The 53,952-nt window shown below is 62.7% G+C and carries 65 protein-coding genes, 1 pseudogene and 1 riboswitch (1 of these 67 only partly in view); of the genes and pseudogenes, 12 read left to right on the top strand and 54 right to left on the bottom strand.

Annotated features, from left to right (window positions below):
• Both AC07U4_RS23010 and AC07U4_RS23005 read left to right on the top strand, forming a co-directional pair.
• Positions 1-204: the 3' portion of an SWIB/MDM2 domain-containing protein gene (locus AC07U4_RS23010; RefSeq protein WP_495197280.1), read on the top strand. It extends 138 nt beyond the left edge of the window; only the last 204 of its 342 coding nucleotides appear in the window; its start codon lies beyond the left edge, outside the window; its stop codon occupies positions 202-204.
• Positions 205-604: 400 nt separating this feature from the next.
• The gene (locus AC07U4_RS23005; protein ID WP_495197279.1) at positions 605-1,660 is read left to right on the top strand and encodes a DNA cytosine methyltransferase; all 1,056 of its coding nucleotides are present in this window, start codon (positions 605-607) and stop codon (positions 1,658-1,660) included.
• A gap of 35 nt (positions 1,661-1,695) precedes the next feature.
• Here AC07U4_RS23005 and AC07U4_RS23000 read toward each other — a convergent pair whose 3' ends face one another.
• From AC07U4_RS23000 to AC07U4_RS22990, 3 genes are all read right to left on the bottom strand, one after another.
• Positions 1,696-3,033: a PP_RS20740 family protein gene (locus AC07U4_RS23000; protein WP_495197278.1), complete on the bottom strand. Its 1,338-nt coding sequence runs from the start codon at positions 3,031-3,033 to the stop codon at positions 1,696-1,698.
• Positions 3,030-5,015, bottom strand: a complete 1,986-nt coding sequence (locus tag AC07U4_RS22995; RefSeq protein WP_495197277.1) for an ATP-binding protein — start codon at positions 5,013-5,015, stop codon at positions 3,030-3,032. Before AC07U4_RS22995 ends, AC07U4_RS23000 begins: the two co-directional genes overlap by 4 nt.
• Before the next feature lie 668 nt (positions 5,016-5,683).
• A complete protein-coding gene (locus AC07U4_RS22990) occupies positions 5,684-7,582 on the bottom strand; it encodes an FTR1 family protein (RefSeq protein WP_495197276.1) in 1,899 nt (632 codons plus the stop codon).
• Positions 7,583-8,071: 489 nt separating this feature from the next.
• Positions 8,072-8,175, top strand: a riboswitch (yybP-ykoY riboswitch).
• An 80-nt stretch (positions 8,176-8,255) separates the two neighbouring features.
• Between AC07U4_RS22990 and AC07U4_RS22985 the strand changes: the two genes are divergently transcribed.
• From AC07U4_RS22985 to AC07U4_RS22975, 3 genes are read left to right on the top strand one after another with little or no spacing between them, the layout of a single operon-like run.
• Positions 8,256-8,825 (top strand): manganese efflux pump MntP, encoded by a 570-nt coding sequence (locus AC07U4_RS22985; protein ID WP_495197275.1) that lies wholly within the window; start codon positions 8,256-8,258, stop codon positions 8,823-8,825.
• A gap of 22 nt (positions 8,826-8,847) precedes the next feature.
• Positions 8,848-9,423 (top strand): cytochrome b, encoded by a 576-nt coding sequence (locus AC07U4_RS22980; protein WP_495197274.1) that lies wholly within the window; start codon positions 8,848-8,850, stop codon positions 9,421-9,423.
• Positions 9,423-10,331 (top strand): cation diffusion facilitator family transporter, encoded by a 909-nt coding sequence (locus AC07U4_RS22975; RefSeq protein WP_495197273.1) that lies wholly within the window; start codon positions 9,423-9,425, stop codon positions 10,329-10,331. The genes AC07U4_RS22980 and AC07U4_RS22975 overlap by 1 nt, the downstream gene beginning before the upstream one ends.
• A gap of 99 nt (positions 10,332-10,430) precedes the next feature.
• On the opposite strand, the gene AC07U4_RS22970 is transcribed toward AC07U4_RS22975, so the two are convergent.
• The 5 genes and pseudogenes from AC07U4_RS22970 to AC07U4_RS22950 all read right to left on the bottom strand — a co-directional run bounded on the left by AC07U4_RS22970 (position 10,431) and on the right by AC07U4_RS22950 (position 15,379).
• Complete coding sequence (locus AC07U4_RS22970; RefSeq protein ID WP_495197272.1) at positions 10,431-10,601, bottom strand: DUF1289 domain-containing protein; 171 nt, start codon at positions 10,599-10,601, stop codon at positions 10,431-10,433.
• Complete coding sequence (gene dmeF / locus AC07U4_RS22965) at positions 10,598-11,551, bottom strand: CDF family Co(II)/Ni(II) efflux transporter DmeF (protein WP_495197271.1); 954 nt, start codon at positions 11,549-11,551, stop codon at positions 10,598-10,600. Before dmeF ends, AC07U4_RS22970 begins: the two co-directional genes overlap by 4 nt.
• Positions 11,552-11,559: 8 nt before the next feature.
• Complete coding sequence (locus tag AC07U4_RS22960) at positions 11,560-11,835, bottom strand: metal/formaldehyde-sensitive transcriptional repressor (RefSeq protein WP_495197270.1); 276 nt, start codon at positions 11,833-11,835, stop codon at positions 11,560-11,562.
• A 60-nt stretch (positions 11,836-11,895) separates the two neighbouring features.
• Positions 11,896-12,653, bottom strand: a pseudogene (locus tag AC07U4_RS22955) (IS5 family transposase).
• Between the two features lie 467 nt (positions 12,654-13,120).
• Positions 13,121-15,379: a hypothetical protein gene (locus tag AC07U4_RS22950; RefSeq protein ID WP_495197269.1), complete on the bottom strand. Its 2,259-nt coding sequence runs from the start codon at positions 15,377-15,379 to the stop codon at positions 13,121-13,123.
• A 242-nt stretch (positions 15,380-15,621) separates the two neighbouring features.
• On the opposite strand from AC07U4_RS22950, the gene AC07U4_RS22945 reads away from it, so the two are divergent.
• Positions 15,622-16,050, top strand: coding sequence for a hypothetical protein (locus AC07U4_RS22945; protein WP_495197268.1), 429 nt, complete (start codon positions 15,622-15,624; stop codon positions 16,048-16,050).
• A 93-nt stretch (positions 16,051-16,143) separates the two neighbouring features.
• Positions 16,144-16,791 (top strand): hypothetical protein, encoded by a 648-nt coding sequence (locus AC07U4_RS22940; RefSeq protein WP_495197267.1) that lies wholly within the window; start codon positions 16,144-16,146, stop codon positions 16,789-16,791.
• 33 nt (positions 16,792-16,824) lie between these two features.
• Here the strand turns inward: AC07U4_RS22940 and AC07U4_RS22935 are convergent, their stop codons facing one another.
• Genes AC07U4_RS22935 through AC07U4_RS22925 form a run of 3 tightly spaced genes read right to left on the bottom strand, consistent with a single transcriptional unit; the run spans position 16,825 to position 18,609 of the window.
• Complete coding sequence (locus AC07U4_RS22935) at positions 16,825-17,142, bottom strand: hypothetical protein (RefSeq protein WP_495197266.1); 318 nt, start codon at positions 17,140-17,142, stop codon at positions 16,825-16,827.
• Between the two features lie 25 nt (positions 17,143-17,167).
• Positions 17,168-18,226 carry a site-specific integrase gene (locus AC07U4_RS22930; RefSeq protein WP_495197265.1) on the bottom strand — a complete coding sequence of 353 codons (1,059 nt, stop codon included), beginning with the start codon at positions 18,224-18,226 and terminating at the stop codon, positions 17,168-17,170.
• The gene (locus AC07U4_RS22925; RefSeq protein WP_495197264.1) at positions 18,223-18,609 is read right to left on the bottom strand and encodes a hypothetical protein; all 387 of its coding nucleotides are present in this window, start codon (positions 18,607-18,609) and stop codon (positions 18,223-18,225) included. The genes AC07U4_RS22930 and AC07U4_RS22925 overlap by 4 nt, the downstream gene beginning before the upstream one ends.
• A 167-nt stretch (positions 18,610-18,776) precedes the next feature.
• Between AC07U4_RS22925 and AC07U4_RS22920 the strand changes: the two genes are divergently transcribed.
• On the top strand, positions 18,777-19,334 hold the full coding sequence (locus tag AC07U4_RS22920; protein ID WP_495197263.1) for a hypothetical protein: 558 nt from the start codon (positions 18,777-18,779) through the stop codon (positions 19,332-19,334).
• Positions 19,335-19,353: 19 nt separating this feature from the next.
• On the opposite strand, the gene AC07U4_RS22915 is transcribed toward AC07U4_RS22920, so the two are convergent.
• From AC07U4_RS22915 to AC07U4_RS22850, 14 genes are all read right to left on the bottom strand, one after another.
• A complete protein-coding gene (locus AC07U4_RS22915; RefSeq protein ID WP_495197262.1) occupies positions 19,354-19,629 on the bottom strand; it encodes a hypothetical protein in 276 nt (91 codons plus the stop codon).
• Complete coding sequence (locus tag AC07U4_RS22910) at positions 19,626-20,315, bottom strand: ParA family protein (RefSeq protein WP_495197261.1); 690 nt, start codon at positions 20,313-20,315, stop codon at positions 19,626-19,628. The genes AC07U4_RS22915 and AC07U4_RS22910 overlap by 4 nt, the downstream gene beginning before the upstream one ends.
• 195 nt (positions 20,316-20,510) lie before the next feature.
• Complete coding sequence (locus AC07U4_RS22905) at positions 20,511-20,756, bottom strand: hypothetical protein (RefSeq protein WP_495197260.1); 246 nt, start codon at positions 20,754-20,756, stop codon at positions 20,511-20,513.
• A 235-nt stretch (positions 20,757-20,991) separates the two neighbouring features.
• On the bottom strand, positions 20,992-21,303 hold the full coding sequence (locus AC07U4_RS22900) for a hypothetical protein (RefSeq protein ID WP_495197259.1): 312 nt from the start codon (positions 21,301-21,303) through the stop codon (positions 20,992-20,994).
• Positions 21,304-21,371: 68 nt separating this feature from the next.
• On the bottom strand, positions 21,372-22,214 hold the full coding sequence (locus tag AC07U4_RS22895) for a CsgG/HfaB family protein (RefSeq protein WP_495197258.1): 843 nt from the start codon (positions 22,212-22,214) through the stop codon (positions 21,372-21,374).
• A gap of 14 nt (positions 22,215-22,228) precedes the next feature.
• Complete coding sequence (locus tag AC07U4_RS22890; RefSeq protein WP_495197257.1) at positions 22,229-22,993, bottom strand: hypothetical protein; 765 nt, start codon at positions 22,991-22,993, stop codon at positions 22,229-22,231.
• Complete coding sequence (locus AC07U4_RS22885; RefSeq protein ID WP_495197256.1) at positions 22,980-23,267, bottom strand: hypothetical protein; 288 nt, start codon at positions 23,265-23,267, stop codon at positions 22,980-22,982. The genes AC07U4_RS22890 and AC07U4_RS22885 overlap by 14 nt, the downstream gene beginning before the upstream one ends.
• A 4-nt stretch (positions 23,268-23,271) precedes the next feature.
• Positions 23,272-24,456, bottom strand: coding sequence for a nuclease-related domain-containing protein (locus AC07U4_RS22880; RefSeq protein ID WP_495197255.1), 1,185 nt, complete (start codon positions 24,454-24,456; stop codon positions 23,272-23,274).
• Positions 24,457-24,494: 38 nt separating this feature from the next.
• Positions 24,495-24,944 carry a hypothetical protein gene (locus tag AC07U4_RS22875; RefSeq protein WP_495197254.1) on the bottom strand — a complete coding sequence of 150 codons (450 nt, stop codon included), beginning with the start codon at positions 24,942-24,944 and terminating at the stop codon, positions 24,495-24,497.
• Complete coding sequence (locus AC07U4_RS22870; RefSeq protein ID WP_495197253.1) at positions 24,944-25,648, bottom strand: hypothetical protein; 705 nt, start codon at positions 25,646-25,648, stop codon at positions 24,944-24,946. The genes AC07U4_RS22875 and AC07U4_RS22870 overlap by 1 nt, the downstream gene beginning before the upstream one ends.
• A gap of 115 nt (positions 25,649-25,763) precedes the next feature.
• Positions 25,764-29,003: a MobF family relaxase gene (gene mobF, locus AC07U4_RS22865; protein WP_495197252.1), complete on the bottom strand. Its 3,240-nt coding sequence runs from the start codon at positions 29,001-29,003 to the stop codon at positions 25,764-25,766.
• Between the two features lie 2 nt (positions 29,004-29,005).
• Positions 29,006-31,354, bottom strand: a complete 2,349-nt coding sequence (locus tag AC07U4_RS22860; protein WP_495197251.1) for a type IV secretion system DNA-binding domain-containing protein — start codon at positions 31,352-31,354, stop codon at positions 29,006-29,008.
• Positions 31,344-31,634 carry a hypothetical protein gene (locus tag AC07U4_RS22855; protein WP_495197250.1) on the bottom strand — a complete coding sequence of 97 codons (291 nt, stop codon included), beginning with the start codon at positions 31,632-31,634 and terminating at the stop codon, positions 31,344-31,346. Before AC07U4_RS22855 ends, AC07U4_RS22860 begins: the two co-directional genes overlap by 11 nt.
• 260 nt (positions 31,635-31,894) lie before the next feature.
• Positions 31,895-32,062 carry a hypothetical protein gene (locus tag AC07U4_RS22850; protein ID WP_495197249.1) on the bottom strand — a complete coding sequence of 56 codons (168 nt, stop codon included), beginning with the start codon at positions 32,060-32,062 and terminating at the stop codon, positions 31,895-31,897.
• Between the two features lie 114 nt (positions 32,063-32,176).
• Here AC07U4_RS22850 and AC07U4_RS22845 point away from each other — a divergent pair, with 114 nt between their 5' ends.
• Positions 32,177-32,401 carry a hypothetical protein gene (locus AC07U4_RS22845; RefSeq protein WP_495197248.1) on the top strand — a complete coding sequence of 75 codons (225 nt, stop codon included), beginning with the start codon at positions 32,177-32,179 and terminating at the stop codon, positions 32,399-32,401.
• 174 nt (positions 32,402-32,575) lie between these two features.
• Here the strand turns inward: AC07U4_RS22845 and AC07U4_RS22840 are convergent, their stop codons facing one another.
• The 11 genes from AC07U4_RS22840 to AC07U4_RS22790 all read right to left on the bottom strand — a co-directional run bounded on the left by AC07U4_RS22840 (position 32,576) and on the right by AC07U4_RS22790 (position 40,300).
• Positions 32,576-33,157, bottom strand: coding sequence for a hypothetical protein (locus tag AC07U4_RS22840; protein WP_495197247.1), 582 nt, complete (start codon positions 33,155-33,157; stop codon positions 32,576-32,578).
• Positions 33,158-33,532: 375 nt separating this feature from the next.
• A complete protein-coding gene (locus tag AC07U4_RS22835; RefSeq protein ID WP_495197246.1) occupies positions 33,533-33,829 on the bottom strand; it encodes a hypothetical protein in 297 nt (98 codons plus the stop codon).
• A 333-nt stretch (positions 33,830-34,162) separates the two neighbouring features.
• Positions 34,163-34,522, bottom strand: a complete 360-nt coding sequence (locus AC07U4_RS22830; RefSeq protein ID WP_495197245.1) for a hypothetical protein — start codon at positions 34,520-34,522, stop codon at positions 34,163-34,165.
• 766 nt (positions 34,523-35,288) lie between these two features.
• A complete protein-coding gene (locus tag AC07U4_RS22825; protein ID WP_495197244.1) occupies positions 35,289-36,452 on the bottom strand; it encodes a DUF2493 domain-containing protein in 1,164 nt (387 codons plus the stop codon).
• Positions 36,453-36,532: 80 nt separating this feature from the next.
• A complete protein-coding gene (locus tag AC07U4_RS22820; RefSeq protein ID WP_495197243.1) occupies positions 36,533-36,976 on the bottom strand; it encodes a DUF736 domain-containing protein in 444 nt (147 codons plus the stop codon).
• 861 nt (positions 36,977-37,837) lie between these two features.
• A complete protein-coding gene (locus tag AC07U4_RS22815; protein WP_495197242.1) occupies positions 37,838-38,308 on the bottom strand; it encodes a hypothetical protein in 471 nt (156 codons plus the stop codon).
• 6 nt (positions 38,309-38,314) lie between these two features.
• Complete coding sequence (locus tag AC07U4_RS22810; RefSeq protein WP_495197241.1) at positions 38,315-39,157, bottom strand: ferredoxin reductase domain-containing protein; 843 nt, start codon at positions 39,155-39,157, stop codon at positions 38,315-38,317.
• Positions 39,154-39,339, bottom strand: a complete 186-nt coding sequence (locus tag AC07U4_RS22805) for a hypothetical protein (protein ID WP_495197240.1) — start codon at positions 39,337-39,339, stop codon at positions 39,154-39,156. The genes AC07U4_RS22810 and AC07U4_RS22805 overlap by 4 nt, the downstream gene beginning before the upstream one ends.
• Positions 39,340-39,468: 129 nt before the next feature.
• Positions 39,469-39,828 carry a hypothetical protein gene (locus AC07U4_RS22800; protein ID WP_495197239.1) on the bottom strand — a complete coding sequence of 120 codons (360 nt, stop codon included), beginning with the start codon at positions 39,826-39,828 and terminating at the stop codon, positions 39,469-39,471.
• Positions 39,825-40,064, bottom strand: a complete 240-nt coding sequence (locus AC07U4_RS22795; protein WP_495197238.1) for a hypothetical protein — start codon at positions 40,062-40,064, stop codon at positions 39,825-39,827. Before AC07U4_RS22795 ends, AC07U4_RS22800 begins: the two co-directional genes overlap by 4 nt.
• A complete protein-coding gene (locus tag AC07U4_RS22790; protein WP_495197237.1) occupies positions 40,061-40,300 on the bottom strand; it encodes a hypothetical protein in 240 nt (79 codons plus the stop codon). The genes AC07U4_RS22795 and AC07U4_RS22790 overlap by 4 nt, the downstream gene beginning before the upstream one ends.
• A gap of 996 nt (positions 40,301-41,296) precedes the next feature.
• Between AC07U4_RS22790 and AC07U4_RS22785 the strand changes: the two genes are divergently transcribed.
• Positions 41,297-41,695 (top strand): hypothetical protein, encoded by a 399-nt coding sequence (locus tag AC07U4_RS22785; protein ID WP_495197236.1) that lies wholly within the window; start codon positions 41,297-41,299, stop codon positions 41,693-41,695.
• Between the two features lie 184 nt (positions 41,696-41,879).
• Here the strand turns inward: AC07U4_RS22785 and AC07U4_RS22780 are convergent, their stop codons facing one another.
• A complete protein-coding gene (locus AC07U4_RS22780; protein WP_495197235.1) occupies positions 41,880-42,125 on the bottom strand; it encodes a hypothetical protein in 246 nt (81 codons plus the stop codon).
• A 67-nt stretch (positions 42,126-42,192) separates the two neighbouring features.
• Complete coding sequence (locus tag AC07U4_RS22775) at positions 42,193-42,600, bottom strand: response regulator (protein ID WP_495197234.1); 408 nt, start codon at positions 42,598-42,600, stop codon at positions 42,193-42,195.
• A 1,279-nt stretch (positions 42,601-43,879) separates the two neighbouring features.
• On the opposite strand from AC07U4_RS22775, the gene AC07U4_RS22770 reads away from it, so the two are divergent.
• Positions 43,880-44,362, top strand: coding sequence for a DUF4879 domain-containing protein (locus AC07U4_RS22770; protein WP_495197233.1), 483 nt, complete (start codon positions 43,880-43,882; stop codon positions 44,360-44,362).
• A gap of 13 nt (positions 44,363-44,375) precedes the next feature.
• Here the strand turns inward: AC07U4_RS22770 and AC07U4_RS22765 are convergent, their stop codons facing one another.
• From AC07U4_RS22765 to AC07U4_RS22750, 4 genes are all read right to left on the bottom strand, one after another.
• Positions 44,376-44,792 (bottom strand): hypothetical protein, encoded by a 417-nt coding sequence (locus tag AC07U4_RS22765; protein ID WP_495197232.1) that lies wholly within the window; start codon positions 44,790-44,792, stop codon positions 44,376-44,378.
• 269 nt (positions 44,793-45,061) lie between these two features.
• On the bottom strand, positions 45,062-45,319 hold the full coding sequence (locus tag AC07U4_RS22760; protein WP_495197231.1) for a hypothetical protein: 258 nt from the start codon (positions 45,317-45,319) through the stop codon (positions 45,062-45,064).
• 254 nt (positions 45,320-45,573) lie between these two features.
• On the bottom strand, positions 45,574-46,008 hold the full coding sequence (locus AC07U4_RS22755) for a type II toxin-antitoxin system VapC family toxin (RefSeq protein ID WP_495197230.1): 435 nt from the start codon (positions 46,006-46,008) through the stop codon (positions 45,574-45,576).
• Positions 46,008-46,256 carry a type II toxin-antitoxin system Phd/YefM family antitoxin gene (locus tag AC07U4_RS22750; protein WP_495197229.1) on the bottom strand — a complete coding sequence of 83 codons (249 nt, stop codon included), beginning with the start codon at positions 46,254-46,256 and terminating at the stop codon, positions 46,008-46,010. Before AC07U4_RS22750 ends, AC07U4_RS22755 begins: the two co-directional genes overlap by 1 nt.
• Positions 46,257-46,393: 137 nt before the next feature.
• Between AC07U4_RS22750 and AC07U4_RS22745 the strand changes: the two genes are divergently transcribed.
• Positions 46,394-46,882 carry a hypothetical protein gene (locus tag AC07U4_RS22745; RefSeq protein ID WP_495197228.1) on the top strand — a complete coding sequence of 163 codons (489 nt, stop codon included), beginning with the start codon at positions 46,394-46,396 and terminating at the stop codon, positions 46,880-46,882.
• 14 nt (positions 46,883-46,896) lie between these two features.
• On the opposite strand, the gene AC07U4_RS22740 is transcribed toward AC07U4_RS22745, so the two are convergent.
• The 12 genes from AC07U4_RS22740 to AC07U4_RS22685 form a co-directional block, all read right to left on the bottom strand.
• Complete coding sequence (locus AC07U4_RS22740) at positions 46,897-47,091, bottom strand: hypothetical protein (protein WP_495197227.1); 195 nt, start codon at positions 47,089-47,091, stop codon at positions 46,897-46,899.
• A 258-nt stretch (positions 47,092-47,349) separates the two neighbouring features.
• Entirely contained in the window at positions 47,350-47,718 is a 369-nt protein-coding gene (locus AC07U4_RS22735) for a helix-turn-helix domain-containing protein (protein WP_495197226.1), read from the bottom strand.
• Between the two features lie 20 nt (positions 47,719-47,738).
• The gene (locus tag AC07U4_RS22730) at positions 47,739-48,041 is read right to left on the bottom strand and encodes a type II toxin-antitoxin system HigB family toxin (RefSeq protein WP_495197225.1); all 303 of its coding nucleotides are present in this window, start codon (positions 48,039-48,041) and stop codon (positions 47,739-47,741) included.
• Positions 48,042-48,053: 12 nt separating this feature from the next.
• Positions 48,054-48,605 (bottom strand): hypothetical protein, encoded by a 552-nt coding sequence (locus AC07U4_RS22725; protein ID WP_495197224.1) that lies wholly within the window; start codon positions 48,603-48,605, stop codon positions 48,054-48,056.
• Positions 48,602-49,189, bottom strand: a complete 588-nt coding sequence (locus tag AC07U4_RS22720; RefSeq protein ID WP_495197223.1) for a hypothetical protein — start codon at positions 49,187-49,189, stop codon at positions 48,602-48,604. The genes AC07U4_RS22725 and AC07U4_RS22720 overlap by 4 nt, the downstream gene beginning before the upstream one ends.
• Positions 49,186-49,443, bottom strand: coding sequence for a hypothetical protein (locus AC07U4_RS22715; RefSeq protein WP_495197222.1), 258 nt, complete (start codon positions 49,441-49,443; stop codon positions 49,186-49,188). The genes AC07U4_RS22720 and AC07U4_RS22715 overlap by 4 nt, the downstream gene beginning before the upstream one ends.
• A 227-nt stretch (positions 49,444-49,670) precedes the next feature.
• Positions 49,671-50,045 carry a hypothetical protein gene (locus AC07U4_RS22710; RefSeq protein ID WP_495197221.1) on the bottom strand — a complete coding sequence of 125 codons (375 nt, stop codon included), beginning with the start codon at positions 50,043-50,045 and terminating at the stop codon, positions 49,671-49,673.
• Between the two features lies 1 nt (position 50,046).
• Positions 50,047-50,418 carry a DUF3768 domain-containing protein gene (locus tag AC07U4_RS22705; protein WP_495197220.1) on the bottom strand — a complete coding sequence of 124 codons (372 nt, stop codon included), beginning with the start codon at positions 50,416-50,418 and terminating at the stop codon, positions 50,047-50,049.
• 21 nt (positions 50,419-50,439) lie between these two features.
• Positions 50,440-51,372, bottom strand: coding sequence for a hypothetical protein (locus AC07U4_RS22700; protein ID WP_495197219.1), 933 nt, complete (start codon positions 51,370-51,372; stop codon positions 50,440-50,442).
• Position 51,373: 1 nt separating this feature from the next.
• Positions 51,374-53,047, bottom strand: a complete 1,674-nt coding sequence (locus AC07U4_RS22695; RefSeq protein WP_495197218.1) for an ATP-binding protein — start codon at positions 53,045-53,047, stop codon at positions 51,374-51,376.
• A gap of 76 nt (positions 53,048-53,123) precedes the next feature.
• The gene (locus AC07U4_RS22690; RefSeq protein WP_495197217.1) at positions 53,124-53,546 is read right to left on the bottom strand and encodes a hypothetical protein; all 423 of its coding nucleotides are present in this window, start codon (positions 53,544-53,546) and stop codon (positions 53,124-53,126) included.
• Positions 53,547-53,664: 118 nt separating this feature from the next.
• A complete protein-coding gene (locus AC07U4_RS22685; protein ID WP_495197216.1) occupies positions 53,665-53,922 on the bottom strand; it encodes a hypothetical protein in 258 nt (85 codons plus the stop codon).
• Positions 53,923-53,952 lie beyond the last annotated feature (30 nt).

Raw genomic sequence — 53,952 nt, 5'->3', positions numbered from 1 at the left:
ATCGTCGGAAAAAAGGACCTGCCGCGCAGCGAGGTAGTTAGCAACGTCTGGGCATACATCAAGAAGCACGATCTGCAGGACGCCAAGGACCGGCGGCAGATCAACGCCGACGATAATCTGGAGAAGGTGTTCGGCAAGAAATCGGTGAGTATGTTCGAGATGAACAAGCATCTCAGTCGGCACCTTACCACACCAAAGGGCTGATTGGATCACGGCGTCTGGATTGACCCAGATTCGGTCATGGAGAGCCCCATGCTTGCTTCCAGCTTCTTACATCGGTTTGTATTGATAACGGAAGGGAAGCGGCCGCCTTGCCAAACCGGGAAGATGGCTATCTTTAACTCTCATGAAAGCTGCGAACAGCCCACGGCTGGGATTTGCCATGCGGCGGTGACCGGAGCAGATTTTGGAATGTTCACTACGACAGCGGACGTGGTCGCATGACTAACACCTCGGCCGGCCGCAAACGACCAACCCATGGTGGTGTATGCTACCCCGTTGATCTAGGTAGGACGTGCTGATGTTATGGGCGTGGGCGCTTATGCGCTTGCGCTCATGAGGTGCCGCCTCTATCGTTCGCTGCGTTCGACGTGGGGGCCTGATATTGCTTTTGAGCCTCTTCTGTGGCGCTGGTGGCCTAGATCTCGGGTTCGAGAAGGCCGGTTACGATGTCGGCCTCGCCTTCGATCTTCGGAAGGATGCGATTGCGTCCTACAACCGCAATCGTCCTGATCCCGCTCATGGTCATGTGCAGGACGTCTCGAGGCTTACGCTTCCCTTGCTCGACAAATTGCACGGGTCGAAGTTCACGCCGGAGGGTGTCATCGGCGGCCCGCCCTGCCAGAGCTTCAGCCGTGCGAACACCGTGCATCTCGACGCCGATCCGCGGCATTCGCTCCCGCTTGCCTACGCTGACCTCCTCAAGCGCCTTAATAGGCGCAAGCCCGTCAAGTTCTTTGTCATGGAGAACGTCACGGGGCTCATGACCGACCGTCACAAAGATCGGTTGCGACGGATGGAACGCAGGTTCGAGGCGGCGGGCTTCTCAGTCAGCAAGGCGATTCTTCTGGCCACCGACTATGGCACCCCCCAAATAAGGGAGCGACTGTTCGTCGTTGGAGTGAATACTGAGCTGTATGGAGGCGAAACCTGGCAAGCCCCGGATAAAGTGATCGCCGAACCCGGCGTGCTCACGGTGAAGCGGGCCATTGGGCACCTGCCGGACGCGACCAAGTTCGAGAAGCACCTGACCCCGGCCGATATCGCGCACCATCCCAACCATTGGTGCATGCAACCTCGCTCCCAAAAATTTTCGACGGAGGGCGCGCTAACCCCGGGTGATGGTCGAAACCGTAGTTTCAAGACGCTGGCTTGGGAGAAGCCAAGCCTGACCGTTGCCTACGGACACCGCGAAGTGCACATCCACCCCACCTGCACGCGTCGTCTCAGCGTGTATGAAGCGATGCTGTTGCAAGGCTTCCCGGAAAAGTACGTGCTGCAGGGCTCACTATCTTCACAGATCGTGCAGGTGAGCGAGGCAGTGCCGCCTCCGCTCGCCCATGCCGTCGCGGGATCCGTCAAAGAGCTCGTCGGCACTCTCGACGCCGCGCGAGAAGTGAGCCTTTTGAAGGGCGCCCCGGTCCTGAGAGACGCGGCCTAGCCACCGCACTATCGGAACGCAACTATGTCGTCGGTTCAGGCGGCATCGTCCAGGATCAAAGGCCTTACCGGAAGGGTCCGGAGCCACTCCCGCCACTTCGGAATGTCGTAGTTCGCGGCCGACAGCAGCTTCTCCGTGCCGGCGACCGCCTCAGCCCGGATACCCTGGTCCGAAGCGATTGCCTGATCCAAGTCCCACAGCTTCTTGACCCGTGAGACCATCCCAAGCGCGTGGCTCAATTCAACCGTCGGAAGAGGAGTTCCCCCGCCGGCGCTTGGAGCGAGGACGTTGAGACCCTTGGGGGTGATGCGGAACGCCAGCGACAGCATGTCGGGCTCGTCGCCCGACACCTTGTATGCGAACGCGCTGGCGAGCTCGACCTTCGTGCGTATATTCTGCTGAGCATGGTAGAAATGGAGCAGGTATTTGCTGAGGCCAACGGAGAACAGCTTGAGAAATCTGAGGTTCTGAACCGTCCAACACCCCGCCAAGTCGGCCGCGATCGTGGCGACCTCCGCCCCTATACATTCGGCGAGAGGGACCGAGAACTCCTCTTGGTGGACGTCGATGTTTCTCATGATCGCGTACTGCAATTTGGTCGCGGGGTTTCCGAGCAACGCCACGTTTGCACGAGTAGTGATGAACAGTAGCCAGGGTTCCTGGGCCCAAAGCTGGTGTTCGAGGAGCTTTTCAATAGCCTCGAACACCGAGCCTGTGCGTCCTTCGGGCTTGTATCCAAGGTGGTCGCAGGCATCAATGTTGATCACATCGAAGACCCCCCGTTGACGTAGCCGTTCCGCGGCGTGCGTTCCGGGCTGGGCGATGTCCTCGAGCCTGTCGCGGAGTATCTCGGCGCGATCGGAGATGCTGCCGGCCTGACGGAGGGCGGATTCCGCGAGGAGGTATGCACCGGTCAGGTCGACCTCGCCCTTGGCCTGATCCTCGTAACCGGAATCGAAACCGAAGTACTCGATCCTCGTCCCCATTTCTGCGACGGCCTCGGCGAGGACGCGCACATCTAGTAGATCCGCGCCAGGCAGGGTGAAGTAGCGAAGGCGTTCGCGTCCCTGACCTTGGCGATGTTCGGACAGCAGCTTCCTCACCAGATCAGCCCATTGGTAGTCCCGCACGATCTGCTTCACGGGATGGTGCCAAGGAGCGAAACTCGTGCGGTTGGCGGGCGTGGAAACGACAGTCTGCCGCTTATCAGTTCCGCCAAACACCGTATTGACGAAATCCTCCTCCACGTACCCGTCTTCGACGTAGGCCGCCTCGTCGTTTTCCGCAGAGGCAGTCAGAGGTGTTACCTTGATCTCGTCGCCTCCGGCTTCCACAACCGGGTTTCCGCCGGTGCCGCGATCCGGGGCGCTCACTTCTCGGAACTTACGAAGACGGCGAAGATCGCCTCGATGATCTGCTGCTGCTCGTCATACGTCCTGTTTTCGAAGACGTCGTAGGCGGACAGCACCTGCGTCAGCGCGGCGATCTGCCTTTCGCCAGTGGAGCGATCCCCGGGCTTGCCGGCAGGCATGGGCGGCCTGACGATGGCCAGGGCGCCCGCCCCCCTTGCCTGTGCCGCCTGCTGCCGGTTGTCGACCAGAGACACGACGGGAAGCGGACTGCTCCCCTTCCGGGCCTGCCAGACCTGCTCAACCCGCTGGGTAAGCAGGCTACTCGCGGCCTCGGCCTCCCCGGCCTTCCGCACGTCACGCAGCTGCGCCGCCTCATCCTTAAGCCTGTTCGTCAACTGACGAATAGCGCCATGAAACCACAGTGTGACCAGCTGGAGGTGAGGATGCGCGAAGTTGAACGATTCGCGGTCGATGTTGAGTGCAGCGTCGAGGCCACGCTCAACGAAAAGCTCGGAGGTGATCTGGCGCAACCGCGTCTGCTCCGAGACCTGGTATTTGAAGAACGTCTGGTCAAAGAGGGCCCCGCTAGCTCCCCTGATCCTCACGAGGACGCCGTTGTTCTCCTTCGGGATCACCCGACCCGTCCAGAAGAGATATGCGTCTAGGGAGAGCTCGCCGCCACGCTGCTGTAGCGGAACCCTAGTCAAGTCTGGCTCGTAGTGACCGACGAAAAGGACGGCCTGCTCCAGGCTCTTGGCGTCCGCCTTGTAATATTTGAACCGTATCGGCCGCTTCAGGAGGACGCCGTCGATGAGCACTTGGAAGCCGCCTGCCGGGTCGAGCCCCGCCTCCAGCTCAGGGTTGCCGGCCACCTGCTGGCGCACCGCCTCCCGCACGGTTTGGCCGGGATCAAGCCTGAGTGGCTGGCCGCGTCCTCGCTCCTTGGTGATCCAGAACGGCGCGACGTTGTCGTCCGCCGTGAGGTCGAAGGGATGTTTGTCGACGTATGGCACAGGAGCCGAGAGACCAAGGCTCCAGATCATCTCGAGGTATGTGTCGAGCGTATTCGCGAGATCGGGCCGGTCGAGCCGTGAGAACTCTCCTTCCACGGCGTCTATGAGCTTGGCCATCCGGACGTCGGCGGGATCCTGGATGCTCCAAGGCAGCTTCGGCTCCCGTGATAAGAGCACCGGACTATTCGACGGATCCGTGATCTTCTCAATGAAGCCCGAGTGGTAAGTCGGTGCTTCGGCTCGCATGCTCGTCCAGGTGTCAAGGTCGCCGGCCGCGAGGGCCGCGTCGCGTTCGGCAACCGCCTGCCAGCGCTCCGCGCTGCGAAGGATGTCGCGGACCAGCGGCTTGACATCGTCCAGAATGATGTCGGTGCCATGGGCGTCTATATCACCCGTATGTTCGCGCCGTATGAAGACGTCGCCGCTGATGTAATCGTCGCTTTCCTCGGCCTCGACCTGATTTCCGCCATCGTCCGAGTAGGCGCGTAGCTTGATCTCGGCGAGCAGACGGTAAGGCTCGCCCTTCACCTTGGTGATGATCTGGAAGCGCCGGGACAGCTGGCTAATCGAGAAGAGGCCGATCCCGATCTTGCCGATCAGCGGTCTGCCGGCCGGCGTGCGGTCCTTGTCGGCGGCGTTCGTGATCCCGAGGTCGACGCCCTCCTTGCGCCGCTTTGCACTGCCTCCGATGTTCTTCAGCAGTCGCGTCAGTGTTCCGTGCGACATGCCGAGGCCGTTGTCGCGGACGTAGATGCGGGAGAAGCGAGGGGCGTCGGTCAGGATCGTGACGCTCGATGCATCGGCGTCCCAGGCATTTGATATGAGTTCGCGCAGAGCAGAAGCGGGCTGACGGTAGATGCCATCGGTGACGCGTGCGATGACTCTGTCGCTCGCCTCGAGCTTCGTCTGCACGACCTGACCCTCGTTGGCGGGATCGCCCAGCCAACTGTCGAGTTCCTCCGCTTGTCGTACAAGAACTGGTTCGCTCACATCGCCCCCTGAGCCGAGTCACCGTCTTATACGGCGATGGCCATCATAGCCAAGGGTATCGTGATCGACGCGTCTAGTTCATGCGGCTCGAAGCTGGGCCGAGCAAGTCAGTCAATCTAATCTGCAGAACGGCGGGGTGTTCGTCTCGCAGGACCTGACGATGAGGACGTGGCAACCCGCTTTCACCCACCTGCTGACGTCGCAGGCCAGCGACCGGCAAATGAACTCACGGCAGCTAACCCCGGTCTGCTCTCGGAGAGCTGCCTATCCGATATTTACCAGAAATGCAGCCGTTCCGCTTCAAGGTTTAGGCCCCCTACCCTGCCTTGTTCGCCTCGATGACAGTTCTACCAGTCTTTGTTAAGTATACCCTCAACGTTCCTTCTCTGGTCGGTCCGATTTGCGCCGCAAAGGAACGTCAAGAATTTGGCTCAGATTGACCCGTTGGTCCGCCTAAAGTCTTAATCAAGGAATACCAAACGGCACCCTATCAAACGGCACCGCAGAATCCCCAATGAGGGTCGAAGCTCTACTTTTTGTCTCTGCCTTAAGTGCGCCCGCGAGGCGGTGTAGGCGCATTGCAGTTCACCGCTTTCGACTGTCCAATAAGGATCGAATATTGGGTAAGGATCAGCCTTCTCAAAGCCCGCCTGAAACATTCAACACGCTTAGGCAGTCACTTTCTTTGCGGTGCCGGCGGTGATCCGGTTGCGGCCAAAGCCGATCGCCAGCAGCGCCGCCATGACAAGCTGCGCCGCGATCCCCTCTGTTGTTGGATAGAGGCCGAGGATTTCGACGCGCGGGAAGCCAAGGACCGGGTTGACGGGCAGCCAGCCTGCTTCCTGCAGGGCGGACACGCCCTTGCCGATCAGCACCACGGCCAGCAGTGCCATCAGTGCCGAGCTGTAGGCGAAGAACTTCCCGAGCGGCAGCGTGCGGCTGTAGCGCATCATCCCCCACGCAATGACGGCGAGGACCGCAACAGCCGAGGCCGCTCCCGCCAACACCGATCCGCCGTTCCCTCCCGTCCATATCGCTGCGTAGAACAGGATCGTCTCGAAGACCTCGCGGTAAACTACGACGAACGACAGGCCGAACAGGAACCACGCCGATCGCGCGTTGAGTGCTGTCGTCAGTTTCTCGCGGATGTAGCGTTGCCAGGCATCGGCGCTGCTCTTGCCGTGCATCCAGATGCCGACCCACAACAGCACCAACGCGGCGAACATCGAGCCGAACCCTTCCGTCAGTTCGCGACTCGCGCCGCTGATCTCGACGGCATAGGTGGCGACGGCCCAGGTCGCGGCGCCGGCAACCAGCGCCGCGACCCAGCCGCCATGCACATAGGGCATCACGTCGCGGCGTTCGGCCTTGCGGAGGAAGGCGAGCATGGCGACGACGATCAGCAGCGCCTCCAGCCCTTCGCGCAGTAAGATCGTGAAGGCGCCAAAGAAGCTGGACGCGCCCGACGCCCGTTCGGGCGCAAGCGTGGTTTCCGCCTCGCCGAACAGCGTGTCGAGCGCGCGTGCCTGATCGCGCACGGACGTTGGTGAAGCGCCGTTGGCGATGCCGGCACGTAGCGCGCCCATCGCGCCTTCGATCCGCACCATCAGCGCGTTGTCGCGCGCCGATAGCATCGGCTCGACCGGCTCGAAGCCGTCCAGATAGGCCGACAGCGCCAGGTTGGTCGCGCCCTTGCGATCACCTCGGGCATAGGCGGTAACGGCCTCGCCGAGCCGTTCGCGGGCCAGCGACAGTGTGCCGGCGTTTTTCGGCACGACCGCGCCAGGGCTGTGACGCAAATAGGCGATCACGGCATCGGCCTTTGCCTCGCCGATCTCGCCGGCGAGATTGGCAGGGGTCATCCCGACCAGCTTCTCCATGTTGATCCGGGCGCGCAGGTCCGCATCGCTCTTCCAGATGCGTTCCCCTTCCGCGACCTTGCTTGCCGGATAGGCGAAGCTGCCGGCGTAGAGCGCCAAGTCCCAACGATCCTGCGGTGGCAGATCGGCGAAGCTCACCATGCTGGTGCCGTCGATCCCCTGCTCCAGCACCTGATAGAAGGCGAAGGTGCTGCGTTCGCGCGCCCGTGCCTTATTGAGGAACGCGATCGGCGGAGGATCGAGACCGACCGACTTTGGTCCTTCGCCGTCCCCGGTGACGCCGTGACAGCTCGCGCACTTCTGCTCAAACAGCGCGCGCCCGCGTGCGAAGTCGGGCGCAACGACGGGCGCGAGCGGCACCGGATATGCCTTGATGAGGTCAGCCGCGAGGGTGTGGGCCGCAGTCCCTACCGCATCTGCGGGGGCTTTGGCCGCAATCAATCGATCAAGTGCGCTGGCTTTGCGCAAAAGGTCTGGCTTGGCGGCAGAGCTGTCGAGTTCGATGATGCGAGCGCGCGCCGATGCCGAGAACTCCTGCATCTCGGCATATTCAGTGGCGCTGACGATCCGGCCGTCCTTCACCGCTTCCGGATAATCGACCGCCACATAGTCAAGCAGTCGCCATGCGGTCTGGACGGGCGAGGCAGTTTGCGCGTCAGCTGTGCCAGGTAGCAAAATTGCCAGCATCGCGAGCAGTAAGCACAATACGGTACGATTGCCCCGCGGTGGCGTTCGAGTCGTTAGCTGTCTCCCGTCCCACAACGACACGGCAGCGATGGCTGGCCCGTCCCCAGCGACCTGATCAAGGTTCATCAATCGACCTAGTGCACCACCCATGATGCTAGTAATGCGAAGCGTTCGCAAGGTCCACAGCCGGGTTGTTGAAAAGCGTCCCGATGGTGGCGGGTACGGTCGGGGGCGGAATGACACCCGAAGGCTTTGCGCCCCCGTCCCGCTGGGATCGTGAAAGGTGAATACACGACGGCTAAAACCCATACGCGCGGCCGGCAAACAAGCAGCCGGCATGGCATCCAACCCGCGAAGGACGGCGCTGTTGGCCAGCATGCCATAGGCGCAAAATAGCTGAGGACATGTCGGCGAGTGGCTGCGCCGATCAGTCAGGCTGGATTGATCGCATTTTGACGATTGTCGCGGTGCGTACCCCCAGATATTGGGCCATCACTCTTGGGGAGTAGCTACCCGCGGTATGCGGGGCCATCGTCAACATCCTTGAGCCCATATGTGGTTCGTGGCGATGGCAGCAGGCGGCAGGCCTGCCCGGCGAGACCAACGATGCACCACCTCTCCCGTGGCCAGAGGTGGACCTGCATCGTTCGGTTATGGCCCTGGGACGAATTCGATGACTGGTCTGCTTACGCTGGGCGCCCTTGGCGCCAGCCTGTCCGTGGATGCCTTTGCTGCCGCAGTCGGCAAGGGCGCCGCCAATCAACGCAACCGCTGGACCGACGCGCTCCGGGTGGGGGCAGTGTTCGGGTTTTTCGAGGCGATCACCCCCGCGATCGGTTGGGGTATCGGCCTGGCCCTCAGCACCTGGATCGCGGCCGTCGATCACTGGATAGCGTTCTTCCTGCTGCTCGGCGTCGGCGGTCACATGATCCATGCCGCCATTCGGGCTGCCGACCCTCTCGATGCTCCCCGTGCCGACAGCAACAGCCTTTTTCGCCTGATTGCCACCGCGCTGGCCACCAGCATCGATGCGACCGCGGTCGGCGTCAGCCTCGCCGTCATGCAGGTCAACATCCTGACCGCCTGCCTGGTCATCGGTGGTGTGACGACGGTCGTGGCGACGCTTGGGGTCATGCTTGGCAAGCACGCCGGCAGCTATATCGGCCGTTATGCCGAAATGCTGGGTGGCGTCGCCCTGATTGTCATTGGCGGATCGATCCTGTTCCAGCATCTTACCGCTTGAACGGAAATCGGGAGACGCGGACATGACGAGGCAGCACAACGGCGTTGCGCGCTACAACAATGGCGCCATCGCCTTCCACTGGGTCATCGCCGCGCTGGTTGTCGCGCAGGTCTATGTCGGCTGGACCTTTGCCGACATGGAGCGCGGCGATCTGCGCACCGAATGGTTCAACTGGCACAAGACGCTGGGCTTTGCGATCCTGCTGCTCAGCATCGGTCGTCTGGGCTGGCGCATCGCCAATCCCCCACCGCCCCTGCCGGCGGAGACGCCGCGTTGGGAAGTCACGCTCGCGCGGATCAACCACACGCTGTTCTACGTGATCCTGATCGGCTTGCCGCTGACCGGCTGGATGTATGTCTCGACCGGCAAGCCGTCGCTGACCAGTTCGACCACGCCCCTGATCGGCGGCTTGGCATGGCCGTTTATTCCCGGTCTTCCTCGAGGAGCGCATGGCAGCTTCGAGCAGGCGCATATCCTGCTGGTCTGGCTGACCTACGGTCTGTTGATCCTGCACGTCGGTGCGGCTCTCAAGCACCAGTTCGTCGATCGTAGCCGCATCGCCAACCGCATGCCGCCTTTCGGGGTGCGGAACCCTTGATGGCCGAGCAGACCGCGAAGCCGACAAACATCCTGAAACTGGCGGCGGGGAGCATCGCCGTCAGCCTCGTCGTGCTTGGGCTCAAGTATCTCGCCTACGCCCTTACCGGCAGCGTGGCGCTCTACTCGGATGCCATCGAGAGCATCATCAACGTCGTGACCGCCATTGCGGCATTCTTCGCGATCCGCGTTAGCCTGCGTCCGGCTGACGCGAACCACCCCTACGGGCATTCCAAAGCCGAGTATTTCTCGGCCGTACTGGAGGGCGTGCTGATCCTCGTCGCCTCGCTCGCCATCCTGCGCGAAGCTTATGGTGCGATCCTCGATCCACATCCCCTCCAGGCACCCGCGCTCGGTCTGGCCGTCAGTGCCGCGGCGACGGCGCTGAACGGCGCCTGGGGCTGGCTGCTCATCAGCACCGGCCGCAAGCGGAGATCGCCTGCACTGGTCGCGGACGGCAAGCATCTGATGACCGACGTCTACACGTCCGGTGGGGTCATCGTCGGGGTGCTGCTGGTCACGCTGACCGGTTGGGCGACCCTCGACCCCATCCTTGCCGGGCTCGTCGCGCTGAACATCCTGTGGTCCGGCTGGGGGCTCATTCGAGAGAGCGTGGGTGGCCTCATGGATACGGCTTTGCCAGCCGAAGACCTGGCAGCGGTGCAGGCGACGATCGACGCGAACATGACCGGGGCGCTCGAAGCGCATGACCTGCGATCGCGCCATGCCGGTCGGATGACGTTCATCGACTTTCATCTCGTGGTCGATGGCGCCATGACGGTGGATGCCTCGCATGCGATATGCGACCGCATCGAAGCGGCGTTGAAGGTCGATCATCCCGACAGCATCATCTCAATCCACGTCGAGCCTGCTTCCAAGCGCAAGCATGGCGCGATGGCAATCGCCTGACCGGGCTGCGACAATTCGGCTTTACCAGACGGATGGTGAGCTGGAATCTTGGATGCCTATTTGCAGGCTCGCGTCTGGAAAACTGAACCCCGAACGCGATCAGCTCGCTGCCAAACGGTTCAGCCGCCGCGGCAGGTCGGCCGTCACCTTGTTGCGTTGATGCGGTTGCGTCTTCTTCCACCCCCGGCATTCATCCTTTGTGCGCCCGCATCCACGGCACCAACCGGTCCGACCATCGAAGCTGCATAGCTCGACACAGGGCGTTTTCATCGTGGAATGATCTCGACCGTCAGGTGAGCCAGCTCGTGTACCGGCTTGAGCCGATCCCGGATCGCTGCGCCGCTAACGTCGGGGTTCGCAATTACACCGACGATGGCCGCATGCGCCTCAGGACCGACACGCCAAACGTGGAGATCTGCGATCCGCGCATCGCCGGGCTCTTCGACCAGCTCGCGCACCTCGTCTGCGACATGGGCATCGGTACGATCGAGCAGCACGGCCGCGGTGTCGCGCATCAGGGTCCATGACCAGCGAGCGATGACAACGGCGCCGACGATGCCCATCACCGGGTCCATCCAGACCCAGCCCAGATACCGCCCGGTCAGCAGCGCTGCGATAGCAAGAACCGAGGTAAGCGCATCGGCGAGGACGTGGACGTAGGCCGAGCGCAGATTGTTATCGCCCTGGTGAGCATGTCCGTGATCGTGATGCTGATGACCATGCCCGTGGTGATCGTGCCCGTGACCATGATGGTGGCCATGTCCGCCCGACAGCAGGAAAGCGCTGGCGATGTTCACCGCCAGGCCGACGGCCGCGATGATGGTGGCTTCCCCGAATGCGACGTTGATCGGCTCGAAAAGCCGAAGCACGGACTCTACGCCGATACCGAGGGCGATCAGCCCCAGCACCATCGCTGACGCGAAGCCGGCCAGATCGCCTACCTTGCCCGTGCCGAAACTGAATGTTCGATCGTGCGCGTGCCGTTTGGCATAGGAATATGCCCCGGCTGCGACCGACAGTGCACCGGCATGCGTCGCCATATGGAAGCCGGCGGCGAGCAGCGCCATGGACTTGGTGATATAGCCGGCGACGATCTCGCCCACCATCATCACAGCCGTCAGCATCACCACCCAGCGGGTGCGGCGTGCGTTCTCGTCATGCGCTGCGCCTAAGAAGACGTGATCGTGCACATGGCCGGTGAGGTCGGAGACAGTCGCCATTGTCGGTCCTACTTTGCGTAGCGGCGGATGACCGCCAGCAGTTCTTCCGCACCGTCGTGACGCTCCTGATCGGTAAGGCCCGGGCGTGAGACATGCGCTTCGAGATGCTCGGCGATGATCTCGTCGAGAAGGCCGTTAACCGCGCCTCTGACCGCCGCCACCAGGTGCAGCACCTCCGTGCAGGAGGAACCGGAGACGAGCGACCGCTCCACGGCGCCGACCTGGCCGGCGATTCGCTTCACACGCGCGACAAGGTCGGCATTGGACGAAGTGAGATGAGACATACCCATACCCCCTACCTCTACATCGGTTAAGCAGCAAGGAGGCCTAGGGCCGATCGACATTCAGCGCAGCCAGATCATGACGGCGGCGAGATGGACGAAGCCGTTGAAGTGGATGGTGCGCCGGTCATAGCGGGTTGCAAAGCGGCGGAAATGCTTGAGGCGGCTGAAGCATCGCTCGATCTGGTTGCGATGCTTGTAGATGTCGGCATCGTGCGGGATGGCGACCTTGCGGTTGCGCTTTGAGGGGATCACGGCGGTGGCGTTCATGCCTGTGATCCGGTCGCGCAAGTCGTTGCCGTCATAGGCTTTGTCAGCGAGTACCGCTTTGGCGCGCTGGCCTTCGAGCAGAGCGGGTGCCGAGTTGATGTCGCTGGCCTGCCCCGGTGTGATGCGCAAGCGCAGGGGGCGACCGAACGTGTCGGCGAGCATATGGATTTTGGTCGTCAGTCCGCCTCGGGAACGCCCCAGCGCCTGATCCTTGGCCCCCCTTTTCCGCTCGCCGCCTGCTGGTGGGCGCGGACGATGGTGCTGTCGATCATCAGATACAGATTGTCCCGGTCCGCCGTCAGCGCCTCGAACACCCGTTCCCAGACGCCTGCATGACACCAGCGGCTGAAACGCCGGTGCACCGTCTTCCACTTGCCGTACCGATCCGGAAGATCGCACCAGTGCGCGCCCGAGCGCAGCACCCACAAACATCCGTTCACGAACAAGCGGTTGTCCGCACCTGTCCGACCCGGATCAGCCGCCTTGCCCGGAACCAGTAACGCTATCCGCGACCATTGCGCCTCGCTCAACTCGTATCGCTTGATCCCCATCACCCGCTCCGCGACTCAACACGGATGCCTATGAATCAGCCTTCAGGTCGTCTTGGAATCCTGAATGTCGATCCGGCCTAGCAAACCCGGTTTTCCCAGAAGCGAAGGGCGGCTGAATGGCCGGCGTCACTCAGTCAGCTTCCCTTCCCCTTAGGGATGGTGTTTTCCCGCAATCTGTTCCCAAAACCATTTTTCCGAAATCGCCTCATGGAGATGGAGTTTCGGGAAAGCCAAGCTGGCTGGAGGGGCCTCGTAGGGGACCTCCGATTGGTAGCCCCCTGCCCCGCCCCATCAGACCGCGGCGATGATCGATTCACACTGGTGCCTTTTAGGTATGCTTATCGAGGACCGGCAACCGACCGGTCCTTTCTGGACCGCAGAACCATTCAAAAAGGACGGAGCGAGCGGAGACCACGTATCGAAGACCGCACCATGTCCATCCATCCACGTTCATTCATGTTGCGGCATCAAAGTGCCTTGCTGAGGCGGAGGGTGACGCTGCGACCGAGTGGATCAAGAAACGCCTTCTGGAACGCGGCCGGGACCCGGCCGCTACCATCATTGACCTGCTGCCGCCGATTGAAGATGTTCTCGATGGACAGCCAGAGTCGAAGCGGCTTTCCCGCTTCATCGCCACTGGCGTTGCCCCGCCGGAAGGTGAAGGAGATTTCGCTGTCGATGGTCCATAACGCACCATAGCGCACCCGGTCCGCCGTGCCTGAGGCTATATCCGTGCTATTGGCAGCGGCGCGCCATCTACCTCCAAGCTGGACATTCAGCCGCTTGTACGACGTTGCCAGATCGACAGTAAGGCGATGCCGACTTGCCCCTTGAACGCCGTCGAGCGGCGTCGCCAGCAGATCGATCGTCTCCCGACCCGGAGCCACAACGAGGCTGTCGCTCAAGACCCATTCATGGGCGACGCTTAGGTCCCAGGTGCCATCCTCGCCTGACAGTGATCCACTCGCATGGACGTTGGGCCTGAGAACGTCCCTGCGTTCCGCCTTACCGTTGAAGGGGCGCACGTCGATCGTCGTGAGCCGGCCCGCAGCATCCCTGCCAAAGCGTGTCGGGAAGAGCCGCTGGAACAAAGGCGTCGGGTACGCTGTCAGGATGAGCGGCCGTGCGACACGCGAGCGCAGATGTTCGATTGTCCCCGAAACCGTCACGCGGCGAACGGTGCTGTTCACCGTAAGTCGAAGCGACTGTTCGGACCGCGTGCTGGACAGCAGACCAGGCGCGCCGCCCGAGATCCGCGTCACTAGGGCATATTGCCCGGTGATCGCATCGGCAACGAGTACCCCGGGGGTGACAATCACAGGATCCCGGTTGTTGCCGAGCGGCGGTTGTGTCCTCGTCACCGCGCGACCTGCGTTGAACGAAACCCATGCGGCCGGTTGCCATAAGAACGTCAGGTCGTAGGCGGGCAATCCACCCACCCCGCTCACATGCTCATAGTCGCCGTTCGCTGCCAGCGACGTCCGCCCGACGATGCTTCGCTCGGAATTCGTCAGTGGAATGTCCACCCCGACATGGGCCTGGGAGCGTGACTGGGCGAACGCGCCAGCTACTGCGTCCTCCGTCGCCGGAGATGTGCGCAGCCGTTGTGTCACACCTGACAGACGAAAATTTCCGGTGATCTCGCCAGCAGGCATCTGCGCAAGCGGCGCGTTGCCGGCCAGCGCTGCCGTCAGGCTGGTGGAGGAACTGCTGACATCAAGCGGCGTGAACGCGCTGGGAAGGGATCGAACGGCTGCCGTATCCGTAATGTCGGAAATGCTTCCAGCGACAAGGCTCCCGCTGCGGCTCTCAGCACGGTTTACGCCCAATTCTAGCGACCACGACGCCCGGCCAACACTGCCGTATGCTGTGGCGCCAAGCTGGTAGGATTGCATACGGCTCGTATCGAGGATCCCGCGAACCTCCGAACCTCCGTCACCAGCCGCAGCGCCACTGTCAGGACGGAAGAAGCGGGCGGTCTGGCGTGATGTCATAAGGCTGGCAGAGCCGGACAGGCTGGTGCTGATCGATCCGATCGGTACGGCCATGCCGCCTGTCAGCGTCGCGGATCGACCGGAAGGAAGCAGGCTTCGATAATCCAGCAGCGGATCACCTTGATCTGGAGAGAAAAGCCTTCGCCGGTCGATCGCCATTAGGTGGTCGGTGTTCTGGACCGTGAAAGCGGCGTTCAACCGCTGCTCTTTGATGATTCTGGCGGATCGCAGGCCGACGGAAACGCTCGTTGCGCTTCCTTCTGTCGGCTGCCTGGCTCTTGCCTCGACGGAAACGGACGCGAACTTCGGCTTGAGCACCAGATTGAGCACGTCATTTTGCGACGTTAATCCGTAGGTGCCCGCATGCGCCCGATCGAGGATGTCGATCTGTTGCAGCGCTTCCGGCGGTAGCTCGTTGATGTCCGAGATGTTCGCCAGTCGCCGGCCGTTCACCAGGATCGAGAAAGGCCGGCCGCCGGCACGGCGCTCCAGCTTTGCGATGACCTCCGCGATGGTAAGGGCGCCCAGGCTGTTGAGACTGCGCGTGTCATAGGAGTCTTTGGGGGGGTTGACGGGTTTCTCTCGGCGCCCTGTCACGACGATGTCGTCCTGCTGCGGTGCTTCGGCCTGGAGCGCGTTGGCACTGCAAGGCCACGACGTCAGGGCAATCAGGAGGAGTAATCCCTTCCGTAGCAAACCCCAACCTTTCGACGACACGGGTGCTGGCGTCATACAACCCACAATGGGCGCGGCATAGACCGGCTCTTCCAGACGGCACCAAGTGTTAACAGAAACACTAACATACAAATCTTATGGCGAATCTACATTACACCGCAGCTTCTACCTTTGCGACAATCGCGTTTCAGGTTCATTACGAATCTAATAACGTTATCCGGCTCTTGAAAATACCTGTTCTTCTAATATGCTTCGCATCATGGGCGAATCCATTTGCCCATGACACGGGAGAATCGGTGATGAAGAAGATTGCGCTTTTCGCAGTGCCTGCCTTCGGGCTCGTCGCGGCAACCTCGGCTCAGGCGGCAACGGTCAGCTGGCGTACGCAGAACAGCACCAATGCCGTTGCGTCGCCCACCTATCAAAATACGTGTGGCGTCATCAATCCGGCGCTTGCCCCAGTCGCTGCAGGCGCGACCTCTGGCGTCTCCCAGGTAAACTGCGGAGACACTTCGGCCGTCTCGTTCCAGTATACGAGTGGTTCGAAGGTCTGCCGCTTCGGGCTCAACAGCTTCTACAACCCCGCAAATCCGATCACGGGCGCGCCGGCGTATTACAGCACCCAGCCGACCGTGCAGTCGTCGTCCGGCGGCGCGCGCTGCACCATCACCACCAACTCGTTCAGCACCACCACCGGTGTCTATAGCGGAACCGTTCGCATTCAGTGACCCTGGGAAGCCCGGTGCAAGAGCGCCGGGCTTCGCCTTTGATTAACTACTTTGTGGCAACTATCCGTATCGGATTGTCAGAAGGCCGGTCCCATGCAGATTGCAAACAGCATCACGGGTTTCTATCGGCCGGCCGCCCTACCGGTCCGGCCACAGGAAAATGTAAGCGGCTCGAAGACCAGCGACGCGACATCCGCTCCGGCATCCGCTGGCGTAAATAGCACCAAACCTGCCGTTTCGGCGTCCTTCCGCGACTCTGCCCGCCAGAAGCTGGACGCGGATTATGCGAAAGCAAAAGCGTCCGGCACTAACATTGTCATGGATACCACCTATGGTGGCCGTCACCTTGATGTTTCGGGATTATCGGATCGGGAATTGGCGGCAGTCGTAAAAGGGCAAGGATTCACAAAGGATGAAAGCCTGACGGCTCACGCGGAATTAGCCGGCCGTATGGCGACAGCATTGAACCCCTTCGCAGGGAGTCCTGGCGATCACGCGAGAGCGGTGAAGGCGATGTACCCCGCACTTCCGCAGGATGTCAAAGATGCGCTTGGCTGGAATGAAGCCATGCTCGAGATGGGTGATCGCATCATCAATGCGGATCCGAAGCCTGCTGACGAGAAAGGTAAGATGAAATCGTTGTTCGACCGGCTCCTTGAGGGTCAGAGCGATCCGAAAGCGCTCCGGATCGACACGAGCCTTATCGAGGTAAAAGGCGGATCGGTGAATCTGACTGCCTGAAGCGCAGCGCGCCCGTCGGTCAGAGCGAAGACCCTACGGTTTGCGATGGCCAAATACGTCGTGGAAGTCGAGATCGACGCTCTGCACTGAGTCCGTCAAATCTTCGGTTACAGGTTCCAGCCCGATCCTGAGAATGCAATTTTCGGCTTCGATCAGGTTGTCGCGGGCACCGTACAGCGCAAGCAACACCGGATCGGCCCCTACCTTGTCGGGCGGCATCATTACCCTCGCCGGGCGGTAGAGGTTTTCGATGTCCTGAACGATCTCCCGCATCTTGCGGATCAGCTCATCGCCAGTCTGGACGCTCAACTCGGCGATCCCAGCGGCCGATACCGTAATTTCCCCGCTCATCGTCCCGTCCTCTTCCAACCTTCGGTTATGCGAAGCCTTCGGCCGCGTGATTACGGAACGCCTCCTCGTCGCGGACGTAGGTCGCCAGCATCTCGATCGACTTATGCCGGCTATGCTCCTTCATCTTGAACAAAGTGGCGCCGGTGCGACCCGCTTCTGTCAGAAAGCCTGCGCGCAGGGAATGGCCAGCGAACAGCGCTGGATCATAGCCGACCGCCGCAGCGCGCTTCTTGACCACCAGCGCCACCGATTGCTCGCTGAGCGCGGTGTCGGTGACGCGGCCGTGGGGGGTAAGCCGGCGGAACACCCTGCCCTCGCTGATCCCCGCGGCCTTCAACCAAGCCCGGTAATGGCGCACCGGCTCGATCCGCCGGCCCTCCAAGATCGCGACAGACTGACCTTTGCCGTCCTGGTCGGTCTTCGAGAAAGGAATCGTCACCGACAGCCCGCGCGGATGCGGCACGACGTCCTCGATCCGAATCCCGACCAGCTCCGAGCGGCGGAACGCGCCCATCATCCCCATGGTGAGCAGCGCCCGGTCGCGCAGGTCGACCATGCTGTCGCCGGTAATCCCGCGCAGGATGTCGCGCAGCACGTCGGCATCGGCGGGCCGTTTGCTGCCCGGCTTGTCGGCGCGCCTGGCGTTGCGGATCCCGCGCATCATCGTGGTGAGGGTGGCGGCACCGGGTTGCGTGGTGGGCGGCTCGACGCCGGCCGCGCGGTGGACGAACACGATCGCGGCCAGGCGGCGTTCGATCGAGGCCTTGGCGAGCGGCCGCCCCGCGGAGAAGGTCGTGCCGATGTCGGCGATCTCGGCGAGATAGGCGCTGGTCACCGCGGGGGTCGCCGGGAGCGGCGGATAGCCGCGCGCCGCGCACCAGGCGGTGAACAGCTGCCAGTCCGAACGGTAGGCCTTGATGGTCGACGCGGCCGAGGCACGCGCGACATACGCCTTCACCCGGGTGTCATCCTCCACCGTGATGCCGTTCAGCAGCGGTTGCTCCGCGCCACGCTCGGCCGCGATTAGCGCGACGGTCGTTCGCCCTGCCCCGCCGCTTTCCTCCCCTTCCGCGTTGCCCGTCATGCTTCTTCCAAGGGCTGGCGAGGATTTTTGAACCTCACCCGGTACGGTTCGCCCTCGCCACGCGGGAAGTGAGACAGCACGACATCGAATGGTCCCAAACCGATGTCGTCGCCCCCGGCTTCCTTCACCACCTCGATCGCCGCGTCGATCGCATCGCGCAGTTCGGACAGCGAGGTCACCGGCCAGCGCTCGATAATGCGGCCGATCTCACCACGGCGGTCCATATCGAGCAGGATGCCGAACACCTTTACCAATCCGGAAGGTTCGTCATCGTCGCGCGGCGTGCGCGGTGTATCCGGGCGTTCAAGCCCGCCGCGCCGTTTACGTGCTGACGGCTTCGCTCTTCCGGAAGCGATCATTTTGGCATTTGCAGCCTTAGTCATGCTCGGATCGGCCCTTTTGCCACGCTTTGGAACGAACCGCGTCGTAGTAGCAGGAAACAACCTTATCGCTACCACGCAAGCGCAGCAATACGTGGACTTCGTACAAAACGGCATTGTTTACGTGACGGATTGGCTTCATAAGCGATCCGCCACATAGGGGAACCGTTATGAGGCAGTTTGTCACCGCGCGCGAGTACGTCATTGCCGCCGCTGCCGATCCGGCCCTCGCCTGCATCCCCTTCCAAGTTGCGGCCGATGGGCTCGACGTCGGCCGCAGCGCCATCGAGGCGCGCGTGCGGGCCGGCAAGCTGGTGGCGATCGCGATCGACCGCACGCGGTATGTCACCGTAGCGTCCGTCCAGCAGCAGCTTCGTGAGTGGGACGATGAGGTCGCGACGATCACCCGGTTGTTGGAGATCGAGGCGCGGCGTGGGACCGCGACGCTCTCCTACAATCCGGTGATGGGCACCGTTGGCCGCAAGACGACTGTGCCGAACGACCGCAAGATCATTGGCCATATCCTCGGCGCGATCTCCCGTACCAGCTTTGAGACGCATGGCTTCCTGCTAACCGCGATGGTCGTGCGCAATGGCACGTCCCGCCCCTCCCCCGCCTTCTATGATCTCGCGGATGAGCTGGACCCGTCCTATCAGGAGGCGGAGACCAACGCCGATTACCACGATCAGCAAATCCAGCTGATCCAAGAGCATTACGCAGGGTCGTAATGCGACAGCGTTTTCAGCGTCACCGCCCTTCGTAGTTATTCAACAGGATCTCCAGAAAGGCACCGTACGTGTAGCGCTCCTTCTTGGCGGCTGCCTTGAAGCGCGCAAGCATCTCACTGGAGGCCCGGATGTTCAATTGGCTCTCGGCATCCGCCTCTCGGCTCGGGAATGCGGACGCGCGATCGACTACGCGGCGTTGTTCGTCTGGACCAGCGTCCTGCCGTTCAGCGGGCTGGATCGGTTGGAAGTCATCCAGGCCGCCAAAATCAAGCGCCTTGCGTGCAGAGTCTGTCATGCCACCCTCTTCTGATTGGCTCCGTGCGCGCGGAGCATCGCTACTACCTCGGCGGCAAAATCGGATGCGTTTCGGATAGCAGCTTCGACATTGTTGACGTCTCGTGCCGACAAGCCACGCGGACCGCCGCCTACCGAGAATATTGCAGAATAGGCATCTCGATCGTGGATTTCAGTCTCGAAGACGGGCGTTTTGTCGTTGGCCTTAAACTGCCCGGAGACAAATCGGGCTGTACGGGACTTAGCTACAACTCGTGTTTGCGTGAATAGCACAGCGAACGGGATCGTTCGCCTCACCGCCTTCATATCTCGCTTAAGTTCTTGGATTACATCGATCGCGGCGAGCGCGTCCTGTTGCTGCTCTTTCATCGGTATAACCACGAGGTCGGATTGACTAATGGCGTAGCTTGTCAGGCGCGACGCCGTTCCTTCGAGGTCGACTATGACAAACTGGTTCTTTGCACTCGCAGCGTCGATCTCGTCCAAGATCGTCTTCTCCGACGAGTTGGTAACTACAGTCAGGCGTGCTGGCTTCCCCGGAAGCGTAGCCCAAGTCGTCAACGGGCGCCGAGGGTCGGCGTCTATCAGGCACACAGTTGCATGCTCCGCCAACTCGCACGCAAGTATCAAGGCTGAGGTGGTTTTGCCTGATCCGCCCTTCGAGTTCGCAAACGTCACAACGGCCATCGCCAAACTCCTGATAGCAGTACCTAGCACATGCTAGCGACAGCTATCCTAGCGTAGCGGATCATCCCGATCAATACCCTATGATAGGCTACGGTATCCTAGCCTAGGCTAGCTTATGGTAGGCGACGCTACGCTAGGTTTTTCTACGGTCGGCTAGCTTGGAGTAGCATGGGATAGCATGCGCTAGCTTGCGGATCATATTCGCAGACCGACTATGACGAGGGCTATCGCGATGACGCCGCCCATCGTTTTGACGATGCCCAAGGACCTAGCCACCAAGCCGCTGCTAGTAGTTTGCCATGTGCGGTCGATAGCTGTTTTCACGCTTAGGGTTCCGTCGACCAGCAGCAGCGAACCAATCGCGAAAAGTAAGATCGTCACCGCTTTCGCGAAGGTGCGGGGATCCATTTCTGAAAGCACGAAGGACAGGATGATAAGCATTGTCACAAGCCCGTAGGCTGAGCCTAATAAATCAATGACATTGCAGAGCCGGTAGTATTTGGGGCGTCTTATGATTATCACAAGCATCAGCGGACGTTTGCACCTTTGACACGGCTCGATCTTCCTTGGCGCTGGAAGACGCTGGACGATGTCAGCGCAGCATGGGCACCTGACATCTGGATTTGGTATGAGGCCGAGCGTCCGACCCGTGCCCGCGCCGTAGACTTCAGCGACGTCAATGGTTGTCGCCATACTCGCCTTCCTGGTTGTCCCAAGCAACGTCGTCCCCGCCAAGATCGTGATTGAGGGCAGGGGGATCGCCCCTGAAGCAGGCGGCGTCGCAGTGGATCATCGGCCTGCCGCGACAAAGCATCTGCTGCGCCCCATCCATGATCGGCCAATTCCCCAGTCGTTGGCATGGATTGTTATGCCGGTCGCGGAAACCGCATGGCACCGCGATCGGCTCTCGCAGCTGATGCGTGACTACCGATGCGGCGCCATCGTCGACGGTTTCTGCAGACTCAAATAGATCGGTTTGCGTCAACATCACAGCGGCCTGTTGGTTGGAGGGAGAGGGGCTATCGCAGCCTCTCTCCCCTCCCTCCCCCCTCTTCTCTATCGCTTCGGAGTACCTGCCGTTGCGGCCGAGGGTGCGGCTACAGGGGTCGCAGGCGCCGACGGTGCGGGGGGCGCCGTCTGGGCGGCTGCTGGCGTCAGGCGGCTTTGAGCCTGCGTCATGAGCTTCCTCAGGGCATCGAGCATGGCGAGCGAGGTGATTTTGCCCATGTCGGTCGAGGTGTAGTTTCCACCCAGCGCGCCAACGCCAGCGTTCGTCAGGATGCCGCCGCCAATGATCGAAAGGTCCTTCTTGCGTGCAGAGCCAGTCGCCACGGCCTGCTGAATGCCCGTCTTGACCTCGACCAGCGTCAGCATGGTCTGGCTCGCCTTGACCTTCTGCTTGAAGCCAAGGCCGCCCGGGAACATCGAGCCGAGACCACCACCGCTGCCGCCAGAGTCGTTGTCGGAATACAGAACCTTTGCCTGCAGCAGGTAGTCCGCTGCCTTCAAGGTCGCCTGGTTGTTGGCGCCTGCCACTGAGCCGCCGGCCGCCAGCTGGCGTTCGCGCTGGAGGGCATCGAAGCCTTCGCCGCGGTCGACAATCTGGAAGCAGCCGCTCTGCGCGACGAGCAATTTGAGGAGGGGCAGGGGGTCCACACGCTGGCTACCGCCATTCTGTGCCTCCGCCATCCGGATCAGCGCCGCCATACCGGCGGGCAGCCCGTCGGTCGGGCTGGCGGCGCTTTGCTCCTCGACCAGCGCGATCGTGCCGAGCGGACGATCGCAGCGCGGCACCTCCGTCGTCTCGTCGACGCCCATGCCGCCTTTCCCGAGCTTCTGGGCGGCTGCCGGAGCCGCGGCGATCGCGAGCATCCCAATGATTGCGATTGTCCTGTACATGGTAGTCCCCCTGTTCAGTTGAGTGGTTTCGGGTTGGTGATGTTGATGCTGGTGTGGAGATTGCCGGCCGGCGAGCGGTGCAGGTCGATCATGTGAAATCGCCGGCGAGTGAAGACCATCGGCCGCACCACCGTTTCATACGTGGTCGATGCGCCAAACCAGGTCGTCAGGCCGTGCCACTTGTCCCCCTCGACAATCCTCATCCGGTAGGTTCCTGGCGGCACCGGCACGGATACGTCCTCGTTCCGGTTCACATAGACCGAGATGACATGCGCATCGGTCTTGCGATCGAATAGCTGCACGACAGCATTTGCCTGTGCCGCTGTCACCTCGATTCTGGATATCGCCGTCTTCGGGTCGACGCTGTCGTTGACCGTGACGGTGCCTGAAGCGGGGAAGGGCAGCTCCACCTCGCGGTCGGGGATCCAGCCAGAGCGCTTTGCCTCCCGGTAGGCCGGGATAAGGATCGTCAGCGAGGATAGCAGAAGAATCCATTTTCCTGCCCGATGCGCTCGCGGCCGGGGCGTGGGGCGGTAGCGGTTCTTCTGATAGTCGAAGCCGCGATTGGCGCTATCGAACCATGCGCCTCCGCCACCGCTGCCGCTTCCGTTGCCGCCCCCTCCGATCCAGCTCGCGCTTCCAAGGGGCACCGCCTTGCGATGTCCGTCACGAAGCTCCTCGCGCCTGGCCTTCTTGTCGTTCCACTGCGTCTTACCCGGCGCTGCTCCCTGACGCTGGCGATAGCGGTCGCGCATATAGTCGCGATCATCGAGGCCCATGAGCACCTCCCGCCGCTTCCTGCTCCCGACGGCTGACGGCGCGGCGGTGAAGGATCCCGAGCTGCTGGGCAAAGTCGGCGATCGCGTAGGCGAACTCGTCCGCGACATCCTGCTCAGCCGCGCACGTTGGTGCGATCGAGGCTGCGGCAAGCACCAGGTGGGCAGCGGCGATCGGGTGTGCCTCCATCAGGTGGAATGACTGTGTACGGAAGCTGTCGGCCAGATCGACGTCGGCGGGGGCGTCCGATCCGACTTGTGTCGCGGTCGATGGCATCGCTCTATCCTGCGACATGGCTTCCGCCCTCCACGCGACCCTGACAGTTCGGTATGGAAGACACGTCCGCCGTGTCGCCGGTGGCCGGCGGCAGAGGCGTTGACTGCAAGGCATTGCGGATTGCCAAGGCGCCCGCGGTATCGCTCAGCCAGTTACGAAAGACCGGGTTCCAGCGCGCCACTCCCTCGCATGCCCGGCGCAGGCGATCGCGCGAGGCGTCATCGTGGTCGGCGAGGAAGGCTACACGCCCATCGGGCAGCGTCCGTTCGTAGATACCTGGTATGACCTCGCTTTTGGCTGACGCCTTCCCTGACGGCGGAATGGACGATGGCGCTGGCTCTGGCTCCAGAGGTCGCTCCGGTGCCATCGGTGCAGCCTCAGGCTCAAGCTGGGGCGGCGAGGCGTCCTGTACGTCTTCACCGATGTCATCATCCGCAGGATCGTCGTCCACTGTCCCGATTGTAGTGTCCGGAGCAATGCTCGAGCGGACCATCGTCGATACCTGCTCGCCGGCAGGGCGAGACGACCGCACGCCGATCATCTCCTCGATGCTGCGCGGATCGGGCTGGTGATCGCCGGCCAGCTGGGCTCCGATCGACAGCAGCGTCTTCGCGGACACGCCGGTCGAGAAGAGCCGGCCGAGCGGCGTTATCCCCCCGAAGGTCGTCCAGGCGGCAATGAAGTTGTCCGCCTTGTAGATTGCGACGTCGGCACCGATTTTCGACCGGTCGATCGAGCAATCCGGCGGGATGATGACGAAGGCGCCGATGGTTTCGAACGCGATGTCGTGGCTTCTGGCTCTCAGCCACGCGCGCAGCACCTCCTTCTGACGTCGGGCCTGAGCAAGCGGGTTCGGGATATCGATCGGGCGGCGCCGGCCCTCGTACCAAACGAGCCATTCGTCATGTTCGTTCTTCGACAAGCGGCCGCGATAGTTCTTCACCTCGATGACCGCCGCGGTACGCGAAAGGCGCGAGAGGATGACGTGGTCGAACTGCGCGTAACCGCCGATACCGTCGGGCAGCCGCAGATCGTGCAGCAGCGCGTGGTTGGGCGCGTCGTGGAAGTGGCGGTCAAGAATGTGCGCGGTCGAGCGCTCACCCTCCAATCCGCGCCGGCGAACCATCGCGTTCTTCCGCGCCCGCTCGTGCAGCTGATCGAAGCCAGCGGTATCGATGAAAGCCGACATGGCGGCACACTCATCAGCCTTTGTGGATGGCTTGACGATCATCGCTCGCGAACCTCAAACCGTCTCTCGGTTTGCGCGACCCATTCCTGCTCTGAGTGCGGTCGGCGCACAAATTCGCGCTCACCGACGGGGGAAGGGCGGCGATCTCGATATCCGTCGTCGCCCGAAGACAGCCAGGTGAGCGAGAGGACAGCTAGCACCAGGGCAACTGCCCCCAAAAGAAGGCGCTGCTGGCGTTTGACTGACGCATTCACTGCTACCGGCGTCGGCTCTTTATGCCGTAGTCGTGCCGCTTCATCGAAGTGAGCTGCGGAGATCGAAGCCAGCATATTGCCGGCGCGCCGGATGGGGTCGTCGGGTGAGGTGCCGCACAACAACCTCATCGCAGCGCGAACTTGGTCGATCTCCTTGCCGATCGCGTCCAGCCTCGCGGCGTGGCTATCGGCCGGGAAATAGGTTGATCGAACTGCGAACTGAAAGGCGGCCATCACGCCGCAACCTTCAGCGGCTCGGCGACATCAGCATAAGCGACGGAGTCGATCTCACCCCCGGCCAATGCCGTATGATCGCGGATGGCGGCGAGAAGCGCGTTGCCGATTGCATCTGGCCGGTGGCCCCGGGTGTAACCGTTGACGAACAGGATCGTCCCCGGACCGCCCGCGAGCCAGTCGGCGATAGAGACCAGCTTTATTCGCCGGTCCCACTCGGCGGCGTCGAAGTTATAATAGTAGCTTGAGGTCAACGAGTTGGCGATCTCATCCAGTTCGTCATTGTTGAGATCGTCCGTGTCGATCTCCGCTAGCCGGCATGCATCCACCGCCTTGAGGTCCCCTAGCATCTTTCCGAGATGGCGGAGCGTGGGGCGCCGCAACCGTGCTTCCCGCGCGAGAAGTTCGGTTAGGATCATCCGCCGGCCTTCGCCCTTCCATGGCTTTTCAGGCTCCCGCGGCAACAGCATGTCGACAGCGTGGGTAAAGCCGAAGCTGGTCTTATGATCGGCGAAGAAGTCCCAGTTCCCGCGTCGCAGGTCGATGATCCTGTCGACGCCTGGTCTGGCATGAGCGGCCGAAAGACGGTCGCCTTCGTCGACGATAACGACGAGCTCGTCGCGTTGGCCGGTGCTAAGCGCGCAGTCGATTTCACGCGCGGGAATGCTGTCGGCGCTACCGATCAGGACAAACGTGTCGGTCATTGCTGTTCCCCGTTGGTGGTTGATGGTCGAGATTGCGGCTTTCCGGGCCATGTGCGCGCCCGCGCGCCTGTGTTCCCGAAAGCTCGAAGGTCGGTGCTGCGGTCGTGGGTCATCGTCACATGTCCAGACTGAGGTTCTTTTCGGGGAGGCCCCGGATCTGTTCGACGTGGCCGGGCATCGCGGGGAGGGCGCTCAGGTCGTCGTGTTCTGGTGGCGGCAGACCGATCCCGTCGTCCTTGCGATCGCCGCGAGGGCCGCGCCGATCGGCATCGTCCGTGTGCTCAAGCGACGGCATGGCGCCATCGAGGTTCCAGACGTCAGAATAATCCGTGGTCGACTCTCCCATCGGTGGGAGGTCCGTCATGTCGAGGCTGGCGGGATCGATCAGGATCGGCTCGTTGTCGGCCCTGTCAAGACTCTCCATCGCCTTGCTAAGCGCCTCGTCGGCGTCCTTGGTCTTGGAGGCAGATCCGTCGATATCGAGAAGGCCGAGGCTTTCCATCGATGAGGTCTTGTTGCCGGGGTTGCGGTCGAGCTGGCGTTCCAGCTTCTCCTGGTTGTCGACGACCATGATGAGGTCGTCGCGGACGCGAGTTACGACGACGTTGGTCAAAAGCTGGTTGGACAGGTTGCTCTCGAAGCTCTGCATCACCCCGATCGCCTTCTCGGAGGTAACACCCTGCGCCATGTGCGCGTTGAGCGAATAGGCGAGGTCGAGCCGCGACAACATCGGGTCGCCTTTCTCAAGCGTCAGCGTCTCCTTCGACGCCAGCTCCACGGTGACCCGGCCGCCCTCGATCGCGGTGATGGTCGCCATCGCCGCATTGTCGATGCCGCGGTCCTTGTCCGTCGCTGTCCAGCGGATGCGATCGCCTTCGAAAATCCTGACCGTCTCTAGCGTGGTCAGCGCCATACGGTTGTTTTCGTTCAGCGGATCGATGCGCTGTGGCTTGAAGGTGATGCGCTGGCCGTCACGCTCGGTCCGGATCTCGACCTTGCCGTTGGCGAACACACGCTTCACCTCGGCCGCCCCGTGGCGAAGGCTTATTTCTCGAACGCTACCCGTGACGTGAAGCGTCTGACCGGGCTTGTAGAATTGCGCGTAACGCAGCTCCTCGTTGGTCAGACCGAGGGGCTTATGGACAGTGACGAACAGGCCATCACCCTTCAGCATGCCCTCCTTCAGCAAGCCCTCCTGCACGGCCTTATTGATGGTCTCGCGTGCTTCCTTGCCGGAAGCGAAGATCGCGGTGATCGCACGCTCTTCCGCCGGCAGCGCCAGCCAAAGGTCGGCGGCCTTCTCGGCCGGGTTGCTGTCCTCGATGACCTTGTCGCCGAGCACGCGCAGCGCCTGGCTCGCCTTGCCGGCGTTGGTCAGCGCCGCGACAGTGCGCAGCTGGTCGGTACGCTGGCGGATGTTCTCGTCCATCCGCGCCATGGTGACGCCGGCGGCCTGCTGCGCAGAAAAGGACTTGCCGCGATCGATCGGTTGTAGCTGCCGGCGATCGCCGATCTCGCCGATATGCTCGTTGCCGAGCGCGTTCGCGATGGTGAGCAGCTTCAGCATCTGGGTGTCGGAGACCATCGACGTCTCGTCGATTACGATGAGGGTTTCCTTCATCTCCGCGCGCTTCGCCTGCGCCTCGGGCGTGTTGGGGTTGTCGACGTGCTTCTGGTTTTCGATGATGAACGAGGCGATTGTCTGGGCCTCGACACCGGCCGCCCGCATGTCCTCGACCGACATCTCGCGCGGCTTCAAACCCTGCCGCAGGTCGGTGACCATCTTGTTCTGGAAGGCGAGGCCGAGCACGCGCTTGCCCTCCTGGCGCGCGACCGCGGCGGTCGCCTGCAGCATGGTCGACTTGCCGGCGCCGGCGACGCCCTGCACGACCACGATACGGTCGGTGCTCGACACCAGCAGCGTGGCGGCCGCGAGCTGACCCGGGTTGAGCTCGAACGGGGAGGCGGCCTGCAGCCGGTCGGGCGCATCGGCCGCGGCGACGATCGAGGTCGTCTGGCCCTTGCCGGCATCTACGATCGCAAGGATCGACATTTCGGTCTTGAGCGCTTCCTGCGTGGTCACCGCGGCAACGGTCTTGCCATTGACCTCGATCTTGCCGGGCAGGAGCTTTTCCTTTTTGATCAGCCGATCGATGCGCGCCTCGACATGATCGATCGTCACGCCCTTCAGCCCGAGGTCGAGGGCCTTCTTGCTGACCTGGTCGACCTCGAAGGCCGCCTCGCGCTGGCCGAGGATGCGGATCGCGGAGGCGACCGCGAGTTGCGCGTTCGCCTGGCCGGTCGTTTGCACCATCCGGACAAGGCCACGGTCGACCAGCGGATCCGGTGAGCGCAGCAAGCCGGCAACGGTCTCGCGAGCGACATTCACCGCATCGACAATGGTCTGGTAGCCGCGATCGAAGGTCGTGCCGTCCTGCGCCCTGGACGCCCGCTCCGCCTCGGCGAGGAGATCCTTGCCTGTGAAGCCGATCGCCGCGGCACGGTCGATCCAGTCCTTGAAATTATCCTCGCGATCGACGCCACGCAGCTTGGGATCTCGTGTCCGGGCGGTCACCTCGCGCAGCCCCTGCATGCTCTTGATGCCGAGCTTCTCGGCTGCGGCGATGATGTCAGCGCGGCGCTGGCTGAACTCCGCCATCACCTCCTTCGGGACGCCGACGATCTCGAAGGTGCCGTGCTTTCCGGTCAGCTCGGTCTTGTATCCCAGCTTCTCCAGCTCCTCGCGCAGGAAGGCATGGTAGATCGAGCCGATAACGCTGTTGCTCGACCAGATCCGATCGGCATGGAGGGCGTGCATCTTGCCATCCGGCCCCTTCGTCATGTTGGCGACGATCGCGTGATCGTGGGTCTGCGGATCGAGTGCGCGGCTCGTGTCGTGCTGGAACAGCGCGTAGACCAGATTGCCGGTCTTCACCGTCTCGGTCTTGCCGTCCTTGGTGATGCGGGTCTCGGCAAGATTCTTCTCGATCCATGCCATCGTCTGCTGGACCGCCTTGGTCTGTGCTCCATCAGGACCGAGGATGCGCTTGTCGCCGGCGATATAGGCCATCACCGACACCGACTTCGGCGCGGAGAAGGTCAGGTCGTAGCCCGGCCGGCGTGACGCCTTCTGGTCCACGACCCGCTCACCCGAGGGCAGCTCACCGCCGAGCACCTTGGCGAAGGTCTCCTGTGAGACGGCACCGGAGAGGCCGGCTGCGGCCGCGCCTCCACCGCCCCACATGCTGACATCCAGAGCCTTCTCGTCGGTGTAATATTCCCCGCTGACGAAGTCGTCGTTGGTGAAATATTTCGCCGCACCCGAGGCGGATTTGACGGTCGCGATCGAGTGCATCGTTACATGCCGTAACCGTCTTCTGGAAAGGCATCCCGCGCCTCCCGGATCGACAGGTCCTCAGTCTGTTGCTCCGCCTGCTTCTCCTCCTCGCGATCGCGCTGGCTATCGTGTCCGCGACTGGCGACGGAATGGTCATCAGGCGAGCGCGAACGATCGGCTCGATCACCCTCCGACGACCGTCCGCGCAGATCCTCGATCAGCGCCTGCGGTTGGACCTGGGTAGGGGGCTCGACCGGCTTACCATCGCGCTGATTGTCGATCTCGCTTTCGGTCGGCTGCGACAGGATGTTGGTCGCGAAATTGTTCGCGACGTTGGCAGGCGATGCGTCCGGTTCTTCGAGGCCGGGCGCCTCACCACGCCCCACGTCGTCGCCGCCACCACCCTGCGGCTTTCCACCTCTTCCGCGCACACTCGCACCAGGCTCGTCCGGCTTGCCGGGTTTGCGCCGGATGAACCCTTCCGCGACGGTCGGGTAATGTTCCCACTCGAGGCGGATGCGGGCGGCAGGGAAGCCGTCTGGAAATTTCACGAACCCATGCAGCTGCGGCAGGTTCATGATGTCATCGGGAATGACGAGCGGCTCGACCTGTTTGCGGGGCGTCAGGGTCGAGGCGTCACGGGTGTTGTTATACCCGTAGCTATAGCCCTCATCCATCTGCCGGATCTCGCGGTTACCGATGTACCGGGCACCCTGCTCGGCGGTGTCGAGGTCGGCCGCGGCGAGGATGAGTTTCGTCCGCGCGAGTGACGACAGGTTGCGAGCATTTTCCTCTCCATAGACATGCACCAGCTTGTCGAACGAGTGGAGCCCGAGGACCATCGCGCCACCGAAGTTCCGCGCGGTCTGAAGCCCGCTTTCGATGGCCGGGAGGCGATGCAACGCGCCGATCTCGTCGAACACGAACCAGGTCCGCAGATCGCGGGTTTTCTTCATCGTCATCAGCGAGTGGATCGCTAGGTTCGACCACAGCGTGAGGAGCGCCCGGTTCATGTCCAGGTCGGTGTAGTTGGAGGTGATGAAGAGGATCGAGCCGGGCTTCTTCTCGCCCGTCATCCAGTCGCGGATCGAGTATTGCGGCCCTTCGTCCGGCAGGAAGCGCAGGACCTGTGCATTGGTATTGAAAACGGCCCGGATCGACTCCGCCATCTTGGCCGCTTCGGGCGCGGTAATCGGATCCGCGATGGTGTGGGCGAGGTGCTTGTGGACCAGCTTGAGGTCAGCGGTCATCAGGTTGTCCGCGAGCGCGGCGTTCGAGGTCAGACCCTTCTCGATGAGCTTCATGCACATTTCGATAAACAGGGTGCGTGCCGCGAGTGCCCAGAAGGGGTCGGACGCACCGCCATCGGACGGGATCAGCGCACCCGCAGCGGCGGTGAAGTCGCTATAGGAATGGCAGTCGTTGAAGATCGTCCAGGCCGGACAGCGGGCGTCGGCGGGGTTGAGAATGGTGTCGCGTTCGGAGTCGTAGAACGCCTCGACATAGGCACCGGTCAGGTCGAACACGACGGCGCTATCGTCTCGCTCTCGCATCTGCTGGAGGAGCTTGCGAAAGACGGTGGTCTTGCCCGAGCCGGTGGTGCCGAGCGTCATGAAGTGCGACTGCTCGAGCCGGTGGGGGAAGGGGATGCCGGCGACGCTGTAGGGGTGGTGGATGCCACCCAGTTTGCGCGCCTTGAACGGTAGCTTCAGCACCTCCTCGGGCTTCTTGTCCGGAAAGAGCCGGGCCGCCTCCTTCACGAACTCCGCCTTGTTGTGCGCGGCGACCTCGGAATAGAGCAGGTCGCGCTCGACCAGCATGGCGCCCCGTTCGTGGCGTTCCTGGATCATCGCCTTACCGCGACGGGCGGAGAAATCGACGTACCAGATCGACAGTGGCGCAGTCAGGAAGGTGGCGACGGCCAGCGACCCGAGGAGGCCTTTCACCGCCTTGTGCCAGGCAAGGATGACCTCGGGGACGAAGGGGACATAGCCCATGTAGGTGTGCCGCACGCTGTTGTCGGGCAGGCGCAGGTTGACCTGCTTCATTTCGTCGAGGGCGACCCAGTCCCAGAGTGACGAGAGAATGCGCATGCAGATGAGCTGGACGTTGTTCTCGTCGAGGGTGAACGAGAGGATGGTGAAGTAGGCGATCGCGAAGACGCCGAGCCACATGTAGACGGGCATCTTGATGCCCTGCAGCCACATGAGAACCTGGGTGTTGAGGAGCTGGCTTCCGCGGGTGAAATTGCCCGAGTTGCGGGGCGCATCGCCGCGTGCGGAATGGTGGGTTTGCGGGATCGGACGCCCATCGCTGCGGATGTCCGTGCGCGGCTGCTGGCGCGGCGTTTTAGGGTCATCACGCGCCATGGTGAAGCTTCATGCGACGGTCGGCTTCGAGGACCAGCGTCTCGCGTAGCTCCGGGTAGTCATTGCGGATGATCGCATCCATCGCGACCTGCATGAACTCGGTCACACGCAGGTGACGAAGCTGGCTTGCAGAGAGCTTGGGTTGACCATCAAGAAATGTGACGATCGCGGCCCGCACGAGCTCGGCAACCGGCTTGTTTTGGTCGCGAGCAAGCTTTTCGAGCCGACTATAATCGTCGGGTTCAAACCTTACGGTTCGAGTATGTTTGGAACGCTTCAAACCAACCTCCTAGCAGGGAGGATGGTGGCTACTTCGCGCTGCACTCTATAGTTGCCAGGAGGCTGGTTGGCAATCCTCACGAGCAGTTCGGCGAAAAAGCACGCACCTGCTCGAACCCGTGCTAATGGCGGAAAAGCGTAGTTTTGAAACGGGTGCAAACGGGTCGCAGAACGGGTGCGGGCGGGTGCACGCCTCTCCTAGCTGCCTAAGTATCTGCAAACACAGGGAAAAGGGCAAGCGAAGCTTGCGTTCGGTGTGCTCTACTGTAGTCCCGGTTCCTCCGTGTTGTTCTGCCCTTCTTCTTCGTTCCGGTCGATGTGAAGGTCACCCGGTTTTCCATGGGGTGAAGGCCCGCCGTGATGGCGGAATGCTGGATCAATCCTGCGCTTCGCGCGGGTGTCATTGGCCCGTTCGGCGATGATCGTCATGGGGGGTTCCTTGGGCGAGGTGGTTTGCTCCGGTCCCGCTCTTTTCGAGCGGTCGATCGCTGGTTATATCCGGGGCGTTCAGAGCCCGATCAGCCTGACCGGAAGGTAAGGAAAATGGCGAAGTCACTGGACGCTGAAATGGCCGCGATCGAGGCCGAGCAACGCAAGCTGGATGAGCGTCGCAAGGCGCATCTGAAAAGGCAGCGGGACACGGCGATCGGGACGGTCGAAAAGGCAGGGCTTTTCAAGCTTCCGCTGGATCGACTGGAGCGGTGGATGGAGGCGGTGAAGACGCTGGGTGTGGATGAGGTCGAGAAGCGGATCACGGCGAAAGCCTGAGACGGTTCGAGATCGAGATCGACGCCAATGGCCGCACGGGTCTGCTACCCCGTGCGGCCATTCTCATTTCAACGGCAAGCGGCGAAGCCGGCTTGGCATCAACAGGCAAAAAAATGGGACGCCAGCCGTCAGGCTGGGCGTCCCATGTGCGTTCTTCAGTGGGTCGGGAGCCGGTCAGATCCACGCCAACATATACTCGCCCTCGACCGGTTTCAGGGCTGCCATGGCAGTGAGCGTCTCGACGGTGTTGGCGAGGTCCAAATCGGCGTCGAGGCGACGCCTGATCCGGGGGTCGGTAAGCCGATCCCGAAGCTCGGCCATCGCGACCGCGCCGGCACGTTTCCGATCGAGCCCGAGCCGGTCGAGAAGCTTCATTGCATTGGCCTCGGTCACAGCCAGTTGTGGTGCCGCATCAGGCGTCAGCGAGACCCTGATCCTGATGTCGCCGCCCCGTCGTTCCTGCCAGATGCGGACCCTTCGACCGAGGTATTGCGCCTCCTCCAGAACGGCGATCACGTCGACGTCATGGTCGAAGCATTTCGACACGACAGCAAGGGCGAGAGGGCAAATGCGGGCCTCCAGTTCGAAGGTCGGGTCGCCGGTGACGCCGGCGATCGGCAGCAGCATCGCGCAACCCGAATGAAGCGACATTTCAGCGAGGAGATCGCGAAGCGATCCGAGCTGCTCGGGGGTGATGACCGCCGCCTTGGGCGGGAGGATGCTGTTGCCGTTTTCGATGCGGAAAGTGATGGTCATCGTGACCTCCTTCGTTGAAACCGCATCTCCCTTTCCCTCTTCTCTCCGGAGAGGGCTCGGAACGTCTCGACAGGGCGTGACGGTCAGCCCGCGAGGCGTAGCACGCGCGGGGCCGACCGGCCGCTGCGCACGGGCGAGCGAGCTGGGCCGGCGAAGATCCTTCGACCGGCCGGAAAACCGCGGCAGCAGCGCCGGGGCGGGCTCGATGCCCGCTCCGGCGCTTGCCCGGTCGATGCGTAGCGAGGGGAGGCCCGCAGGGCCGTACCGCAGCGAGCGAGCCGGGTTGGGCAGGTGTGTACGACAGGCGGCAAAAAGGGCTGCACGGTCGCCCGAGCAGCCCCGACGAAGAAGGAGGAGCCGAAGCCCCTCCGAACGTTACTTGGTGATCTGGTTGACCACGCCGAGGACGGTCCCGGCGAGTGCGCAGATGGCGATGATGCTCGTCACGATGATGAGCCAGACCCGCATCTGATCGACCGCGCCCTTGAAGCCGTCCATGCTGGTTTTGATGGCATCGAAACGGGCGGTGTGCCCATCGAGTTTGCCTTCGAGCGCCTTGTTTGCCTGTCCTACCGCCACGTCGATGTGCTCCTCGAGTGCGTCGACGACCCTCTGGGCCGTATCGGCATCGATATTAGCCTCTGTGAGCGCCCTGAACAATACAACCTCCATATCTGTTCCTCCTTCGTCTTGGTGACGGAGATCACGCGTCGGTCGGGGCGGCGAGGGTCAAGGACCGCGAAGCGGCCGCGTCAGCGGCGGTGGGGGTCACGATTTTGCGTAGCAAAATGGTGGGGCCCCGCCGTCCTTGAGGCTCGCCACCCCGGCCGACAGACTGGGACGACTTGAGAGAGAGTTTTCCCCGCGGCAGCTGCGCGGGACCGGGCTCGATGCCCGGTTCCGCGCTTGGCCCGCCGAGGCGTAGCAAGGGGAGGCCGAAGGGCCGGACCGATGCGAGCGAGCCGGGTCGGACGGGCCGATGAAAAAGGGGGCGCGCGGCCCCCGTCAGAAGTTCCAGAACCAGTTGGGATCATTCATGCGATCCGGGTTGTACAGGCTCTCCGGCTGCGCCTCGGCTTCTTGCCGTGACCGCAGTTCTCCCTCGACAGCGTCCAGCTCCTCGCCGGCTTCGCGCACCCGCCAGTCGGTGCCGCACGCGGTGTCGTACATGGCCTCGACGGTGTGCTCTCCAAGCGCCTTCAGGTCGATCCGATCGCAGAAGTCTTCGAACCGATTAAGAGAGCGCATCAGCGAGCCGATTTCCGACGATAGACCGCGTGCGCGAGAGGCCAGCGCGGCGTCGTCCATGTCGTAGACGCCGAACGGGTTGTGGTTGTGACCGTATGCTTCCGAGACGTTGTACATGTGATCCTCCTTCGTCGATGACGAAGTCCTCCCGGTGGCCGGGGCGGCAGGGGTCAAGGACCGCGCAGCGGCCGCGTCAGCGGCGGTGGGGGTCACGATTTTGCGTAGCAAAATGGTGGGGCCCCGCCGTCCTTGAGGCCTGCCGCCCCGGCCGCCATGATGGGACTACAGAGAGACAAATATTCCCCGCGGCAGCAGCGCGGGACCGGGCTCGATGCCCGGTTCCGCGCTTGGCCGGTCGAGGCGTAGCAAGGGGAGGCCGAAGGGCCGGACCGATGCGAGCGAGCGGGTGCCGCGCCCATGATCTGGATCCCGACGCGCGGTGCCGAGGTGCGGCCCGGCGGGGCCGTGCCAAGGGTGCCGCGTGGCAACGCCGGGGCGGGCTCGATGCCCGCGCTGGCGCTCCCCCGGCCGAGGCGTAGCCAGGGCAGGCCGAAGGGCCTGACCGACGCGAGCGAGCCGGGGCCGCGCTGGCCATTCGCACGATCATCGACCAGCTTGCCCGCGATCGCCACGCAGCTGCGGCAGCGCCTTACCGGAGGGGGGAAGTCGAGCGGTCGCGCGGCGACCAGGCGCGGCCCGACGGGGCCGTGCCAAGGGTGCCGCGCGGCCGCTCGACTGGCGTGGGGGGAACCGTAGGGTTCCCCCCACAAGCGACGCTGACGGAAAAGGGCCAGCGCCGGGGGTCACCCGTCGCTGGCCTAGTGGTTCCTGCCAAGAAAAGGGGAAGGGCGGCGCGAAGGGGGGGGCGCGCCGCCCTAAGAGGTTAACCGCGCGCTTGGCGATTGGTTGCGGGGGCGGGTGTCTGTCCGTCGATGCGGAAAGCGTGGGTCGGGACGCGGGCGGCTTTCAGTACCTGCAACAGGTTCGATTGCAGCCCGGAACCCTGACAAACGATCGCTTCCACCGGGGCCAGCTTTGCAAGCTGCTCGTTGCGGACGAACCCGGCGCGGTTGCCATAGCGGCCCGTTTGCGGGGTGAAGGCAACCACGGTCACGCCACGGCTCGCCGCCCATGCTGCCGCGATCATATCGCAGCCCTTGCGCTGTGCGGTCGTGCAAAGCGTCATGTGCGGCACGCGCGCCTTGATCTGGTCGAGGCGGTCCCAAAGCTGCTGGAAGTCGTGCCACTCCTGACCGCCGGAAAAGACGACAAGCGGACCGGTCGGGTTGCGCTTCTCGCGGTGGTCCATCGCGCGCGCTTTCAGGAAGTCCACGGCTGCAATCTGGCTGGCGGTGCCTCCGCTCGAAACCTTCGATCCGCGCGCCGGGGACCATGGGTGGCCGGTCTGTGCGCGGTAGCAGTCGGCGGCATAGTCGCGCATACATTCGATCGCGGCGCGGCGCTCGGTCATCGTCTGCGCGCGTAGCTGCAATTCCTCCATCTCGACCGCGTAAATCTCGGACGGGTCATAGCGGCGGGTCATCTCGCCAAGGTCGGCGCAAAGCCGGTCTTCCTCGCGTTCCAGCTTCTGAGCCTCGAAGTAGAACGAGTTGACGAAGCCCCATGCAATCGCCTGTGCGCTCGGCTCAAGGCGCGTATCGCGGAACAGGTCGAACAGGGTCGCCATGATCGCCGCGCAATCGTGCTGCGCCTCGATCGGCTCGGGCATGTCGAGTTCTTGGGCGTCGCCGCCAATCTCGACGATGGACAGCGCGCCGACGTCGCCGAACGCTTCCTGAAAGTTGGTCGTCGCGGTCGCCTCGGCGATGCTCTCCGCGATCTCGGCCGCGCGGTCATCGCTGGCGGCGTCATGCTCGGCGGCATCGTCGGCGGGGTCGCAATCGTGCGTGTCGGCACGGGCGGCGTTGTTGCGGCGGGTTTCCCAGCCCTTGCGCGCGGCGTCGGCGCGGGCGGCGCTGGCTTTGCCGAGGGCTTCGCCCATGTCGGAAAAGCTGTTAAAGCGCTCGGAGGTCGTTTTCTTGGTCATGGTTCGTACCTTTGGCAGGGATGGCGATTAGGGTCGGGGGAGCGTTTCAGCCGCTCTCCCCGCCCGTCTCGGATGGGGTCTTAGAAGGCGGGCACTTCGTCCGTTTCCGCCAGCTGGCCGTTCTCGGTGGCGTTGCCGCTGCCGAACCCGTCATCGGCATTCGCCTTGCGGCGGGTCTGACGGCTGCCGTCCATGTTCTCGCGGCGCGGCTGCGGGCGGTTCCAGACGACGCGATAGCCTTCCTCGACGTTCCCGAAGAGCGAGATTTGCAGCGGCTCCGGCAGGCTCGGGTCGTCCAGCTTGCCTTGATAGAAAACCTCGCCGGTGGCGTTGCTGGTCAACTCCCACAGCGCGCCGATCTGCACCCAGCGGCGGGCGACGTTCAGGACGACGATTTCGAAGGCGGGGGCGCGCTCGTTGGTGCTTTCGACCGGGCGGAGACCCAAGCGCGCCAAGTCGATGGTGGCGGTGGCGATCGAACCGATAAGCTGACCGCTCTGCGACTTGAACTGACCGATGTTCATAATACTTACTCCATCTAGGCGGGGGCCTGTCCCCCTCTTGCCGGTGCTTGGGGCCTTTCCCCTTCCGGCATCTTTCTTTTACCCCCTCCCCTCCAAGTATTGAAGCGCATTGATTTCTTGACACTAAAGTCATCGTACACGGTGAGTCCGAGCATAAATAGCTCCCGACTAGGGAGCGTAACTAACAAACACAAAAACGCATTGATCGCGGTAGCGAGCAATTCAGATGAACAGGTACGATGTTTGGGGGGCGTAGCCCCGGCCTGTGATCTCATCGCACCCGGAGCCGTCCTCGCAGGGGCTCAAGAGGCAGGCACGGCCGGCGGGGTCAACACGAATGACGGAGGCTCCGCCGCTTTAGCGGTGGAAACCGTAGGGCCTTTAGGCCCGGTATTCTTGTTGAGGCGTCTTCAAACAAACAAAAGCATTGCCAGCTTGCTGGCAATTCCCCTTTGACGCCGACCCCGTCGGACGGGTCTGGCACGCAGAGACACTGAGAGACGGCGAAGGGTGCGATGAGATCATTGGCCCAACAAACAATCATCATGCGCGCAAGCGCATGATTCCACAGCCGCAGGCTGCCGGCGGTGTCGTTGGTCCTGGGTGCGACGTGGGAGGGGAGACCCGCCCCTGCCTCACATCATCCGCGCAAATGGCCGCAGGAGGCCCGTGGAGGCGTTTCAGGACGTCGGACAAGGGATCGTGACCGCTTGCGGCGGAGACCCGCTCTTGCGGGGCTCCGGTCGGCTCTTGCCGACTAGAGCCCGGCCCCGCCCATCGGGCGGGGTGGCCCCCAACATGCACTGCCACGAGGAGAGGACATTACGGCATCACGATCGCGACATACGGGCGATCATTTCATCAGATGGGTGGCGGCTCGTATTCAAGACGCCTCCGAGCAGTTTCGACATCGAAGACATAATCCTTCCACGGCGTTTTCTGGTCGATGCGGGGCGGCGGCTCTCGATAGTGGTCGGCTCGTTCGATCGCGATCTCCAATGCCGCTCGACGCGTCGCGCGATCATCGTGGAGCCACGTCCACCAGGCAAGACCTTGCCACGCCGATGTAGGGACCATCGCAAAGCACAGGAAGACTGCGGCCTCTAAACCCGCTGACTGGAAGAAGGCGAGGTACAGAACCATGGGCGGTACAACCGAAAGCGCAAAGATTGTCGATGCGACCTCGAGCCTTGAGTGAAGCTCGTGCACGAAGAAGAACTTCCAAAGATCGGACAGCAAACTTCGCGCTGCGATAACAGCGATCGCGAGCAGCCCCAAGCCAAGCGGGAGGCTGGTGGCGTAACCGGCGAGCGTCGCCAGATCGTGGGTCACTCGCCTTCACTTTCGGTCAGTTCGGGAAGGTTGTCGTCGATGTCCTGTAGAAGGCTGTTGGCGATGCAGTGGACGACGATGTTGTTGATGACGCGGGCATCGAGCGAGACGACACCGCCAGCGGTCTCCTTGTTGTGGTGCCGGATGGCCGCACCTTCGTCGGGTTCGACCACTGCGGTCCTGGAAGGGCCACCGACCTCTAACCGGGGACGGAGCGCGAGTTTCCTGACCGATCTCGTAAAGGAAACGCTCGGGTCGGGAGAGGGCGATGGAGAGGACCTGTCCCTTCTCGTCCTGGCGGATGTCGGTGACCGCGCCCTTGTAGGCGATGCCGAACCGGCCGCTCATGGTCGAGGTATAGACGTGGCCGATGGGGGTGTAGCCATTCTCGGCGGGCCGGGTGATGTGCTCGAAGACCCAACCCTGACCATTGTAGTCGATGGTGTCGATCATGAGGCGGAAGCCGCGGCTCGTGGTGAAGTTCGCGACCACGAGAACCTCGGCAATGAGGGTTGCGAGCAGTCCCAATCCTTCCGGAACCGCCAGCGGTTTGTCACCCAGGGCCTCAAACCCGGCGGCCAGGGGATTCCGGATAACCGGGCCAGCAGAGAGGGGAGAGAGTGTCGCTATGGCTTGAGCGAACGCGAGGATCGCATCGATGACCAGATAGGCGAACAGATGGGTGAGGATGGAAAGGAAGACGGCCAGCACGAGTGCGGTGATGGCGGTGAGCTGCATTTCGGGGCGACGTGCGCCGCCACGGCGGGTGGTGAAGTTGAAGGCAGCGATCAGTGCCAGCCCGGGCAGTAAGGCCAGGACACTGGCCAGAACGCCGAGCGTGAGGTTCATTCAGACCGGGTTTCGATGCTCGCGCCGGTGAAGACGAATCTATTCGTGCCGGTTTCGCGCTGAACGTGCCCCTTGCCTTTGGCAGCGCGACGTTCGCGTTCAAGGCGGATCAACTCTGCATATCCACCGACTTTGCGGGCGGCCGCGCCGGCGGTGCGCTGTTGGTCGATGGTCAGGATCATTGCCATTGCTCGAACATAGGACCTTTTCGGTCCTGGGTAAACGAAGGACCGGTAGGTTGGTTCGATGACACGCGATCAGATGCCCGCCAGCCGTCCTGTCGATCGCATCCCTCTAGCTGAGCACAGCGACTATACGCGGGGAGCTGGGCGACGCAGATGCTGGAAGGCGCTCACGCCCGGGAAGAGAAGGCGCGGCAGGTCAAGGAGCCAGCCTGATGCCGTCCAGCAGCCGACCATGGCGGCGAACCAGAGTGCGATGTAGGTGAGGCTGTCGATGTCCCCGGTGAGGACGTAGGCGCGGCTCAGCTGCATGAACATGGCGGCGAAGACGAAGAGGCGCAGCCAGGTGAAGCGATCGGCGATGCGCTGGGCGTCGCGCGCGAGATCGAGTAACGAACCCGATCCGTGCTGGTGACCGCGATTGACCATGGTGTTCTTCGCTTTCGTCGTCAGGGGTGTGCCGGGATGCATGCGTCGCGGTTCGATCAAGGGGTGATCGCTTGTTCGATAACCTCACTCCAATAGGTGAGGATGGCGCCCGCGATGGGAGAGGTTTCATCCGTTATGGTGGCAAATCCCCCGAGGTGGCTGGCGATCTCGGCGGTACTGGCGACACCTTCGCGATCTAGGTGCACGGCGAAGACCGCAGCCAGTCCGCCGATGGCCTCGATCACGTCGCGAACGGAAGGCTCGACTGATGCCGGGGAGAACGGCTCGGCGTTCACTGCCTGCCTTCCGCGGATTTCAGGAGCGCCCCGGGCTGGTCGAGGTCGACGCCTGAGGCTTCGCGGATCTTGCGCATGTCATTGGCGGTAAGGACGCCGTCAGAGGTGGCGTTCCGGTAGGCGGCAGCGCCATGCGGACCGGTCCTGGACAACACCTGGGCCGCATGGCTCTCTTTGCCGTCGACAGGCAGATACATGCCGGCCAGTACGACGCCCATCAGCGTGACGGCGGTCACCGAAGCGATCATGAGTGCGGGACGATGCGGTGAGGACGTCATACGATCTCCATGGCCGAAGCGGTGCTGTTCATAGCGGTCGTGGTGTGTGATGCGGCCCCTCATGCCACAGGTGAGACGCGACAAACACAATCGGTTTAGCACGATGCCGTCTGCGTTCGAGCGCCTGGTACTGTGTGCGAGACGTCGTCCGACTGATGTGCCTCTGCCCGAGGCGGAACGCGAAGCCGCAGCGGTACTGCGGATGAGCCTTGGCCTCTCCGCCCTTTCGCTGTCCATGGTCGTTGCCGGCGTGGTGAGCTCAGCGCTGGATAGCGTTGGTCCCGTGTCAATTGGCGCCGGTGGGTGCTCGATCGTATTGCTCGCGTACCTGAACAGCCTTTGCGCCCCTACGGAGCTCAGTCGTAGCCTTGCGCTTGTCCCGGCGCTTGGATCGCAGCGCCTTCGCCTGCTGAGATTGGCCGAAACGAGCGTCGGCGCGGCGACGACTACCTTGCTGGTTGCGGGCGGAGTCGGCCTCCTATGCAAATCGATATTAGACTTGGCCTGAGCAGACAGAACCAAAGGCTTAGCCGGATAGGACACAGGTCCTGTCAGAGAGTGCGAAGCGCCCAACGCCGTAATATTAGTCGTGTAAACTCGTTCGATGCTATCAATAAAATACGTTATCTCCCTTGCCGCCGAGCCCTATGTTCCAGTGCGTCAGAGGTGGTGGTCCTATATTGGGTATCGCGTCAACTGCTGTGCTTTCGACGCGAGATTTTACTCTTGGCTTGAGTCGAAGATTCGGCTTGTGCGTTGATAAAGGCAGGGTGCTGTCGGGCAGCATCCGCGGGACAAGAATCGAGTCGAAGCCGATCAAGCGCGTGTCCGGGAGTGAAGTGAGACTTGGCGGCGCTAACGCTGCGATGGCTTTCGATCTGCCAGCGCGCCGAAGTGTCTGCTCGTCTGACATCGCCCGGCATGAAAGGATTCATGTAGATGGATGGGGAAGCGATGCTCGACGCCCTGGAGGAGCATCACCGAAGAATCGAGGCGGGGCTGGACCAGATCCGCTTTCATTGCGCGGCGCCGGTTCCAAACATCAGCGATCTCGCCGTAGCCCGAACGTCGCTAGGTAGCGCAAGCCTGGCGCGATCTGCGTTCGTCGCCGAGGTCGTCGTCCCGCATCTGGTCAAGGATGGGGATGTCGATTTACGGGCAGAGCTATCAGCATTGCAGTGCAAATTCACGGCCAAGCGTCAGATATCATGCGATCATATCGCGATTTGGACATCCGAGACGATCCAGGCGGACTGGGCTGGTTATTGTGGTGCAGCTCGGTTGATCTGGGTAATGATGGAAGATCAGATCGACATGGAGCGCCGGTATCTCGCCGAACGGCTGAGACGGTGATAGCGGCAACAAAAAAGGGCCGGCGTGAGCCGGCCCGATAAGTTTTAGGAGAGGATGCCTGAAAGGCGTCGCCATGCTGCACCTGCGAACGGAATGATGCAAGTGCTCAGTGAGTGGCGCTATCTCGGTACTCGTGACACCGGGGCGACACCGCAACGGTCCGGAAGCTGCGCGTATGTCGCCGTCAGCGGGCGTTATCGACCATCAGGCCAAGCCGTTTCCGAATGTAGCCACCGATAAAAATGTAGGCGAACAGGAGGGGGAAGCCCACGGCAAACCATACCCAGAGATGCTGGCCGTGCTCGGAAGTGAAAAGCCAGAACAGGGCGCCACCGAATATCAGAAACTCAGTCATTGCGACTGCCTCCCGAACCATCGAGCGCCGTGAGAAGGTTTCGCGCAGGTGGAACCGCAAGGGATCGTCATTCATCGACCGAAGCTCCGTTTGAGCCGCGAGCATAGACGTTCGGAGGAAGCCGGCAATAGCTGCCCTGCGGTCAGACTGCGTTCTTCAACGGCTCGGGCTTCTTCCCGTCGGGTAGCTTCTCGCGAAGGTGCTCATGGATCAGCGACGCCGAGAACGGTTTGCCAATGAACGTCGCCTTCTCCGGCATATCGCCGTCGCCGGGTTTGATGCGGCCGCTGGCGATGACGATCTCAATATGCGGCCAGTGTTCGGCGACAAGGCGCGCGAGGGCAAACCCATCGGTATCGCCGGGCATTTCGACATCCGAGAAGAGAAGCGTGATGCCGTCGGCATGATCCGGAAGCAGATCCTTCGCAGCGTCACCATCATCCACCGAATGACAACGGAAACCCGCGTCTTCCAGGATACCGCAGATATCCATGAGGATGATGGGATCATCGTCTACGGCCAGGGCGCAGGGAACGGTCGAAGTCGTCATGGCGCAAAAACCCGCCAATCCATCGAACGGTCCCGTCGCCCGGGTAGATTACGCCTTTGAGCGCAGAAGACCTTCGATCATCGATAATCTCTTGGGCGGCGTGCGATGCACGCTATGTGTAGCGGCTTGCAATGATGATCGGCCGGAGGCGCAATAAAGGCCGGTTTCGGACGCACATTGTTTGGGACGGATCGGCGCGGCGGGCGCACGATCGTTGAGACGTAGCGCTAAGTCGGTGAGACGGACGCACATTGCTGATCCGCTGGCGCGAGCAGTGCGAGAATAGCCGATCCAGCACGGCCAAGCTGGTGTTGTTTGCCGCAACGGGTTTTCTGGTCGCGCGGTGCGTCCCACTGGCCAGTATCGTCCGTCACCAGAAAACCGGCCGTTTTTCTGATGCCGTTGGTAGATAGTGCTGCTTCGTTGGCCATAATGCGATATTAATGATCAAGCTTCAGCTTGGTACTTATTGTGCAGCACGCATGTAGATGATGGTTAGCTTGCGCAGAGAGCTAACATTGTCACTGGAAGGAAATACGCCCTCGACTTGGATATGGTGTGTCTGGCCTGTGTCTGGGAGCAAGTAGAAGCGGCTGGTCACATAGCTGGCATTCTCTGCGCTTATTCCTGGCTGCATTGCTACCGAGAGTTCGCAGCGTATCGTGCCGCACCGTAGAAGATGGTCAGAGGATATGTAAGGCACGCGCGCTACGATATCTGCAACATCCCTTTTAACATCAGCCGCCCACCTTTGGTCCTGTTCTTCGGCAGCGATCGAGTCATGCAGTTGGCGCACTGGCTCGGTTGGCCCTGTAAGCGATTCGGTAGCTTGAGTAGCGATGTTCCTGACCTGCGGATATTTCGACGCTAGCGGTGTAGAAAGCGCGTCTGGTCTAGCGCCAGAGATGACAGTAACGGCCCCTAAGGTCGTTCTGTCATTATGATGCGATTGCGCCAAAATGAATGTAAAAAAAAGTGCCCCGGTACCGGGGATGATGAAGGTCGCTAGCTTGTAACGGCTCAGCTTCATATGATGACGCCCGTTGTAGAAGTAGTCGATTCGGTGACGCTATTCGGCGGTTCGCGCCGATAATGCCATCTGACCGGCATCCGCTGCAACAGGCCCGCAGGGCTGACTAATCCGGTACTAATCTCGTTCTGCGGGTTTTCGTGTAGAAGCATTCGGGAGATGTGACGATGAGAACGGCAAAGTCGCTTATCGCGTTGACGATGCTCAGCGCTGCCTCAGGAGCCTTCGCGCAGGCATCGCCGGAGGCGAGTGGCGGGCCGGGGGGGGGGCGTCCAGCTGGCCCCGCTGAGCGTTAAGTCTGGAACCACCGGCAATCGAACCATTCAGCCGCGAGCGCCTGCTCCGCCGCTGTCCAAGGTCGTCGTCTATGCGGTCGGATCGTCGCAGTATAACGGCGGCAACTACGAGGTTCAACCTCAAGGTGCGTTCAGCACCACGTCAGACCACGGTGGGGCCGCATTGCGTGTAGTCGTATGGGAACAGGGCTATGCCAACACCTCGTCACGCATTGCCAAGATGAACGGCACGCAGCTTCCGAACGCATATATCGAGCAGCCTCTGTGCGGCACCAGTACGTCAACACCGCAAGCGTGCCCAACTAGCGGAGGCACCATCACGGGGTATCTGGTATATTATAACGCTGACGGCTATCAATCGGGGTCGTTTACGTTCCAAGCAACGTCGCTTGTGTTCCCCAACACTACGCGCAATACATCAATCAATATCAGATAGTACCGCGCGGGCGTCAGCCGATCCGGTTGACGCCTGTCTGCGCAGCGATCTTTGACAAGATGTTCTCGTAAATCTTGTATCCAGACAGAGAACTAGACCGGTGCCCAGATTGAGTTTCAAAGTCCATTAGTGACTTGAATTTTGCGGTGAAGTCGAATGTGGCATTCTCAGGCGCATTTGCAGCAGCCATGTGCGCATTAATCTGCATAACGCCTAGCGTGTCAAAGTCTATCTCCCCCCTTTGATACATCGCGCTAGACCGATCCATGAAATCGGCGACGGTCATATTTTGATAATTAGGCACCGCCGTAGCCTCAGAACGTGACGTGCTGACCGTTCTGGTCGACGCCGCAGCTTCACCCTTACTAGCGGACGCAATGAGATCAGCGAAACCCGTTGCACCTGAAGTGCCGTGGCGCTGCGCGGTCAACTGATATGGGCTCGCGCCTGTAGATGAAACTTGCATATGCCTTTGGCACCCTGCCTGATGTAGACCTGCTCAGGAATAGGCGATTGAGGTTAATCAATAGCAAACGAGTCAACGCCGATTGCGAAAACCTATCTTGCGCTAGCGGATCAACAATGTGCGTCCGTCTCACCGATCGTGCGCTGCGTCTCACGGAATGTGCGTCGGGCGAACCTATCCGTCTCAGCCAAGGTGCGCGGAAACCCGCCCTTTATTGCGCGCCAGAGCGATCATCATTGCAGGCCGCTATAGCTATGCATCAGCCGTCGGGAGACGCGGTCGACCTCAACCAGGTCCTCTGGCGTATGCAGGTCGGCGAACATCGTATTGCCGGTGCCGGCCATGCCGATGTTATGGAGTGCATCGGCGAGGAAGTAGATATCGCGGATCTGATCGCCGTCAGGCGGGGATTGCGTCGCGACGCGGATCGCGAGGAAGGCCGATGCCGCTGCCTTGATCCACTGGGTTTCGTTGTCGGTTAGCTCTGCCACGGTCGACCTCCCTTGATTCGTTCCGCGCGATCCGAAGATCGATCGCTTCCTGAAGATGACAGGCAATGATGCCCGCGTCACCGCCTTCGCGATCGAGCAACGCGAGCGCCATGGTCATGAGGTTCAGAGCGACGTCGCACCTACGACGCCTGTTATCGGGAATGGCGATCGATGCATCCGGCGCGTTCATTGGGCCATCCTGTCGCAGGTACGGACTTCTGTTTTACCGGATGCGGGTTAACGATCCCGAAACATCAGGTCGCAGGCGCGACCATGGTCCATGGATCGAGCAGCAGGACGCCGGTGCCGGCAAAGTCCGACAGGTTGCGGGTCACGACCGTCAGATCGTGCTCAAGGCCGGTTGCAGCAATCCAGGTATCCCGCTCGCTCTTGGTCTCCGGGACGTGCAGCCGCGCGCAGCGCAGCGCGATTGCGGCGTCGATCGACAGGATGCGACCGGCAAAGGCGGCCATGACCTTGTCGTGCAGCCAGAGGCGCAGCACGCCGGCCTGGCGAGGATCGCGCCGCTCCAGCAAAGCGATGCCGAGCTCGACCTCCATGATCGTGATGACCGAGAGGTACATGTCGGCCTGGTCGACGCTGCCGGCCCACGCCTCGACGGCGGGATCGATCTTGCCACTGCGGCGCCTGCGCAGCTCGGACAGGACGTTGGTGTCCAGCAGGTACATCAGTCGAAGACCGCTGGTCGCGGCAACGATGCCGGCCGGCTGAAGTCGATCTCGATGTCGCCGACCTCGTCCATGTCGAGCGCGTCGAGGATGTTGCCGGGTGGTGCTTTCAGCCGCTCGTATTCGGCGAACGGCATGACCGCGATGATCGGCCTCCCGCGTTCGGTGATGATGACCGGACCATCGACCGCGGCGCGCTTGATGCGGCCCGGCTCGCGCTGGAAGTCGCGACTGGAAAAAGTTTGCATGGAGCGGCTTGACCTTCAATGTCGTGACGTTCAGACATTGCCGCAGGACGCGGATTTGTCAATGTCCGCCGCGGCGTCGGTCCTGCCGGCGCTGTCATGTTTCAGGCGATCCGCGACCTCACCCGAAGGAGGACATGATGAAGGTACAGGATGCGATGCGGGGGTATGATTACGATCTGCCGCTCTACGACGTGCTGAACAACAACGAGAAGAACGAGAACGGCGATCCGGTCATCTCGGCCGATCGCCGGGTGCTGGCAGGCGCCACGATCGGGATCGGGCTCGACCTTGCCTATCTCGCGATCACGGAGATGCAGGAGGCCTACGAGACGCTGGCGGCTGATGTCGGTAACGGCGTGACCGATGGCGAGGGTAGCCGCGATCTTGCCGAGATCCTGAGCACGCAGAACCCCTTCCAGATGCGGCTGTGGTATCTGCTGTACGACACGCCGTTCGAGCAGGCGCATGAGGATCTGTGCTGGCTGAAGAGCCTGACCTATCGCCGTGGGCGCATGTGCCTGGTGACGCGCGAGCAGAAGCTGCCAGTGGTCTATGCGACGAACGCGGACCTCTGTGAGAGCTACACCGCCGCGCAGCTCCTGGCCAACATGACGGTCAAGGGCTGACGATCCTCGCCCGGTCAGGCGACCAGGGCGAGAAGATGTTCCGGGTGATGTGGCCGACACCGGGAGACACGAAAGGGCTGAATGGGATTGTCGGTGCGGACCACGAACTGGTCGACCCCGGTGGTCTCGCGAAGCTGGATCGCGACGGCGTAGGCGTTCTCGAATGAAGCGAGCGAACCGCGGCGTGCCGATAGTGCGATGACGGTCATGTTGATGTCCCTTCGGGGTTGATGTCCTTCGGGTGAAGTCCTTCGGGTGGTGTGCCCAATGGCGGGTGGAACGGGCCAACGGCCTCGTTCATGGAATATTGATGACGATCCCTATAGAGAGGGTCGCGGACCGGATTCGACGCGAATGCGTTGAACCAGTCTATCCACCGTTTCGACGGAGGATCCTTCGATCGACGGGGTCGGGACCGCTGCTATCGGTTCCGGCCCCGTTTTCGCAGATGAGGCTGGCGTATACGGCTATGCCTTCGCCAGAGCATAGTCCTGAACCAGCACCCGCTCGGGGACGTGCCATGCGCCGGCGATCTTCCGGATCATCGGAAGGGTGAGGGCGCGACGACGGCTCAGTACCTCGGTGGCTCGTGACTGTCCGATCAGTGCCGCGAACTGCGCGCGGGTATAACCGTTCATCTCCATCGCCGCCTTGATCGCATCCACCGGATCCAGAGGTTCGATGACCCAGCGGCGCTGTTCATAGGTCTCGACCAGCGTCACAAGAACGTCGAGCCGATCCCCGGCCTCGGAGCCGTCCGGCGAACCCCACAGCGTCTCGATCTCACGCAGTGCCGCCTCGTGATCCTCGTCGGTTCGAATGGGCCGGATGTGCATCGCACCATCTCCTTCAATCATCAGAACAGGCTCACCGTCAAAGCATCGATCCTGTCGTATTCCGCATGGGTGCCGAGAAACTTGATGAACGCGATCGACCGACCCCAGTCGAATGCGACGATCATGCGATAGTCCCCGCCGGCGACCTCGAAACGTACTCGTTCGCCATTCAGTGACTTCGCCTTCGAGAAGTCCTCGACGACATCCAGAGGGCTTTCCCAGGTCGCGGTCGCAGCCACCTCGTGCCAGTGCCTCAGCGACGCCTCAGTACGAGGGTGCTTCTCCCAGAACGCTATCAACCTGTTCCTGGCGATGATCCTCATTGCTGGCACCTATCATTTCCCACCATGGGAAGCAACGAAAACGCGGCGTTGCCGTTCGGCGCGTAGAGCCTCGACCAATCCAACGTCCTTGTGCGTCTGGATCAGGCGCAGAAGAACGGGATCCGGCATCCGCGCTAGATCGAACCGACGTCCTTTTGGCTTTGCGGTTGTCCGGCCAATAGCGAGCAGGTGACGCCGGTTGCGCACCTCGACCAACAGCGCGCCCCGCTCGGCGCGTGTAAAGGCGCGCTCGAGGCCGTAGAGCCAACCGGACTGTGCCTCGACCAGCATGGCCTCGCAGCGGGCCAGATCGTCGTCGTGCCGGCATTCGCGAACACGCTCGATCGTCAGCCCGCGTGCGGTTTCGCGGGTACGGGCATAGTGGTCGCTACTGGGGCTCTCGATCGCGAACAGGCGGTGCATGTGCCGGACCCACGCGCCCATGCTCTCCCATGCGAACGCCTTGGCCTTCCCCCTTTCCTCCGGGCGGTAGGCGCGCTCCGGCCTCGGCGACCGCGGTGGCTGGCGATCGCCATCGAAGAGGTCGAGTTGCCGGACGCTCATGGCAGCGGCGCCAAGTCGCGCACCTCGACCATGTGGATCTTCGCGGTGCGTTCAGCACCGACAGCATCGAAGAAGACGTAGCAATGGTCCGCGAAGGTCGACCCACATAGCCGCCAGATGACCCCATGCCGTCCGAGGTAGCGCTGGATGCCAAAGGCGGGATCGACGGAGCCTGGAGCATTGACCAGCGTCACCCGCTGCCGCACGTTCAGCCAGTTGGCGGCATTGCGAGCGATCGTGCGCCGCTGCCGCTCAGTCAGGATCGATGGCCGGTCGCTGCGTGGCGGACCGAAGGTGGCGAACGGGTCGCCCTTGATCCGCTCCAGCTTGGCCGCGACCGTCTCAACCGGCGGGCGCTCGACGATCGGCGCGGCGGGGCTGCGACGATAGTGGGTGATAGCGGTGCTGGTGAAGAGGTCCTGCTGATAGCCGACGACCCGTCGCCGGCGCTGCTCCTCGGCATAATCCGCGCGCCAGCGATCGTCGTTGCTGAGCGGCCGTGGTTCCTCCTTATGGCGGACGATCGCCATGAGCTCGGCGTATTCGGCCTCGGAGACGGTGGCGATGCGCGGGTTGTAGGTCATCGCAGCACCCGGGCGACGTGGCCGGCATAGACCGACACGACCTTCCAATAGGTGGCCATCGGCGCCTTGTGCCGGCGCCAGCACTCCTCGGCACGGATCTGCGCGTCGCGGCGAAGATCGAGGAGGAGCGCCCGCAGCTCGGCGCGAACCGCCGGGTGCAGGTTCTTGATGCGCGCCGCGGCCGGCAGCGCCATCACGGGGTTCCGCACCTCAGGCCGCGCGTGCCGCGCGCGCCGTGGATCGTCTCTGGCCATATCGCGTCTCCGTCGGGAAGGCCGTGCGTCAGAGCATCAGGCCCTCAGGATCGTTCGACCGGGCGGCAGCATCGTATCCGCGCTGCCAGGCGGCACGCAGGCGCGATCCCTTCCGGTATGCTGGATGGTCATTGCCCATCACGAAACACCGCCACCCACTCTTCTCCGCCTCCCAGAGGCGATCGAGGGGTGCAGGTTGCAGCAGGGCGAGAAGAGCGAGCGCCACGTCAGTATTCCGTGTCGCAGCTGCAAACCCGGGTGACCACGCGGTCCCCGACATAGACCGTGACGTGACCCTGCAGGTCGTGGTCGGGATCGCCGCGTCGGCGGATCGCGAGGTCGAAGATGCCCTTGCCGTCCGCGGTCAGCGCGACACCGTCGGCGAAAGCGCTCCACGGCGCATATTCGTCGTCGAAGTCGGTATCCGCGAACGCCGGGTCATCACTGATCTCGGCAATGTTGAACGCGCTGCCGCGCCCGGTCAGGCTGCGGCGTTGACCGAGTTGAAGGATGACGGAGGCAACCTCCATGCGAGCCTCGCACGCGGCCGCCTCGCGGATGCGGCGACGCTCGGCAGCGCTCGGCCGGAACAGCGCCGGCACGTCAGAGGTCGCCGCGCAGCATGATCGTCAGCACGCGCCGCGTCTGGCTTGCGTCGGCGGGATCTTCCGAGCCGAACTCCATCGCGGCATCGTAATAGTCGATGGAGAAATAGACCGTCGTGCCCCGGTACTCGAAGCTGCCGCGGTTTCGCTCTCCGGCCTCGGCATCGCTGAAACGATGCGTGCGCAACAAGGCGAGGATTTCGGCCTGAGCGACGATCTCGCCTGCGCGGTCGTCGGCGAACGTGCCAAGGCAGGTGCTGGTCATGTTGATCCGGGCGGTACGGTCGAGCCCTTGCCGGCAACGGTCATTGAGACGGGCGATCGTCTCTAGACGTGCGTCGAGGCTCGCCAGCGTGGACGCTTCAGTCATGTCAGGTTCCTTGCGGTTCGATCAGGCGGCGAGCAGCGGGCGCTCGGCCGCGGAGACGCCGGCGTTGAAGCGGTCGATCCAGTCCCGCATCGTCGGGCGGTCCTCGATCGGGATCGAGGCGGCGACGTCCTGGAAGCGGATCAGGTCGGTCGGCGCCGTGTTCCAGATGCGATCGACCTCGCGCGCCGGGAGCAGCCCCTCGTTGCGGATGAAGTCGGTCATCCGGCCTGGGCGGGCCTTGGTACCCTTGCGCCATAGACCCTCGACTGTGTGCAGTCGCGGTGCGGCGCGCGCCTCGACCAGCACGATCAGGCGCAGGCACCAGCGCGGCAGGTCGCGGATCTCTTGGGGCTGGTTGGCAATGCACAGCCAGCACGCACTCTTCGGGGGCACGGGCAAGCCCTCCGCGACGATCCGGGCTGTGCAGGCGTCGCGATCCCAGCCCCATTCCCGCAGCGGGTACTCGCACTCGTACAGCGGATCGTCGATCGACAGCGCATGGTTGGCGCGCAGGGTATCCCGTGGACCGGCATCATAGCCGATCAGGCGTCTGACCCGCTGCCCGCGGCTCCACGCATCGATCGCGGGCTGCCAGGTGGCGAGGAAGGCATCTTGCGGGGCCTTCTTGTATTTGAGCGAGCAGCTCGATCCGCCAAGGCTCTTGCTCGGCAGCGTCGCGTTGGTCAGGCACATCTCCAGCAGCCCGTAGTAGGGCGGCCAATGTTTGAACCGCTTGGGGATGTAGGTGACGATCTCGTGACAAATGCCGCGCGCGTCCATCCACGGCCGGATGACGTCGAGATAGGCATAGGTCGCCGGCTTCTCGACCGCGGTGTCGGCGGTCAGGACCAGATCAATCCTTTCGCCGCGCGCAACCTTCTCGATCAGGAGGGCGGTGCTGTCGACGCCGACGCCGTAGGCGAGGACGACAGGAGGGGGCGGAGGACCGTCCATGTCACTCGGCCTCGGGCGTGCGTTCGGAAACCACGACGGCCAGTTCGTCCCTGGTCATGGTGATCGTCACCGTTCGGTCCGCTGGGACCAGCCATCGATGTGAGGCGAGCAACGCGCGTATCCTGACCTCGATCGCGGCATCGTTGCCCTCAAGGACGCCGACGACGCGGTCGGTCGCGTCGCGCAGGAAGCGATCGCGCTGCGTTTCGTAGCTGTCGGCGTCGCTGTCGGTCGCCGGGTCGAAGGCGGCGCGCTGAGCGAGATCGACGACATCGCCGGCGACCAGCTCGGCACCGCGCCGGACGAAGATCGCAAGATCGTCGATGGACGCGGACATGTCGTGGTCGGCCGCAAAGGCGACGTCGGCTGCGCAGCGGACATCGATATAAGCGCCAGCATGGGAGAGCGTCGCGATCAGCTCGAGGTTGTCGACATAGCCGTGATCGGCATCGGCAGGGGCGCTTGTCGTCGCATCCAATACGAAAGTGCGTCCGTCCTGCACCACGTCGAACCCGATGGTCTCGACGCGCGCGAGGACGTCATACCAGCCATAGCCGGCAAAGGCCGGTTCTTCGTCGACCAGCGTGCCGCCAAATGGTGAGTGGCGGGAAATCGCCAGCGCTGCCGGCTGCGCGAATAGCGCCTCGACGTCGGGCATCACCACCATCGACGGGTCCGTCACGCGGACGCCGCTCAGGTAATTCTCGTGACAATCGGCGTGTGGCGCGATCCAGCCATAGAGATACGGTTCGGCCTCGGGCATCTCGATCCCAAGCGCCATCGCCTCCGACCAGGTGGCGAAGGCGAGACGATGCGAAGGCTGGGCCGCGATCGTGCGAAGGATGGCCGTGCGCACCGCGACGCGCAGCTCGTCCAGCGCCGGATTCTGCACGGCCTCCTTGCGCGCCGGCAGGACAAGCTGGATCGCCGGGCAGTCGATGATGTCGACGCGCGCCGTCCACACCTTGCCGCGGCCGACCTCGCCGACGCTGTCGATCGGGCAGCGGATGGTAACGCCGTGAAAGTTCAGGCGCGCCCTGTGGGAGGTGTCCTGCGCGCTTTCCTCGTGGAAGACGCCGATCCGGCAGCCGTTCCATGTCTCCACCTGGACCGCATCCGCCAGCCAGTCTGTCTGCGCACTGATCTCGCCATCGAAGGTCACCGGCACCGGATAGTGGCGAGCGACATCGCGAACCGTCTCGCCAAGCTTCTCGGACCAGTCCTCCGGCATCCGCACCGTAATCGCGGTCCCGCGGTCGATCGGATCGGCGGAGATCGCGATCGGGCGGCTGCTCTCCCATGCGCCGGCCGGAATATGCGCCATCCAACCCTGTCGCTCGGGTTGCGACCAGGAACGAATGATGACGTCGCGACCAGCGAGGCTGAACACGCCCATGCCGGCAGGATCCTCGCGCACGCGCGTCTCTTCCGACCAGCCCGACCGGCCGAGCGTCACGACCGCGGCCGGATCGGCGATGCCGCTGCCGTCGTCGACGACGTGCAGCAAGCGGTCGCCAGGGCTGCCGCTGGTGGTGATGACGATCGCCGTTGCGCCGGCTCGGCGAGCGTTCTGGAGCAGCTCGCTTAGCACGTCATGGGCGGAACCGTTGAACAGCCTTCCGACCTTCGCGATGGTTTCGGGCGCGACGCTGGTGGCGATCGTGGCGGGGAGCATGGCAGGTCCTTCTCGGCACGCGGGGGCTATTCCCCACATCTGCCTGTCCCCTCCCCCTCCCTCCTGACCCCTCGAGCTACCTGAGCGGCCTCGGGGCGTCGCCAAGGCGTCCCCGGGCCTGCGCGAGTTGACGGATAGCCTTGCGCAGGAAGAGCCCCTCGGAGCTCTCCGGGTCGACGGTGTCGGCGCGCTCCCGCAGCGCCGCGGTGCGACGATCGAGCGCGTCTGTCGTCACCATGATGTCGTCGTGGCTGAGCGTCAGCCGCACCTCGCTCGACAGCAGCAGATGCGGAGGGCCAGCGAAGCCGAGAAACTGGTCGGCGACGGGCAAGCGGTGTCGCAGCGCCTCGTCGACGGCGCGGCCGATCGAAACCGCGTCATGGACCAGTTCGGCGAGCAGCATCTCGCGGCTCATCGGCGGGAAGGCCTTCAGCGCGCCGTGCACGGTGGTCACAGCGATGGGGTCGGTCGAGGCGATGCCGACGATCCGCTCGGCCACGATGACCAGGATATCGCCCTCGCGGACCGGGCCTTCATCAAGGCCTCCGCGGACGATGCGAAGTGGTGGACACGGTGCATGAATGGACCCTTTGGTGATCCGGAGCGCCAGGCGGCGATCACCGATAGCGGGGACGCTCGGCGGGAAAGCGCTCGGGCGGCAGGCCGGTGAAGGAAAAGGCGCGGTAGCGCCCGCCGGCATAGAGGACGGACTCGACGCTGCGACGATGGCGCTGGAGACGTTCGAGCAGCCGGTTGGCGCGCCTGACCGCGGCGATCGCCGCCTCGTCGGTCAGGTAGAAGCCGATCGCACGGACGAAGCGGCCGGTATCGTAATGTTGGGTAGGGAGGGTGGCGCCTACGAGAGGACACCCCACTCCCCCCCTCCGAACCGGACGTGCAGCTTT

Source organism: Sphingomonas sp. GW821-FHT02B09 (assembly GCF_059421875.1).
This window is presented reverse-complemented; position numbering and strand designations above follow the sequence as displayed.

What these genes read in the sequence shown, in the direction of transcription:
- AC07U4_RS22750 (WP_495197229.1), bottom strand. Translation starts at nt 46,256, where the DNA reads ATGCAAACTTTTTCCAGTCGCGACTTCCAGCGCGAGCCGGGCCGCATC.
- AC07U4_RS22715 (WP_495197222.1), bottom strand. Translation starts at nt 49,443, where the DNA reads ATGGCCAGAGACGATCCACGGCGCGCGCGGCACGCGCGGCCTGAGGTG.
- dmeF (WP_495197271.1), bottom strand. Translation starts at nt 11,551, where the DNA reads ATGGCGACTGTCTCCGACCTCACCGGCCATGTGCACGATCACGTCTTC.
- AC07U4_RS22845 (WP_495197248.1), top strand. Translation starts at nt 32,177, where the DNA reads ATGGCGAAGTCACTGGACGCTGAAATGGCCGCGATCGAGGCCGAGCAA.
- AC07U4_RS22980 (WP_495197274.1), top strand. Translation starts at nt 8,848, where the DNA reads ATGACGAGGCAGCACAACGGCGTTGCGCGCTACAACAATGGCGCCATC.
- AC07U4_RS22780 (WP_495197235.1), bottom strand. Translation starts at nt 42,125, where the DNA reads ATGAATGACGATCCCTTGCGGTTCCACCTGCGCGAAACCTTCTCACGG.
- AC07U4_RS22945 (WP_495197268.1), top strand. Translation starts at nt 15,622, where the DNA reads ATGAAGAAGATTGCGCTTTTCGCAGTGCCTGCCTTCGGGCTCGTCGCG.
- AC07U4_RS22705 (WP_495197220.1), bottom strand. Translation starts at nt 50,418, where the DNA reads ATGACTGAAGCGTCCACGCTGGCGAGCCTCGACGCACGTCTAGAGACG.
- AC07U4_RS22925 (WP_495197264.1), bottom strand. Translation starts at nt 18,609, where the DNA reads ATGACTAAGGCTGCAAATGCCAAAATGATCGCTTCCGGAAGAGCGAAG.
- AC07U4_RS22910 (WP_495197261.1), bottom strand. Translation starts at nt 20,315, where the DNA reads ATGGCCGTTGTGACGTTTGCGAACTCGAAGGGCGGATCAGGCAAAACC.
- AC07U4_RS22915 (WP_495197262.1), bottom strand. Translation starts at nt 19,629, where the DNA reads ATGACAGACTCTGCACGCAAGGCGCTTGATTTTGGCGGCCTGGATGAC.
- AC07U4_RS22695 (WP_495197218.1), bottom strand. Translation starts at nt 53,047, where the DNA reads ATGCTCCCCGCCACGATCGCCACCAGCGTCGCGCCCGAAACCATCGCG.
- AC07U4_RS22835 (WP_495197246.1), bottom strand. Translation starts at nt 33,829, where the DNA reads ATGGAGGTTGTATTGTTCAGGGCGCTCACAGAGGCTAATATCGATGCC.
- AC07U4_RS22785 (WP_495197236.1), top strand. Translation starts at nt 41,297, where the DNA reads ATGCTCGACGCCCTGGAGGAGCATCACCGAAGAATCGAGGCGGGGCTG.
- AC07U4_RS22880 (WP_495197255.1), bottom strand. Translation starts at nt 24,456, where the DNA reads ATGTCGGCTTTCATCGATACCGCTGGCTTCGATCAGCTGCACGAGCGG.
- AC07U4_RS22810 (WP_495197241.1), bottom strand. Translation starts at nt 39,157, where the DNA reads ATGAACCTCACGCTCGGCGTTCTGGCCAGTGTCCTGGCCTTACTGCCC.
- AC07U4_RS22860 (WP_495197251.1), bottom strand. Translation starts at nt 31,354, where the DNA reads ATGGCGCGTGATGACCCTAAAACGCCGCGCCAGCAGCCGCGCACGGAC.
- AC07U4_RS22745 (WP_495197228.1), top strand. Translation starts at nt 46,394, where the DNA reads ATGAAGGTACAGGATGCGATGCGGGGGTATGATTACGATCTGCCGCTC.
- AC07U4_RS22990 (WP_495197276.1), bottom strand. Translation starts at nt 7,582, where the DNA reads ATGCTGGCAATTTTGCTACCTGGCACAGCTGACGCGCAAACTGCCTCG.
- AC07U4_RS22700 (WP_495197219.1), bottom strand. Translation starts at nt 51,372, where the DNA reads ATGGACGGTCCTCCGCCCCCTCCTGTCGTCCTCGCCTACGGCGTCGGC.
- AC07U4_RS22950 (WP_495197269.1), bottom strand. Translation starts at nt 15,379, where the DNA reads ATGACGCCAGCACCCGTGTCGTCGAAAGGTTGGGGTTTGCTACGGAAG.
- AC07U4_RS22850 (WP_495197249.1), bottom strand. Translation starts at nt 32,062, where the DNA reads ATGACGATCATCGCCGAACGGGCCAATGACACCCGCGCGAAGCGCAGG.
- AC07U4_RS22725 (WP_495197224.1), bottom strand. Translation starts at nt 48,605, where the DNA reads ATGAGCGTCCGGCAACTCGACCTCTTCGATGGCGATCGCCAGCCACCG.
- AC07U4_RS22935 (WP_495197266.1), bottom strand. Translation starts at nt 17,142, where the DNA reads ATGAGCGGGGAAATTACGGTATCGGCCGCTGGGATCGCCGAGTTGAGC.
- AC07U4_RS22890 (WP_495197257.1), bottom strand. Translation starts at nt 22,993, where the DNA reads ATGGGCCTCGATGATCGCGACTATATGCGCGACCGCTATCGCCAGCGT.
- AC07U4_RS22735 (WP_495197226.1), bottom strand. Translation starts at nt 47,718, where the DNA reads ATGCACATCCGGCCCATTCGAACCGACGAGGATCACGAGGCGGCACTG.
- AC07U4_RS22825 (WP_495197244.1), bottom strand. Translation starts at nt 36,452, where the DNA reads ATGACCAAGAAAACGACCTCCGAGCGCTTTAACAGCTTTTCCGACATG.
- AC07U4_RS22870 (WP_495197253.1), bottom strand. Translation starts at nt 25,648, where the DNA reads ATGACCGACACGTTTGTCCTGATCGGTAGCGCCGACAGCATTCCCGCG.
- AC07U4_RS22930 (WP_495197265.1), bottom strand. Translation starts at nt 18,226, where the DNA reads ATGACGGGCAACGCGGAAGGGGAGGAAAGCGGCGGGGCAGGGCGAACG.
- AC07U4_RS22940 (WP_495197267.1), top strand. Translation starts at nt 16,144, where the DNA reads ATGCAGATTGCAAACAGCATCACGGGTTTCTATCGGCCGGCCGCCCTA.
- AC07U4_RS22905 (WP_495197260.1), bottom strand. Translation starts at nt 20,756, where the DNA reads ATGCTTATCATCCTGTCCTTCGTGCTTTCAGAAATGGATCCCCGCACC.
- AC07U4_RS22970 (WP_495197272.1), bottom strand. Translation starts at nt 10,601, where the DNA reads ATGAAAACGCCCTGTGTCGAGCTATGCAGCTTCGATGGTCGGACCGGT.
- AC07U4_RS22720 (WP_495197223.1), bottom strand. Translation starts at nt 49,189, where the DNA reads ATGACCTACAACCCGCGCATCGCCACCGTCTCCGAGGCCGAATACGCC.
- AC07U4_RS22875 (WP_495197254.1), bottom strand. Translation starts at nt 24,944, where the DNA reads ATGGCCGCCTTTCAGTTCGCAGTTCGATCAACCTATTTCCCGGCCGAT.
- AC07U4_RS22900 (WP_495197259.1), bottom strand. Translation starts at nt 21,303, where the DNA reads ATGTTGACGCAAACCGATCTATTTGAGTCTGCAGAAACCGTCGACGAT.
- AC07U4_RS22730 (WP_495197225.1), bottom strand. Translation starts at nt 48,041, where the DNA reads ATGAGGATCATCGCCAGGAACAGGTTGATAGCGTTCTGGGAGAAGCAC.
- AC07U4_RS22805 (WP_495197240.1), bottom strand. Translation starts at nt 39,339, where the DNA reads ATGATCCTGACCATCGACCAACAGCGCACCGCCGGCGCGGCCGCCCGC.
- AC07U4_RS22740 (WP_495197227.1), bottom strand. Translation starts at nt 47,091, where the DNA reads ATGACCGTCATCGCACTATCGGCACGCCGCGGTTCGCTCGCTTCATTC.
- AC07U4_RS22975 (WP_495197273.1), top strand. Translation starts at nt 9,423, where the DNA reads ATGGCCGAGCAGACCGCGAAGCCGACAAACATCCTGAAACTGGCGGCG.
- AC07U4_RS22885 (WP_495197256.1), bottom strand. Translation starts at nt 23,267, where the DNA reads ATGCCATCGACCGCGACACAAGTCGGATCGGACGCCCCCGCCGACGTC.
- AC07U4_RS22840 (WP_495197247.1), bottom strand. Translation starts at nt 33,157, where the DNA reads ATGACCATCACTTTCCGCATCGAAAACGGCAACAGCATCCTCCCGCCC.
- AC07U4_RS22820 (WP_495197243.1), bottom strand. Translation starts at nt 36,976, where the DNA reads ATGAACATCGGTCAGTTCAAGTCGCAGAGCGGTCAGCTTATCGGTTCG.
- AC07U4_RS22985 (WP_495197275.1), top strand. Translation starts at nt 8,256, where the DNA reads ATGACTGGTCTGCTTACGCTGGGCGCCCTTGGCGCCAGCCTGTCCGTG.
- AC07U4_RS22960 (WP_495197270.1), bottom strand. Translation starts at nt 11,835, where the DNA reads ATGTCTCATCTCACTTCGTCCAATGCCGACCTTGTCGCGCGTGTGAAG.
- mobF (WP_495197252.1), bottom strand. Translation starts at nt 29,003, where the DNA reads ATGCACTCGATCGCGACCGTCAAATCCGCCTCGGGTGCGGCGAAATAT.
- AC07U4_RS22775 (WP_495197234.1), bottom strand. Translation starts at nt 42,600, where the DNA reads ATGACGACTTCGACCGTTCCCTGCGCCCTGGCCGTAGACGATGATCCC.
- AC07U4_RS22895 (WP_495197258.1), bottom strand. Translation starts at nt 22,214, where the DNA reads ATGTACAGGACAATCGCAATCATTGGGATGCTCGCGATCGCCGCGGCT.
- AC07U4_RS22920 (WP_495197263.1), top strand. Translation starts at nt 18,777, where the DNA reads ATGAGGCAGTTTGTCACCGCGCGCGAGTACGTCATTGCCGCCGCTGCC.
- AC07U4_RS22830 (WP_495197245.1), bottom strand. Translation starts at nt 34,522, where the DNA reads ATGTACAACGTCTCGGAAGCATACGGTCACAACCACAACCCGTTCGGC.
- AC07U4_RS22755 (WP_495197230.1), bottom strand. Translation starts at nt 46,008, where the DNA reads ATGTACCTGCTGGACACCAACGTCCTGTCCGAGCTGCGCAGGCGCCGC.